General features: G+C 59.1%; 47 protein-coding genes, 1 tRNA gene and 1 pseudogene (1 of these 49 running past the window's edge). 36 read left to right on the top strand and 13 right to left on the bottom strand.

Going from position 1 to position 57,671, the window contains the following annotated elements; genetic code table 11:
• Nucleotides 1–7 precede the first annotated feature (7 nt).
• Both H3U90_RS04050 and H3U90_RS04055 read left to right on the top strand, forming a co-directional pair.
• The gene (locus tag H3U90_RS04050) at nucleotides 8–739 is read left to right on the top strand and encodes a response regulator transcription factor (protein ID WP_121914935.1); all 732 of its coding nucleotides are present in this window, start codon (nucleotides 8–10) and stop codon (nucleotides 737–739) included.
• Nucleotides 727–2,235 (top strand): HAMP domain-containing sensor histidine kinase, encoded by a 1,509-nt coding sequence (locus H3U90_RS04055; RefSeq protein ID WP_024627014.1) that lies wholly within the window; start codon nucleotides 727–729, stop codon nucleotides 2,233–2,235. Before H3U90_RS04050 ends, H3U90_RS04055 begins: the two co-directional genes overlap by 13 nt.
• A gap of 1,429 nt (nucleotides 2,236–3,664) precedes the next feature.
• On the opposite strand, the gene H3U90_RS04060 is transcribed toward H3U90_RS04055, so the two are convergent.
• From H3U90_RS04060 to H3U90_RS04075, 4 genes are all read right to left on the bottom strand, one after another.
• Entirely contained in the window at nucleotides 3,665–3,961 is a 297-nt protein-coding gene (locus tag H3U90_RS04060; protein WP_198217313.1) for an ATP-binding cassette domain-containing protein, read from the bottom strand.
• Between the two features lie 397 nt (nucleotides 3,962–4,358).
• Nucleotides 4,359–4,652 carry an ABC transporter transmembrane domain-containing protein gene (locus tag H3U90_RS08435; RefSeq protein ID WP_024627011.1) on the bottom strand — a complete coding sequence of 98 codons (294 nt, stop codon included), beginning with the start codon at nucleotides 4,650–4,652 and terminating at the stop codon, nucleotides 4,359–4,361.
• A gap of 433 nt (nucleotides 4,653–5,085) precedes the next feature.
• Nucleotides 5,086–6,342, bottom strand: coding sequence for an FtsX-like permease family protein (locus tag H3U90_RS04070; protein ID WP_198177152.1), 1,257 nt, complete (start codon nucleotides 6,340–6,342; stop codon nucleotides 5,086–5,088).
• Between the two features lie 170 nt (nucleotides 6,343–6,512).
• The gene (locus tag H3U90_RS04075; protein WP_231575806.1) at nucleotides 6,513–7,178 is read right to left on the bottom strand and encodes an ABC transporter ATP-binding protein; all 666 of its coding nucleotides are present in this window, start codon (nucleotides 7,176–7,178) and stop codon (nucleotides 6,513–6,515) included.
• A gap of 111 nt (nucleotides 7,179–7,289) precedes the next feature.
• Between H3U90_RS04075 and H3U90_RS04080 the strand changes: the two genes are divergently transcribed.
• The 5 genes from H3U90_RS04080 (at nucleotide 7,290) to H3U90_RS08440 (ending at nucleotide 16,253) form a co-directional block, all read left to right on the top strand.
• The gene (locus H3U90_RS04080) at nucleotides 7,290–7,676 is read left to right on the top strand and encodes a hypothetical protein (RefSeq protein WP_155804679.1); all 387 of its coding nucleotides are present in this window, start codon (nucleotides 7,290–7,292) and stop codon (nucleotides 7,674–7,676) included.
• 357 nt (nucleotides 7,677–8,033) lie between these two features.
• Entirely contained in the window at nucleotides 8,034–11,162 is a 3,129-nt protein-coding gene (locus H3U90_RS04085) for a cation-translocating P-type ATPase (RefSeq protein ID WP_198177153.1), read from the top strand.
• 124 nt (nucleotides 11,163–11,286) lie between these two features.
• Nucleotides 11,287–15,123, top strand: coding sequence for a DEAD/DEAH box helicase (locus H3U90_RS04090; RefSeq protein ID WP_198177154.1), 3,837 nt, complete (start codon nucleotides 11,287–11,289; stop codon nucleotides 15,121–15,123).
• A 537-nt stretch (nucleotides 15,124–15,660) separates the two neighbouring features.
• Entirely contained in the window at nucleotides 15,661–15,951 is a 291-nt protein-coding gene (locus H3U90_RS04095) for a type II toxin-antitoxin system RelB/DinJ family antitoxin (RefSeq protein ID WP_232341296.1), read from the top strand.
• Nucleotides 15,948–16,253 carry a type II toxin-antitoxin system RelE/ParE family toxin gene (locus H3U90_RS08440; RefSeq protein WP_198201702.1) on the top strand — a complete coding sequence of 102 codons (306 nt, stop codon included), beginning with the start codon at nucleotides 15,948–15,950 and terminating at the stop codon, nucleotides 16,251–16,253. Before H3U90_RS04095 ends, H3U90_RS08440 begins: the two co-directional genes overlap by 4 nt.
• Before the next feature lie 106 nt (nucleotides 16,254–16,359).
• Here the strand turns inward: H3U90_RS08440 and H3U90_RS04105 are convergent.
• Nucleotides 16,360–16,432: transfer RNA gene (locus tag H3U90_RS04105), tRNA-Lys, on the bottom strand.
• A 509-nt stretch (nucleotides 16,433–16,941) separates the two neighbouring features.
• Here H3U90_RS04105 and H3U90_RS04110 point away from each other — a divergent pair.
• From H3U90_RS04110 to H3U90_RS04160, 11 genes are all read left to right on the top strand, one after another.
• Nucleotides 16,942–17,679: an ABC transporter ATP-binding protein gene (locus H3U90_RS04110; protein WP_198177156.1), complete on the top strand. Its 738-nt coding sequence runs from the start codon at nucleotides 16,942–16,944 to the stop codon at nucleotides 17,677–17,679.
• 35 nt (nucleotides 17,680–17,714) lie between these two features.
• Nucleotides 17,715–19,100 (top strand): FtsX-like permease family protein, encoded by a 1,386-nt coding sequence (locus tag H3U90_RS04115; protein ID WP_198177157.1) that lies wholly within the window; start codon nucleotides 17,715–17,717, stop codon nucleotides 19,098–19,100.
• A 37-nt stretch (nucleotides 19,101–19,137) separates the two neighbouring features.
• Complete coding sequence (locus tag H3U90_RS04120) at nucleotides 19,138–20,403, top strand: sensor histidine kinase (protein WP_198177158.1); 1,266 nt, start codon at nucleotides 19,138–19,140, stop codon at nucleotides 20,401–20,403.
• A complete protein-coding gene (locus tag H3U90_RS04125; RefSeq protein WP_198177159.1) occupies nucleotides 20,396–21,070 on the top strand; it encodes a response regulator in 675 nt (224 codons plus the stop codon). The genes H3U90_RS04120 and H3U90_RS04125 overlap by 8 nt, the downstream gene beginning before the upstream one ends.
• A 324-nt stretch (nucleotides 21,071–21,394) precedes the next feature.
• Nucleotides 21,395–21,958: a GNAT family N-acetyltransferase gene (locus H3U90_RS08350; RefSeq protein ID WP_198177160.1), complete on the top strand. Its 564-nt coding sequence runs from the start codon at nucleotides 21,395–21,397 to the stop codon at nucleotides 21,956–21,958.
• A 1,061-nt stretch (nucleotides 21,959–23,019) separates the two neighbouring features.
• Entirely contained in the window at nucleotides 23,020–23,928 is a 909-nt protein-coding gene (locus tag H3U90_RS04135) for an ABC transporter ATP-binding protein (RefSeq protein ID WP_198177161.1), read from the top strand.
• Entirely contained in the window at nucleotides 23,925–24,656 is a 732-nt protein-coding gene (locus H3U90_RS04140; RefSeq protein WP_198177162.1) for an ABC transporter permease, read from the top strand. The genes H3U90_RS04135 and H3U90_RS04140 overlap by 4 nt, the downstream gene beginning before the upstream one ends.
• Nucleotides 24,657–24,881: 225 nt before the next feature.
• Entirely contained in the window at nucleotides 24,882–25,445 is a 564-nt protein-coding gene (locus H3U90_RS04145; protein ID WP_198177163.1) for a hypothetical protein, read from the top strand.
• Between the two features lie 202 nt (nucleotides 25,446–25,647).
• Entirely contained in the window at nucleotides 25,648–26,817 is a 1,170-nt protein-coding gene (gene ftsY, locus H3U90_RS04150; protein WP_415873756.1) for a signal recognition particle-docking protein FtsY, read from the top strand.
• 188 nt (nucleotides 26,818–27,005) lie between these two features.
• Nucleotides 27,006–28,271 (top strand): ammonium transporter, encoded by a 1,266-nt coding sequence (locus H3U90_RS04155; protein WP_198177164.1) that lies wholly within the window; start codon nucleotides 27,006–27,008, stop codon nucleotides 28,269–28,271.
• Between the two features lie 17 nt (nucleotides 28,272–28,288).
• A complete protein-coding gene (locus H3U90_RS04160; RefSeq protein ID WP_198177165.1) occupies nucleotides 28,289–28,627 on the top strand; it encodes a P-II family nitrogen regulator in 339 nt (112 codons plus the stop codon).
• A gap of 117 nt (nucleotides 28,628–28,744) precedes the next feature.
• Here the strand turns inward: H3U90_RS04160 and H3U90_RS04165 are convergent, their stop codons facing one another.
• A complete protein-coding gene (locus tag H3U90_RS04165) occupies nucleotides 28,745–30,136 on the bottom strand; it encodes an MATE family efflux transporter (protein WP_232341297.1) in 1,392 nt (463 codons plus the stop codon).
• 415 nt (nucleotides 30,137–30,551) lie between these two features.
• Between H3U90_RS04165 and dnaB the strand changes: the two genes are divergently transcribed.
• The 5 genes and pseudogenes from dnaB to H3U90_RS04190 all read left to right on the top strand — a co-directional run bounded on the left by dnaB (nucleotide 30,552) and on the right by H3U90_RS04190 (nucleotide 36,462).
• On the top strand, nucleotides 30,552–31,892 hold the full coding sequence (dnaB, locus tag H3U90_RS04170; RefSeq protein WP_198177608.1) for a replicative DNA helicase: 1,341 nt from the start codon (nucleotides 30,552–30,554) through the stop codon (nucleotides 31,890–31,892).
• Nucleotides 31,892–33,286, top strand: coding sequence for a Mur ligase family protein (locus H3U90_RS04175; protein ID WP_415873757.1), 1,395 nt, complete (start codon nucleotides 31,892–31,894; stop codon nucleotides 33,284–33,286). Before dnaB ends, H3U90_RS04175 begins: the two co-directional genes overlap by 1 nt.
• A 26-nt stretch (nucleotides 33,287–33,312) precedes the next feature.
• Nucleotides 33,313–34,113 (top strand): type 1 glutamine amidotransferase, encoded by an 801-nt coding sequence (locus H3U90_RS04180; protein WP_198177167.1) that lies wholly within the window; start codon nucleotides 33,313–33,315, stop codon nucleotides 34,111–34,113.
• Between the two features lie 193 nt (nucleotides 34,114–34,306).
• A pseudogene (locus H3U90_RS08445) lies at nucleotides 34,307–34,474 on the top strand (phasin family protein); the annotation flags it as partial.
• 278 nt (nucleotides 34,475–34,752) lie between these two features.
• Entirely contained in the window at nucleotides 34,753–36,462 is a 1,710-nt protein-coding gene (locus H3U90_RS04190; RefSeq protein WP_198177610.1) for an ABC1 kinase family protein, read from the top strand.
• 50 nt (nucleotides 36,463–36,512) lie between these two features.
• Here H3U90_RS04190 and H3U90_RS04195 read toward each other — a convergent pair whose 3' ends face one another.
• Nucleotides 36,513–37,373: an aldo/keto reductase gene (locus tag H3U90_RS04195; protein ID WP_198177168.1), complete on the bottom strand. Its 861-nt coding sequence runs from the start codon at nucleotides 37,371–37,373 to the stop codon at nucleotides 36,513–36,515.
• Between the two features lie 360 nt (nucleotides 37,374–37,733).
• On the opposite strand from H3U90_RS04195, the gene H3U90_RS04200 reads away from it, so the two are divergent.
• Nucleotides 37,734–38,639, top strand: a complete 906-nt coding sequence (locus tag H3U90_RS04200; protein WP_198177169.1) for a glycerophosphodiester phosphodiesterase family protein — start codon at nucleotides 37,734–37,736, stop codon at nucleotides 38,637–38,639.
• Here the strand turns inward: H3U90_RS04200 and H3U90_RS04205 are convergent.
• The 5 genes from H3U90_RS04205 to H3U90_RS04225 all read right to left on the bottom strand — a co-directional run bounded on the left by H3U90_RS04205 (nucleotide 38,608) and on the right by H3U90_RS04225 (nucleotide 46,110).
• Nucleotides 38,608–40,683, bottom strand: coding sequence for an ABC transporter permease (locus tag H3U90_RS04205; RefSeq protein ID WP_198177170.1), 2,076 nt, complete (start codon nucleotides 40,681–40,683; stop codon nucleotides 38,608–38,610). The two genes, H3U90_RS04200 and H3U90_RS04205, sit on opposite strands and share 32 nt — an antisense overlap.
• Nucleotides 40,684–41,126: 443 nt before the next feature.
• Entirely contained in the window at nucleotides 41,127–41,765 is a 639-nt protein-coding gene (gene upp / locus H3U90_RS04210; RefSeq protein WP_015022561.1) for a uracil phosphoribosyltransferase, read from the bottom strand.
• Nucleotides 41,766–42,013: 248 nt separating this feature from the next.
• Nucleotides 42,014–42,709: a thymidine phosphorylase gene (locus tag H3U90_RS04215; RefSeq protein WP_198177611.1), complete on the bottom strand. Its 696-nt coding sequence runs from the start codon at nucleotides 42,707–42,709 to the stop codon at nucleotides 42,014–42,016.
• A 13-nt stretch (nucleotides 42,710–42,722) separates the two neighbouring features.
• Entirely contained in the window at nucleotides 42,723–43,802 is a 1,080-nt protein-coding gene (locus H3U90_RS04220) for an NUDIX hydrolase (RefSeq protein ID WP_198177171.1), read from the bottom strand.
• 61 nt (nucleotides 43,803–43,863) lie between these two features.
• Nucleotides 43,864–46,110, bottom strand: coding sequence for an RNA degradosome polyphosphate kinase (locus H3U90_RS04225; RefSeq protein WP_198177172.1), 2,247 nt, complete (start codon nucleotides 46,108–46,110; stop codon nucleotides 43,864–43,866).
• A 671-nt stretch (nucleotides 46,111–46,781) separates the two neighbouring features.
• Between H3U90_RS04225 and H3U90_RS04230 the strand changes: the two genes are divergently transcribed.
• The 12 genes from H3U90_RS04230 (at nucleotide 46,782) to H3U90_RS04285 (ending at nucleotide 57,536) form a co-directional block, all read left to right on the top strand.
• On the top strand, nucleotides 46,782–47,663 hold the full coding sequence (locus H3U90_RS04230; RefSeq protein WP_198177173.1) for an ATPase: 882 nt from the start codon (nucleotides 46,782–46,784) through the stop codon (nucleotides 47,661–47,663).
• A complete protein-coding gene (locus H3U90_RS04235) occupies nucleotides 47,660–48,748 on the top strand; it encodes a CpaF family protein (protein WP_198177174.1) in 1,089 nt (362 codons plus the stop codon). The genes H3U90_RS04230 and H3U90_RS04235 overlap by 4 nt, the downstream gene beginning before the upstream one ends.
• Nucleotides 48,749–48,760: 12 nt before the next feature.
• A complete protein-coding gene (locus H3U90_RS04240; RefSeq protein WP_198177175.1) occupies nucleotides 48,761–49,423 on the top strand; it encodes a pilus assembly protein in 663 nt (220 codons plus the stop codon).
• Nucleotides 49,414–49,956 (top strand): type II secretion system F family protein, encoded by a 543-nt coding sequence (locus H3U90_RS04245; RefSeq protein ID WP_198177176.1) that lies wholly within the window; start codon nucleotides 49,414–49,416, stop codon nucleotides 49,954–49,956. The genes H3U90_RS04240 and H3U90_RS04245 overlap by 10 nt, the downstream gene beginning before the upstream one ends.
• 330 nt (nucleotides 49,957–50,286) lie before the next feature.
• Nucleotides 50,287–50,523: a DUF4244 domain-containing protein gene (locus tag H3U90_RS04250; RefSeq protein ID WP_198177177.1), complete on the top strand. Its 237-nt coding sequence runs from the start codon at nucleotides 50,287–50,289 to the stop codon at nucleotides 50,521–50,523.
• A gap of 46 nt (nucleotides 50,524–50,569) precedes the next feature.
• Entirely contained in the window at nucleotides 50,570–50,887 is a 318-nt protein-coding gene (locus tag H3U90_RS04255) for a TadE family type IV pilus minor pilin (protein ID WP_198177178.1), read from the top strand.
• A 3-nt stretch (nucleotides 50,888–50,890) separates the two neighbouring features.
• Nucleotides 50,891–51,286, top strand: coding sequence for an Rv3654c family TadE-like protein (locus H3U90_RS04260; RefSeq protein ID WP_198177179.1), 396 nt, complete (start codon nucleotides 50,891–50,893; stop codon nucleotides 51,284–51,286).
• A 71-nt stretch (nucleotides 51,287–51,357) separates the two neighbouring features.
• Nucleotides 51,358–54,306, top strand: coding sequence for a DNA polymerase III subunit gamma/tau (dnaX, locus tag H3U90_RS04265; RefSeq protein WP_198177180.1), 2,949 nt, complete (start codon nucleotides 51,358–51,360; stop codon nucleotides 54,304–54,306).
• On the top strand, nucleotides 54,306–54,908 hold the full coding sequence (recR, locus tag H3U90_RS04270) for a recombination mediator RecR (protein ID WP_015022549.1): 603 nt from the start codon (nucleotides 54,306–54,308) through the stop codon (nucleotides 54,906–54,908). Before dnaX ends, recR begins: the two co-directional genes overlap by 1 nt.
• A gap of 128 nt (nucleotides 54,909–55,036) precedes the next feature.
• On the top strand, nucleotides 55,037–55,870 hold the full coding sequence (locus tag H3U90_RS04275; RefSeq protein WP_198177181.1) for an aspartate kinase: 834 nt from the start codon (nucleotides 55,037–55,039) through the stop codon (nucleotides 55,868–55,870).
• The gene (locus H3U90_RS04280; protein ID WP_029678247.1) at nucleotides 55,867–56,430 is read left to right on the top strand and encodes an ACT domain-containing protein; all 564 of its coding nucleotides are present in this window, start codon (nucleotides 55,867–55,869) and stop codon (nucleotides 56,428–56,430) included. Before H3U90_RS04275 ends, H3U90_RS04280 begins: the two co-directional genes overlap by 4 nt.
• Before the next feature lie 17 nt (nucleotides 56,431–56,447).
• On the top strand, nucleotides 56,448–57,536 hold the full coding sequence (locus H3U90_RS04285; RefSeq protein WP_198177182.1) for an aspartate-semialdehyde dehydrogenase: 1,089 nt from the start codon (nucleotides 56,448–56,450) through the stop codon (nucleotides 57,534–57,536).
• Between the two features lie 111 nt (nucleotides 57,537–57,647).
• On the opposite strand, the gene H3U90_RS04290 is transcribed toward H3U90_RS04285, so the two are convergent.
• On the bottom strand, nucleotides 57,648–57,671 hold the 3' end of the coding sequence (locus tag H3U90_RS04290; RefSeq protein WP_232340480.1) for a sugar-binding transcriptional regulator. Its footprint extends 1,017 nt past the window's final position; only the last 24 of its 1,041 coding nucleotides appear in the window; its start codon lies off the right edge, out of view; its stop codon occupies nucleotides 57,648–57,650.

Below are 57,671 nucleotides of genomic sequence, written 5' to 3' on the forward strand. Positions count from 1 at the left end.
GCCAATCGTGGCTGACGTGCACGCCGAAGGTTCCCCAGGGGACGATAGGCATAGGGCATCCATCCTGGTGGTGGACGACGATCCCAGGATCACCACCCTGCTGATGGCCGCTCTGTCCAAGGACGGCTATGCCGTGACTGCGGTCAACGATTCCCGGGAGGTCGTGAGGATGGACCTGTCCTCGGTCGACCTGATCCTCTGCGATGTCATGATGCCTCACTTGGACGGCTTCGCTCTGTTGACCTCCATCAGGGAACGGGTGTCCTGCCCGATTATCTTCCTGACGGCCAAGACCGACGAGGACAGCGCGGTCCTGGCCTATGGCCTGGGGGCTGACGATTACATACGCAAGCCTTTCGGCATTGCCGAGCTCCGAGCCAAGGTCAGGGCGAGGCTGTCCCAGGGCAGTCGGCGTGGGCGTCCGCTCCTGCGTTTCGGCTCCTTGGACATGGATCTTCAGGCGCGGCAGATCAGGGTGGACGGGCGCAACGCCAATCTGACGGATGCGGAATACCGCATATGCGCACTGCTGGCCGAACATCCAGGGCGGGCCTACGCGCCCATGCAGATATGGGAGGCCTGCTTGGCCGCTGAGGATGACCCGGCCGCTGAGGATACGGACAGCGATGCCACGGCTGCGGTCAGAGTCCATCTGAGCAATGCCCGGCGCAAGCTCAAGGCCCTGGGGGTGGACCCCATCAGGACCATCTGGTCGGTGGGTTACCAATGGGCGGCCTGACCGACGGCGTGCCCGAAGCGCCGGGGGAGCAGAACCCCGACGGCAAGGGCCGGCCAAGCCGCAAGGGAATGCCCATCGTTCTGCTGATCATCAGATACTTTCTCTACGTGCTGCTGATTCTGGCTCTGCTGTTCGCCGGTATGTATATGGTCTGGATAAACCTGGGGACCAGGGGTGACTTCTTCTGGGCCAACTATGGCGAACAGCATCTGGAGGAGGTGGGGCACTCCATCGGCCGTTCGACTGCTATTGACGAATCCATGATTCCCGCTGCTTACTGGTACCGAACCTATGACCATCAGGTGCATCCCACGGGGGGAGATATGAAGGGCGGCATGGCCAGCGAAGCCGACCAGCTGGCGGCCGACCACTGGGAGCACAGGGCATCCATGCCATCGGAAGAGCGGGAGAAGAAGACGGGACGGCCTCTCGCCACTCGTGCAAGGCCGAATGCGACCTACCTCGTCTATGCCACAGCCGATGGGCGGCCATGCGTCCTGGCCTATCGGATCCAGCCGCAGTGGGTATCGAGGCAGGCCCGGGACCGCTATCCCAATCCCCAGAATCTTCTGCTGGTGTCTTGCGGGGCGGTCCTGCTGATCACCCTCCTGCTGATCGGGTTGCGGGCGGCCCATGTCATATCGTCCAAGCTCAAGGTTTTCAACCAGGTGGCTGACGACATAGGGCGGCAGGATCTTGACGCATCCCTGCCCCGCAGCAACGTGCTGGAGATCAACCGGGTGCTGGGGTCCTTCGATAGGATGCGCGCCACGTTGAAGGAATCCCTGGAGAAGACCTGGATGGCCCAGGAGTCCCAGCGTCGGCAGGTGGCGGCCCTGGCACACGACCTGAAGACGCCGCTGACCATCATGCGAGGCAATGCAGACCTGCTGGGGGAGACCGGGCTCAGCCGGGAGCAGCAGTCCTACCTGGACTCCATCGAGGATGCCATCCGTGAGATGGCTGACTATGCGCAAGCCATCAGCCAGGGTTCCGTGGGCACGGCTTCAGGGCGATCCGGGGTCATGGCGGTTGCTTTGAAAGATGCGGTCAACAACCAGGCCCAAGGCTACCTGAATGCCCGGAGTCTGCGGCTTGAGCGGGATGACCGTCTAGGTTCCGACACCGGTCAGGTTTCCGGTGACGCGGCTGACCTTACCCGAGCGATCATGAACATCATCGCCAACGCGGCCGACTACTCGCCGGACCATGGCTTGGTGACGCTGACCTGGAGGCTGGAGGGTGGTCAGGAGGGCGGGCGAGCCTTAGTGGTGACGGTGCGTGACCGGGGTCCAGGTTTCAGCAGCCGGGCTCTGGCCCATGCCACGGAATGGCTCTATCAGGCTGACAGCAGTCGGCACGGCTCCAGCGGTCACCATGGCATCGGCCTGGCTGCAGCGCGGTCGACTGTGGAAAGTGCAGGAGGCCGCCTAATCCTCGCCAATGCAGCCAGTGGCGATGGCGCAGCAGTCACTGTATTTTTGCCAGTGCAGTGAATTCAGCGGAGCTGATACCGGTCACAGCAAACTCGGTGTCCAGTTAAGAATTGCACAGTGGTAAAGATTAGCAAATAGTGTTAATCGTGGGCCAATAATTATGAAAACATCAATTGTTTAGCAATCGCTTTAGTAATTGATTACTAAAGTTCACCATTCTTTGGCAGATCTGTATGTTACAGATAACAGAAAGTATCAATCTGTAGGGATCTGCATGTAAAAATCAGATGACGCTGAACAGAGCGATCTGTCGCTGGAGTAGGCGATAATAGCACAGGGAAAAAGAAATGAATCCCGAGGTCAAACATATTCTATAGCGAAAGCCTGATCGACGGCAAAACGGTGGTTTCGGCTTGCATCAACGGCAGACACATAGGCGAAGAGGCCTGTCTACTGCAAGACAGCAGGCATCAGCGCAGGCAGTCATACCCGATCGGAGATGCCGATGCCCGTATGACGCCTACGCAGCTGTATGAAATTGAAACTATTTGAGATGACCGGAGGAGCCTCGAGATCGTCGTCAGGGCCTGGCATGAAAATACCGTAATACGGTTCAAAACGCACGGCCGACATGGAATATAGGTGCCGTATCCTCTTCTTTCTTTTTGTATCATCCTATCTGGTATGAGAAGCTCAGAGCGTACGTCATGTATCAGCCCACGCCCACTCGTTTAGGCTATTAACCAGCGGTCTGATGCCCGGTCCGGCTCCTTAAGCCCGTAGGCGATCAACATCGTCGTGATCATATAGTCATCAAAAAACAGATAGCTGATTGACTGTGCGGAACAGCGAGGGTCATGTCTTGACAATGAGCAATTCCAAGATTTATTCCCGCGTGCCCTGTGTAAGGTTCACGTGCTGTACTCCCAGCTAAACTTTACTGCTAGATATCCCGTGGTCAGTCTAGTAATGACTGCATATCATGCTGGAAACCAAGCAGCCAATAAATGTCATTAAAGATATCTTTAGAGGGCAAGACGATAGTTTGAATCGTCTGTTCCTTTGTTGAGGTGAGAACCTTGCTGCCGGTGGATCGTATTTTCCGCGCATATTTATATATAGCCAAATTATTCACATTGGTATCAAGTTTATTAACAGCAATACATATAGGAGAGTAGGATTGGCAGACAATATTTTCCAAAGGAAACCATTGATAGTTCTATTGGCCAAAACCATGATTCTATTTGACGAAGCGATTGATTGTATTCTCTGTGCCGCCATGACTATTGTCTGCTCCGGGGAATTGGCATGAATGACTTGTGCGACGAGCTCCTCGTTTTTAGCGTCTAAATGGTACGTTGTTTCGTCAAGCAGCATGATCGGCCGCCTTATGGACAACAGCCTTGCCAGGGCCAAGCGATAGCGTTCACCGCTACTCAGCAATACACCGCGTTGCCTACTGGGGTATCCAATCCATCGAAGGTGTCTCTCACTTTGGCGTGAGGTTCACCTTATTTAAGGCATTCCAGCAGCCTTCATCGGATACGCCGTTCTTGTTCATCGCCAAATTCGTTCTGGAAGAACCGGAATATATGGGGGCATCTTGTTCTACATAGCCGATCAGAGAACGTACATAAGAGGAGCTGAGAGTTGAAATATCAATGCCATTAAAGAGAACATGGCCATGATTTGGCTTATAGAATACCTTTATAAGGGCCAGCATGGTTGATTTGCCCGCTTCGGATGGTCCGACTATCGCGTAGACGACGCCGCCTTTCATATGCACACCCGCTTCATTCAGTTGGAGCCCGCCACGATTGTTCCGTGCGTCATCATACGGAATATCAGCATGGTCAAGATCGATGTCAATCTGATCGGAGTTGGTGACCTTCCTTTGGACCCTACTGGATACTGCTCATGCTGATGTCGCATCTTCGGTCGGCATTCTCATTATCGCTTGAATGCTGGAGTTCGCGCCCAACGCTCTGAACAGTCTGCTATATGTCGAAGAAAGTGTCGCCATAGGCGTGGGCATCATTTCTAGGTACATAGAAAAGTTACCAGTTGCTGAACAGTCATCACTCCTTTGGCCACTTGGAAAGCGCCGATTCCCGATACAACCATCAGGCACAACTGCATTAAGGCCATTCCTGATGGCCATATCAGTGACTGCTTCTTTGAAATTAGACGACCGGATGTGCACGCTTGCCTGGCTTCTCGCCGATTTTATTGGTCTCACGCTCCGTGGCGTCGAAAACCCTGATCCTTTTCAAACTCATCAAAGCATCAGTGGCTGCAGACGTCATATCTCCTATGGCCGTTTGAGCCCCTCTGGAGCAGTCTCGTAATTTTCCGGATAAGACTACCAGTAAACCGACAGTAACAAGACAGGTCGAAAGAGAGATAACGAACATGACGGGACTGATTATGACCATTCCCACACACGCGCCTATGAACACCAGTAAAGTGCCAAACACTTCTGGCAATTATCGGTCAGCAATCGCTTCAGTTCATTTGTATCAGATGAAATAATAGAAATTACGTTGCCTGTATGCGACTGGTCCAGATCTTTGAACGGCAAATGCAGAATATGCATTACTAGAGACCGTCTCATATCGTTCAACAGCAGGTAAGCGTCAAAAGAAGTGATTGCTGCGCCGGACAGAAACACTCCTGCCAACGCTATTAGAGGGGCACTGCGGATCGCATGTTATGCTGCACGCGTCCAAGAATGACATTGACAAGCTGTGGCTGAGCCAGATTTAAGAGGGCGCTCGCTATACTTAGCAGACTAACCGTGAATAAAACACCCTTATGGATTTCAAAAGGCGGGGCACGTCTATCAAAGATGCGGTTTTCTCATTACTATTCCGCTTGTGTGGCGACATTTTCGTCCTTTGTTGGGGGTGGTTACTCACCGACTGCACGTGATATGACCCTCACAGAATCCTCGGAACGCGCGCACAGCGCCTGCACGCCTGTGACGAGGGCGCCTACGACAATAGCGAGGAGTGCGATGACCGCCCAATATCCCCATTGAACGCTTATCTTTGCGCTTCCCAGATATCGTTGCAGCATGAAGGCGGTGCCGCAGGTGCTGAGCAGTGTGATGACGAAGGCGAGCAGCACCGAGGTGACCATCGAAATGAGACCATCGAGGGCTCCCAAAATGCGCAACTGTCCGGTACTGGCACCGGATACGTATGTCAGCGCCAGATCCAGGCGTCGCCCTCGTGCGGTGATCATCAGTCCGGAGATTGCGCCCACCAAAGCGATGATGAGCGCAGGGCCGAGCATGGCCATCAGGTTCGTCAGCATGTGTGGGTTCACGTTCATGGAATGGCCGTTACTGGCGAAATTCTTGAGGCTGTCGGTCAGCGTATGCAACACACCAGAGAAAGTCATGAGCAACGACAAGCCGGCCGTCATGGGAATGATGGTCGCGTTCTGTCGTTGGATCCTCCCAACGGCCTGCTGCCTAGCGAGTTTCCAGGTGCTGAATGGCAGGGGGAGAAGATGCGTCCATCCTTTGGTGAACCAGTGCATGACATAGGGAGCCAGAACAGCCAATGCGAAGATCAGGAGGAACATGCCTCCCATGGAGAACCCAATGAATCCTGTCACTCTGGACTCTATGGGATTCCTGCCGGAAATGTGCGTGGCGAGCTCGCCAGAGTCTATCTTGCGTGTAGCTGTCCCCGGGATGATGAGCGCGCATATCGCTCCCACGAGCAACGATGCGCCTAGCAGAACACGGAATGCGTTCACTTGTCTCGGCGGGTTTTGTGACTGCCGAAGCGCCTCTATCGGCCTGATCTTGGATAGTGTGCGCACGGTCAGCACTGTGCCTGCAAGGACGGCGACTCCGGCAATGGCCAACCCAGTGCCGATGGATGCCAGCAGCTGGGTTGCTTGATACGTCAGTTTCAGCTCGAATGCTCTGGCCAGGAGGTCGAACAGATATGGTGCTGCCAGCGGCGTCAGGAGGGATGACGCTACTGCTGCCAAGATGAATAGGACGATGATGATAGCCAGATTCCCGAAGAGCAGCTGCCAAGGCGTGGCGCCTTGAAGGACCAGCAATGCTAGTTGGTGCCGACGCTGGTTCAGAGCGGCGGTCACGACCCACAGCATTACGAACACGGCTATGACCACGCTGAACAGCATTGCTGGGCCGGAAAGGTTGGCGCCTAGCCCGGCATCCGGTCCGTGGTAAGCGGCATCAATAGCCCTGCGCGCGGCGACAATAGTGCACACAGCGGTCTGGGAAACGATTAGTGACAGCCATACGCCTGCCCATACGGCCGGGGCTGCTTTCAGATCAGAGAGTGCGCCCCTCATATACCGGCCCCGCTCTCCGCATCGGCGTTCAGCACGTGGCCATCACGGACCTCAACGATCTGGTCGCACTGTCCGGCTACCTCTCCACTGTGGGTCACTATTACTACGGTCCTGCCCGCATCCATAGCCAGACTTTTGAACACCTGCATGACCTTGGCGCCAGATTCCTGATCCAAGGCTCCAGTCGGCTCGTCGGCGAAAATGATATCTGCATCGGAGAGTAGCACTCGTGCAAGCGCGACACGTTGCTGCTCTCCGCCTGAGAGCATCGTCACGCTCCTTTTTTTCTCGTTTGCCAATCCGAAGTACCGCAACATCTCATCCGCTTTTTGCTTGGGGAGTCGACGGCCGCGCAGGGTGAATGGCAGCGCGAGGTTCTCCTCCACCGTCATGCTCGTGATCAGGTTGTAGGACTGAAACACGAATCCCAGATGCCGACGCCGAAACCGAGTGAGCGCGGACGCTCGCATATGCGTGATGTCATGCCCTAGAAGGGAGATGCTTCCGGATGTCGCACGTTCCAATCCCGAAAGGCAGTACAGCAAGGTGGACTTTCCGCTGCCTGAGGGGCCGACAATCCCCGTGATTCTTCCGGGCTCAGCATGGAAGTCGACATGGTCGAGGATGGTGATCGAATCATCCTTCCTCGGAGTCACCGTCATCGTCAATCCATTTGAACTCACTGAAGCACCACTCATCACCGTTCTCCCATCATCGCCGTTCTCGCGACTTATAAATCTTCATCAGAATAATGCTATGGATGCCATACAAGGATGGCACCCATAGACTTACATGACTGTTGTCCTTGCCATCATCAAGGCAAAAATGACAGCCCATGCCATTTTGGTGAATACGTCATCGCAGTGGCATATTTTTGTGGATTAGCTGCAGGTCCATCAACTCCAGATATTATCATGCCCACCGCCGTGGCATGCAAATATGCTGACGCCGCTATGATGAGCGGCTTCATCATTCATGGCGATATTACTATTCTGCAGATCGATAATGTTGTGCATTTTGTCCGTCTCTCTCCTCTCTTTCTCGTGTTTAGTGCTATTTCCAATGGTGTCTCCACTGAAAGGATCGTTAGGGCAGACGGCTGGCAAGAACTACCATGGTTGGCCTATAAGACTATTTACTGCTCAGATAACGCCAGCTGAGCCTGTCGAATAATCACAAGAGGGTCTTAAATAGGATTCTCAGGGCAGATAAGGGTTTTTATGCCAGATGAGCCCAAATTGATTAAAGCTTTTCTAATGAAGATCTAGTATTTTTGGGGGGGGGATTCGGCAACTAGGGCGCTGCCAAGTTAAGTGCAGCAAAGATACCGTCTCTGTCATGAGACAGGCCTGAGAATGCATACTGAAGCAAAGGCCTTGACGACTTCGGCCGTGTTTATGTATATTATTGGTTCAACTTGGCAAGCATCCACGCAGCGTTTTGGTCTGGCCGCCTCTGATTTCTTCCAACGGGCCTCTGAAGCGTTGACTACTCCGTGGCATAAGCAGGAGAGTGGCATGACTGGGTTGACCAGCGATCCCAAGCATGAGCAATCGACAGATACCGGCGTGATCCCGACTGCAGGGCAGGGCCATGAGCAGAGGCGCAGAGTGAATGGCCCCGTCCTCAAGGACCCTTCTATAGTAGGTGTCGATCAGGTTGCCCTTGCCCTGAATGTGGACCCCGACCGGGGCCTGGATGAGGCCGAGGCGGCGCGTCGGCTGGACAGGTTCGGTCCTAATGAGCTGGCTGGAGCGCCTCCCGTTCCTGCATGGAGGAAATTCCTTCAACAGTTCAAGGACCCCTTGGTCTATCTGCTTCTGGCAGCCACGGCCATTTCGTTGGTGGCCTGGGTGGTGGAACGCTCACATCCGGCATCAGGAGGCGGGGAGCCCCTGCCCTTTGATGCCATCGTCATCATGATCATCCTCATCCTTAATGCCGCCCTGGGGTACGCTCAGGAGGCTAAGGCCGAGCGGGCTGTGGATGCTCTGGCGAGCATGACGGCCCCGCACGCCTCGGTGCTGCGAGGCGGCCGGGTGGTCAGCCTGGAGACCAGCAGGATCGTGCCTGGTGATGTAGTAGTCCTGGCTGAAGGCGATTCGGTCGGCGCCGACGGAAGACTGTTCCAGGCCGCGGGTCTGCGCGTGGCCGAGGCATCGCTGACCGGCGAGTCGCTGCCGGTGGGCAAGCGGCCCGGTCGGCTTGACCAGCCCAAGGCTCTGGGTGACAGAATCAACATGGTCTTCAACGGTACTGCAGTAACCCAGGGCACCGGTCGCATGATCGTCACCTCCACCGGCATGGACACCCAGGTAGGGAAAATCGCCGGCATGCTGGTTGACACCCAGGAGGAGCCCACGCCCTTGCAGAAGGAGATGGCCAGGGTCTCCAAGCTCCTCGGCCTGGCCGTCTGCCTGATTGCGGTCCTGGTTCTGGCGGCGTTGGCTCTGATGGAGGGCTTCCGGACAACTCAGGACCTGATTGATTCCCTGCTTATGGCTGTCTCTCTGGCCGTGGCCGCTGTGCCGGAGGGGCTGACGGCCATCCTGACCGTGGTCCTTGCCCTGGGCGTGCAGCGCATGGCCAAGCATCATGCCATCGTCAAGAAGCTCAGCTCGGTTGAGACGCTGGGTTCGGCATCGGTCATCTGCTCTGATAAGACGGGGACGCTGACCCGCAATGAGATGACCGTTGAGCGGGTGGTCGTCCCCTCGGGGCAGGTCCGGCTCACTGGCACCGGGTATGCCCCGGAGGGAACCATGCAGCAGATCGAGGCCGGAGGTTCCGACGACCAGCAGCCGACGGACGCCGTTGACTCGTCATTGGCTAGTGCGGTTGCAGAGACCCTGATGGTCGGGACCATCGCCAACGACGGAGACCTTCATTGGCAGGTGGACGAGGCCGAACCTGATTCCCAGGCCCGGTCCGGGTCCGGGCAGGGTCGCTGGCAGATCGTCGGCGATCCCACGGAGGTTTCGCTGATTGTTGCCGCTTGTAAAGTCGGCGCTGATGCCAAGGCTGATAGCTACCGCCGTCTGGCCGAGATTCCCTTCACATCCGAGCGCAAGCTCATGTCGGTCCTGGCCGCCCCGAATGATGGCGGCGGAGGGCGGTCGCGGCTCTTCTGCAAGGGCGCTCCCGACGTGCTGCTTGGCCAGTGCGACCGGATTCTCGAGAGCGGCAAGGTCAGGCCTATGACCAGTGCTGATCGGGAGAGGATACTTGCCCAGGTCAGCAGCCTCTCAGCAGATGCCTACAGGACCCTGGGGCAGGCCTTCCGGCCTGTATCCGACCAGGAGCTGTCGTCCCTGGCCGAAGCCGACGAGGGGGAGACGTCAAGCACGGTCGGGACAGATCAGACGGACCGGTTGTCTCAGAGGTCTCAGCAGGCTCCCGCAATCCGCCTGTCCGCGGATAAGGTGATCCAGGAAAGCGCCCATCTGGAGAGCAATCTGATCTGGACGGGCATGGTCGGCATCATCGATCCGCCACGAACCGAGGTCCGCCATGCGGTGGATCAGGCCCATAAGGCCGGCATCAGAACGATCATGATCACTGGCGACCATCCGCTCACCGCAGCCAGAATCGCAGGGGATCTGGGCATCATCAAGCCTGGACAGCCCGCCTGCACCGGCGAGCAGCTGGATGCCATGGACTCGGACCGGCTTCGGGAGACTACCTCCAAGGTCTCCGTCTACGCCCGCGTGGCACCCGAGCACAAGCTGAAGATCGTCGAATCGCTCCAGGACCAGGGCAAGGTCGTGGCCATGACCGGCGACGGCGTCAACGATGCCCCTGCTGTCAAGACCGCAGACATCGGCGTGGCCATGGGCATCACCGGGACCGAGGTCACCAAGGAGTCGGCCAAGATGATCCTGGCGGACGACAATTTCGCCACCATCGTCCAGGCCGTGCGAGAGGGCCGCGGCATCTTCGACAACATTCGCAAGTTCCTGCGCTACCTGCTCAGCTCCAACATGGGCGAGGTCTTCACGGTCTTCGGCGGCGTGGTCTTTGCGGGGCTTCTGGGCATATCGCAGCCCGGCATGGCAGGTGTGACCGTGCCGCTGCTGGCCACCCAGCTCCTCTGGATCAACCTCCTGACCGATGCGGCCCCCGCGCTGGCCATGGGCGTGGACCCACAGACCGACGATCTGATGGATCGCCCGCCCCGATCCGTCAACGACCGGGTGATCGACCGGGACATGTGGATCGACATCATCTACATTGGCCTGGTCATGGCCGTGGTCACCCTGATCGGCATGGATATGCACCTGAGCGGCGGCATCTTCACCGACAGGTCCGTCCAGGCGATCGGTCACGAGGCGCAGATCAGGGAGGCGCGGACCATGGGCTTCACCATCCTGGTCTTCGCCCAGCTCTTCAACGCGCTTGCCTCCCGATCCTCACGGAAGTCGGCCTTCCTGGGGCTCTTCAGCAATCTCTGGCTCTGGGGTGCCATCGGCATCTCCATACTGCTCCAGCTTCTGGTGATCTATGTGCCCTTCCTGGGCGAGGCCTTCGGCACTGTTCCCCTCCAGCCTCAGGCCTGGTTGGAATGCGTCGCCCTGGCCTCCCTGGTCCTCGTCGCCTCGGAACTACGCAAACTGTTCAACTGGGCGGTCAGACGGATACGGGCATGACCTAGCTTCTCCCTGATGCGGTGATTGGTTCGGACATTGCCGCATCGGGATTGCCTTCTATGGTCTCAGTTGATGCTCGAATCTGTTCCTGCACCTGTCCCCGCTTATCCGCATACTGGCAAATATGGGGAACGATGAGCAACAGCATGCAATGGATGTTTTGTCATATTGGTGCGCGGTTGAACTATTCTCGCCACAAAATTGGAGGGATAACCAGCTCATTGCTTTATCCTCCTCCCGCAACGACGACCACGGGATAAGCGTTTCTGAGCAGGAGCGACTTCCATGGAATGACATTCATGCTGATCTTCTCATCGGGCCGGTTGACAATGAGCATCGTTCCTATACAAACCTCTATAACGACCTGCAGAGCAGGAAAATATACCGGTTGCAGACAGACATGAACGCCCGGCTGACCAAACCTTTCTCATTCGCAGAGGATACGGAGAACTGGTTACGGTCCCAGGCGTTCAAATCGGGACTCGACGAACAGGCCATAACTGGTCTTCTTGAAGAAACAAATCAGATATGGCGTGGAATAGTGGATCAGCCCGACCCTCTGCCGGTAGGTACCAAGCTGACGGATTCCATGGTTTTGTGTCTTCTGAGGGTAGTGAGAGAGCTGGCAATAAAAGTCCGGCGGCACGGCGTAGCCTGCGCTGTTTACTGTAAGGACTATGACCCCCGGTTTGTCTCTTCCCCTGTCCTGCGGGCGGTGAAGCTGAAACGAAACCGGAAAACATTAGAGACGTATATAGATTGCCCGTGGCTTCATCATGAACGTTTCCGAATAGCTGTCGGACTCCGCCAGGATGTGGTCACGAATGCGTTGATGACTGCAGCTACGCTTGTCCGAAATCTGTCATCTGTAGAAGAGATAGCTCAAAACGAGACAATGCTGGAACTTGCTCATCGCCAGTACAAGCGCGGAGGCGGCCTTGGTGTCATGGCTTCTCTTATGGAGTTTTGCATAGGGGATGACGGCAGATTGGTCCTAGGGTCGCTGGCTATCTCTCAATATGCTAAAGCAGTTTCCTGCTTGTTCAATCATCGAGGTTGGCCCGATTGTCCGACTGGGTGGCCTGATATTACCGAACTCAATGGGGCAGAGAACGAAATCGAATCGTATTTCAACACTTCGGTGTGCAAGGAACTCAAAGATGTACAAGGGCGGATAAAGCACGAGAAACTCCCAGTTGCCAAAGATGACATAAGAGAGCTTATTCGTAGGACGACAAACTTGATGAGGCTTGACGACCATAGCATAAGTTGTTCGCCTCTTTTCTCCCCGCAAGACGGATCGCCTCTGATGCGCAATTATGTCAATTGTCATTTGGAAGCTAATTCGGAATATCTCAATGGCGAGTTAATCGACTCCTTCTTCTTAGACGATTTGGAAAAGCTCCACAACGACGGACCAAACAATTTTTCTCGTCCGGTCAGGAGTTATCTGTCGATGAGCCATCCTCGACGATTCAATTTGGCTGAGGATTCAAAGGGTCTTCTCGTTGATGGTGCTGTGAAACCTTCCAATATGCCGATTGGAAGATGGCCTAGTGCTTCCAATCAGTTCCAGTCCGTTGGACAGCAGTTTGCCATTAATCAAATACGTGCAGTTGCAGAAGGAATCTGTGGCTCACCGCTATTGGGTGTCAATGGGCCCCCCGGTACTGGTAAGACCACCCTTTTGAAGGATGTAGTAGCCGAGATTATCGTGGCACGAGCTAAACGATTGGCGAAATTACAGCAGCCTGACGATATTTTCAAACAGCAACGTTATGCCACGAATATTTTCGATCGGCGCAAGAGTTATGAATATTGGACGCTTGATCCGTCGGTGACTGGTTTTGAGATTGTTGTGGCTTCGAGCAACAACAAGGCTGTTGAGAATGTCAGCCAAGATCTGCCTAGAGCCGATGCTATAGACAGTGAGTGGGAATCCTATATCGAGAGCATGTGGAAACAGGCACCTTGTGGGTTCGACTTCCGGGACATTGCTACATTAATTCTCAATAGTCAGGATAAGCATAATGGGGGTAAACCCTCCAATGACCGCTCAACCTGGGCTCTAATATCCGCAGTTTTGGGTAATAGGCGCAATAAAAAGCGCTTCTTGGGTTCTTTCAAGAATGAGTTTGTATATAATTTTTTGAAGAATTTATCTACGACGACAAGTGTAATTGACGGATGGGATGAAGCCAAAAGAGGATTCAATGATGCTCTGAAGAAAGAAGAGCGCATTCGTGCTCAAAAAGTGTATGAGTATAACCTCGTTCGTTCTTATTCGGACCTGTGTGATCAACGATCCGCTCTTTCGGCCAAGCTTGATGAATTAAAGATAATGCGGCACGACTTGAAAGTCGAGCAGATGCAGTACGAGAGACAGATCATAGCTGTAAAAGAGCGGCTGTCAAAAGCCAAGCAAGCTTCCGATGTTGCATGCGCTGCCCAGGAGCAAGCCGAAACTGCCTATGAGGATCATCTATCATCTTGTCGGGCACATCCTTTGAAACATCTTTTCCAAAAAACGAAAGAACAACAACAGGATGAGCGCAAGAAACGCACTACTCTGGAAAAGGCGTGGAAGAAAAGGGGTTATTGCGACGCCGAAGTTGATGTTGCCAGTCAGGAGTTATCTTTTTTGCAGGATAGCCTTGATGATGCGAAACAAGATTCAGAGAATTGCGAAAAACAAGCTACAGACCTGTTCGATCAGCTAACTACGGTAGAAAGACAAATTGCTGAAGCCGAGCAGATTCAGTGGCCCAGGCCCGACATTGGCGATGACCATGTTGCGTGGATGGATCAGGAATGGAGCAAGGCGCGGACGAAGGTCTACATTAAAGCGCTGGCTCTTCATCAGCAGGCCATCATAGGTGCTGCCCACCAGTTCATGTGCAATCTTTCCCTGGCTTGCGCTGTAATGCAGTCGAATGGTTTTACGGATGACGAGAGGCTGGTGGCTTGGCAGACTTTCTTCCTGGTGATCCCAGTCGTTTCCTCGTCCTTTGCATCAATATCCAGAATGTTTTCGGGGATAGGCAAGGAGGCGCTCGGCTGGGCGATTGTGGATGAGGCCGGACAGGCCCTGCCTCAGGCTGCTGCCGGTCTGCTGCAGCGCGTGAAACATGCGGTTGCAGTCGGAGACCCAATGCAGCTCCAGCCCGTGGATACCATGCCCAAGCCAATGCGAGAACTCCTGGCGAGCACCCATCACCTACAGCGCCTGGGACTGGAATCCGAAAACATGCAGGCCTTGGTCGATTACCAGACCCCTTGCGGCCTGTTGGACGAGACGGATGACCACTGGCTGGGGATGCCTCTGGTGGTGCATCGGCGCTGTGATGAACCCATGTTTTCTATATGCAACGATATGGCTTACTCCGGCAGGATGGTTCGTGTAGGGCCGGAGCATCAGCCATGTGCCTATCCGTCCGGGCCTCATGCGGAAGATGAGCTGCCGACCTCCTGCTGGTACGATGTGCCGCCGAATTCCGGCGAAACTGGGAAAACGCAATGGAGGCCGCAGGAGGGCTACGAACTGCACAAGCGTCTGTGCGGGCTCTTCCAGGGTGGGATTGACCCCACCAATATTCTGGTCATCGCTCCGTTCAGGGCTGTGGCTAACGGGGTGCGTGACACCTTCGCGGACGCCTTGCGGCAATGCACTGGTTGCAACAGCGGCGAAGCGAACCGGCTGGCATCGAGCCAGGCCGGAACCGTCCACACTTCCCAAGGGCGGGAAGCCGATGTGGTTTTCATAGTCCTTGGCAGCAGAGCTGGCAGGCGTGGAGAAGGCTCTCGTTCATGGGTTAACGGGTCGCCCAATCTGCTCAACGTCGCTGTGTCGCGAGCCAAGCGCCGTGTCTATGTGGTGGGCAATCTCGCTGACTGGAAGAATGGAACCTATACGTCCAGGATTGCAAAGGACCTACCGGTAGAGGCAAGCGTAGAAAACTGAGTGGAGCTGGGAAGGTGCGGCCAGAATTCCTTTAGATACAGCACGTCATCCCTGGTCTGTAAGGCCAATATATTTGCTGTAGATTAAAAAGCAAGGCAGGGTTATTAGTGACTTTGCCTTACGCTTTGACTGCCCATTTATTCTCGCTTGACTGCATTCAGAATAGGGCCGGAATGGCAATCGGCGTAAAACCTCTGACGTAGCGTGGCTATGATTAATCAGCTGCCTGGTTCCAAGGCTATTGCCCTTAAGAGGTGAGCGTAGCTGAGTTCAGTGTCTTTCTCGTTCGGGCGGTTTGGTTGTAGTAGAAGACCGGTTGGCTATCGCTTTCGTAGAGATCTGCTTCGTCAAAGTTGGCTTGGAAGCATGAGTAGTCGGAATCGCCCAGCGCAGCATGAAGCAATGGATGCATGCTATTGCTGTCAGCTATACACATTGATGCCTTACAATGCACTGCAATTTTGCATTAAAGTAAGAAATCAGCTGTAATTTTGCACTTTAATGCAAAATTATAGACAACGAGGAAGGTGGGCTCCGATGGAGAAGATGTCTCAGATTACGGTGCGTATATCCGATGCAGACAAGCAACAGGTGGATCGTATCGTGAAGGAGCTTGGTCTGGATATGATTACGGTCACCAGAGCCTTTTACAAGCAGATCATTCGGGAGCAGCGGATCCCCTTGGACTTCAGCTTGGATCTACCTGCCGAAACCGAGGAGGCCTTGGAGGAATCGCGCCGTCTGGCCATGAGGGGAAAGACTAAGGGGTACGCCACAGGAAAGGACCTGGTGGATGGCGTGCTAGCAGCTACTGGCGCGGACCGATGAGGCTTGCGCTGGTTCCCACTGGTGCTTTTACGAGAGACCTGAAGCGCATGGCTCGCAGGCACGCTCCGTTAGAGCCAGTCGAGGAGGTGCTAGATCTGATAGCGGAGAATTCTGAAGCGTCGCTCCATACATTGAAGGCGCATCATCGGATGCATATGCTGCAAGGTTATGCGGCTGTGTATGAGTGCCATGTGGGCAATGCCGGAGATCTGCTGCTGGTGTGGCATAGGGAGGGCGACGCTGCCTATATTTTGCGACTAGGTTCTCACGATCAGGTGTTGGGTAGGCGCGGTAGATACTGAGCCCAGCAAATGAATCAAGGCTGTATCAGGACCTAGCCCACTATTGCGTAGGCAGATGATCTGTAGAGAGCGTAGCGACTGGTATTAAATAATCGGCAATCTAAAGTGCCCCCCGTGGGACTCGAACCCACAACCCACGACTTAAAAGGACGCTGCTCTAACCATTGAGCCAGAGGGGCAACAGCTCAACACTACATGTTTGGTGTGGATTTTTCCAGTTCGCGGCAAGCCGGTTCTCTGGCGAAGCATCTCTGAAAACCTGTACAGATAGATGAAGAATATCAATATGAAGCGCTACCCTTCCGCCCGCTTAGGAAGGTTGTTGAGGTGGGTGGAGGGCGGTAGGGGCGGCTAGGCGCTGAACGTGTGTGATGGGATCCGTGCCGGACAATAAACGAACCTGTATGTCAAAGCTTCTTCCAAGGCTGTAGGGGGGGGGGGGCGGTCCTCCCCGTTAGGCGCTGGCTGGTCGTTATTTTGTCATCTGTAGATGGCGAAGTAGCGGCCGACGTTGATTCGCCGTACTCGGATTGAAAGAATCACCTCTGCAAGGCGGGCCGATTGACCTCGCAAGTGCGCTGAAGGAGGGAGCTCCGATGAAACAACCGGCTCAATACGTGCCGCCGCATGTACAGAGCGTCATAGGCTCATACTGGCATTCACCCGTTAGCAAGCGCTGGATACTGCCATGAAGCATACCGCCAATCCTTCCGGCCAGAGCGAGCCCTTCGCCATCCATGCATCTGACCTGTGCAAGCAGGTTTCGCCCAGGAAGGGGGAGACCATCACTCTCCTAGACAATGTGGAGTTCACTGCCTCTTGGAGAGCCATGACCGGGATTGTAGGGCCATCGGGTAGCGGCAAATCAACCCTGCTCTACTGCCTGGCTGGTCTCGAACCCGTCAGCTCGGGCAAGGTGGAAGTCCTGGGTCGTCGCATCTCTGCCATGGGGTCTGCAGCGTCAGCGCGATTCCGCCGCGCGCACCTGGGCTTCGTTTTCCAGTCCTATAATCTGGTGCCTTCGATGAGTGTGGAGGACAACCTCAAGCTGCCCTTCATTCTGCGCAAGACCTGCTGGCCGGAGGATCAGGCGGCCAAGCTGCTGGACAGACTGGGCATCAGGGGACTGCTCAAGGCCAATGTGACCTTCCTGTCAGGGGGCGAGCAGCAGCGTATGGCTCTGGCTCGCGCGTTGATTTCGGATCCCGATATCATCTTCGCCGATGAGCCTACTGGCGCCCTTGACCAGGAGACCGGCAATGCGGTCGTTAATGAGCTTGCCGCCTTCGCCAATAGGCCTGGCCACGCAGTGATCGTGGTTACCCACAGTCCGGAAGTCGCCTCCCGCTGCAACACCCTGGTGCATCTGTGCGACGGTCGCATAGCCACAGCCGACAAGGTTCCCATGCCGAAAGCGGGCATCTGATGCGGCTTCTTCTGCGATATTTCAAGGAAGCCCCCTTGGCTTGGTCTGGCGTCGCCCTCGTGCTGATCGCCTCGCAAACCATGGTCGGTCTGCTTGCCATGATGCTCTCTTCAGCCAAGGCCCTGGGCAGTGTCCCCGGTATGGCTGAGCAGGGCCGCACCGCCTACCAAAATTTGATGATCCCCTTCGTAGCACTTCTCGTTGCCGTAGTATTGATTGTTCTGCAAGTCGTTTCGTCGGTGATCAACCAGCGCAGACGCAACCTTGCCCTGTTAGCCCTGCAAGGCGCCACGCCCTGGCAGCTGACCTCGCTGACTTGTATGCGCATATTCATTTTGGCGCTCGCGGCCAGTGTGGTCTCGCTGGCGGCTTCTTTGCTGCTGGCCCGTCCCCTCTACGCCTGGGAGACCTCACAGTTCCTGATCGGCAGGCAGCCTTTCATCGCCAGCCACCAGCTTGCTTCCTGGGCAGCAGGAACCTCATGCGGAATATTGGTGGCCTTGATTGGCACGCTGCTGACCATCCGAACCATTAGCAGGATCAGTCCCGTGGAATCTCTGCGTGCTGCAATCATTCCTCCAAAAACAGCGGGCTTGGCTCGTCGTATCGCCGCTGCCTTGTGTTTGCTGGCGGCCTTGGTGATCATGCTGATGCCAATTATGCAAGCGCGGACCATTCCTGATGAGCAACTGGTCCGTTTGCACACCGCGGCACCCATTCTGCCTATCGCCATGGGCAGCACTTTCGGTTTCATACTCCTTCTCGTCGCAATCTGTTTGGCAGGTCCCTCCCTGCTGGGCACGGTCACCAGCGGCTGGACCAGGCTCGTCGCTCTTCGCCAGCCTTCATGGCTGGTTGCTTGTCGGCAAGCCAGTGCCCGCATGCGCAGTCTCAGCTCCACGGTCATACCTCTTATTGTGGGGGTTTCATTGCTGATGATGACCGATTCCTTCTACCAGAACAGCACCGATTCCAGCAGCCTGCTACCTCCCAACCTGGATGTCAGCAGCTCCGATTTCTCCATGCTCATTACGCTCCTGGGCCCCGCGCTGGTCGTCACGCTGGCTGGAGTATGCGCCGGATACCTGATTTCAGCCCACGGTCGAAGCCTGGATCTGTCCCTCATCTCTATCGCTGGCGCGGACCCGAACGAACTTGAAATCATGTCCGCTCTCGAAGGGTTCATCATGGCGACTACCGCCGTATTGATATCCTTCACCTCCAGCCTTCTGCCGGTCATGGCCTATGCTGCCGGATTCCGCAAGGTCTTTGGTGCTGCCAGCATCGGCATACCTTGGGCCCACTGGGCGCTGGTCTACCTGCTTCTGTCTTCGTCGGCATCACTGGCTTCGTGGATCACGGTGCGCAAATCAGCAGGTCGTTCCCCTGCCTGTGTGATAGCACAGTACACTGGCGAATGAACCTGGGCATCCTCGGCATACGGCGTGAGGGGGCGCGATGAAGGGCATGGCAACCAACTTATTGGAGCTGTTGAGCAATCAACGCTTGACCAGATTTGTCATGCCTCTGCTGAGCTTGGTGTATACGCTTCTCTATGTCAGCGCCCCCATGTTTCCTCCAGTCTGGGCCGAGAACATTCCTTTATCTATTTGGAAGACTGTCATCGGCCTGATCGGACTCCTGTGCTCCTGCCTGCTGTACTGGAGCAGACAATTTCCCCTGCTCATCACGACCGTGGAGACCCTGGTATACATCGGCCTGTCATTTGCCGCCTCGGACGACAGCTTCCTGATACCTCTGGTAGGCGCGCTCTATTTCTGTGTCTGTTTATCGTCGGTACCCAAGATTGCGGCAGGCGTGAGTGAGGCAGTCGCGGCCGTCAGCCTGGTCACTGTCAGCATGCATGCCGGGCACATGCTTTTGCTGGAATGGTTGGCTCGGATGGCTGTCATCATGGCTGTCGCGGCCGCTGCTGTAGCTGTCAGATCCTACCGGATTCGGCGCGAGACGCAACGGCGTGAGGAGCAGGAGCGCATCCGCTCTGAAATGCTTGCCAGGCAAAGGGATCAGGCTATATCACGTGCCCAGGTAGCAGGGGAGTTGCACGATAGCGTGGGCCACGACCTCACCACGATCATCGCCCTGACCCAGGGATTCGCTGACTCGGTTGAGATCGAAGAGCTGCAAGAGGTGCTTAAGGATATCAATCAGGTGGCTAGGGATGGGTTGTTTGACACCCGACAAGCCGTCCGTACCCTTGTCCAGAGGCATGAGGCGCTAACTGAAGAGTCCGATGATGATCGGCGCAGCTATGGCTCCAGGCTGCATACGCTCGACGAACTCGACACCGTGATCGCCCATGCTCGCGCGGCTGGGCTGGCTGTCGTGTCTACTAAAACAGGCCATCATCGGCACGATCCCAGACAGGACAACCTCTGCTTCATCATCAGCAGGGAGGCCATCACCAACACGCTTCGGCACGCCTCGGACCCGAGCACGATCGTCATCTCCCGCGACTACGCGCAGGACGGCACCCTCCGCATCAGCATTCACGACGATGGACATGGGGATGAGCATGGGCCAGCCTTGGGCGATCAGCAACCAGCGATTCATGATTATCCAGGAGTGGGTCTCAAACAGATTGGCGAGCAATGCCGACTGATGGGAGGGAGTCTGAGTTGCGGACCGAGCGAGAACGGGGGATGGACGGTAGAAGCCATCCTGCCTTGCGCCGGCGAGAAAGAGGGCAATGCCCATGATTGACCTGATGCTGGTCGATGACCTTGCGCTCCTCCGCAAGGGGTTGGTACGCATGATTGAGGCCGACCACGATTTACAGGTTGTCAGACAAGCCTCCAACGGTCAGGAGGCAGTGACCATACTTCGAGAGATGAAAGCAGCCGCCCAGCCGTTGCCTCGGGTGATCCTGATGGACGTTCGCATGCCGGTAATGGACGGTATCAGTGCCACTGCGGTCATTGCTAAGGAGTTCCCCGACATTCGCACGCTGATCCTGACCACCTATGACGAAGACGATTATGCCTTCACCGGTCTGCACGCAGGCGCCTACGGCTTTCTGCTCAAAGATGTGTCCACCAGAGACCTGCACCGAGCCATTCACGCAGTGGCCGATGGGGACGCAGTGCTCACCCCCCGTGTCACAGCGGAGCTCATCAACTGCGACAGAGCCTATGCCCGGCATAAGGTCAGTGATCCGCAGGCCAGACAGCAGCTGGATAAGTTGACCCCCAGGGAGTACGAGATAGCCGGGCTCATCGCTCAAGGGCTCTCTAACCAGGAAATAGCCCAGCGCCTCACTCTTGAAACTACCTCCGTCCGGCGCTACGTAAGTCGCATACTCGACAAGACCGGCCTGCGAGACCGTACACAAATCGTCATCACATGGTTTCAGGCCGGAATGTCTGACTGACGATCCCTGATCGGCCATTCCGGGCATTGCGGGGAGAAAAGCAGAAAGAATGACAGATTCCAGAGCGACTCTTTCGCTGACCTGATGAGGCCGAAGCCAGGGACTAAAGCCCAGAACGTAAGTTTGGGAGAACTTTTATTGAACATTGTGATTCTTGCTGTATTGAGTTTCAACTATTCAGTTATGCACGTGATGTCCCGGCGACACTGGTTCCCCTTTGAAACTTCAGTTCTCTTGAATACTGCTCAAGTAAGCTGAATCACAGCTGTTGGTCAGGTTGCAGCTGATAAAGGGTGGTCAAGCATTCGATATAGGAGGTGGATCGTGGGAATCCGTCTGGTGAGGATGGACCAGCCAGGGGCGGTGGACACCGAAGTGATTTGGGAATATCTGCAGTCCTGTCGTGCCCGGACTGAGGATGAAGCGGCCGGGCTGGGCCCCCTGGAGGGCTGCCACAGCCTGGATGAGGTTCGTCGGTTTGGTCTGCCGGAGGTGGCTCGTCAGGCGCGTGGTGATGATCTGCCGCCGGGGTTTGTGCCCGCCCTGCAGTTCGCCGCCATGGACCCCAGCGGCAAACTGGTGGGGATGATTCAGCTGAGGTTGCAGCTTACGCAGGCGCTTCTGCGAGTGGGCGGCAACATCGGCTATTCAGTTCGTCCGGATTGTCGCCGGCTGGGCTATGCCGGGCTGATGCTGGATGAATGTCTTCGACAAGCTGCCACTCTGGGCATGAGTAGGGTCCTGATTACTTGTTCCCCGTCGAATCTGGCCAGCCGCCGGACCATCCTTTCGCGTGGCGGGCAACTGGAGAATGTGCTCCCCAGCAGATCTGGTCAGCCAGTAGAACGGTATTGGATTGATTTGTCTACGAAACGAACAGATCGGTAAACGCAATCTTGGATGCAAAAGCAGCTTTCATGTAATTGCTTCCTGGCTAGGCTCTTTGCAATGATTTTCTCCGGCTATGACGTATATGCGCATCCAGAACGCGAACTTATTTTAAGCTTATTTTGAGCGAATGCCGGTTAGTGTATATCTTGTTTTTATGCACATTCCGTGCATTATGTACGACGGCAAAGGAACCGCCATGAGACAAACAGCTTCGACACAGAAACCATCCGATAAGCCGCAAGTCATTGCTGTCAGGTTTTTTGCCCTGGCATTAATTCTCGCCCATGTTATATCGTTTGCCACCGATTCACAGTTCTGGGGTTTATGCACATACCCAGTAGTTTGGCTAATGATGATTGTCTTCATGATGGTAAGACACTGGCGGCGAAACGGTGAAGGCCAGCATCATTCGAGATAGCCAATACGCGAAAAGGGCGAAATAGTGGGTTCCGTCGATAACTTGCAGAGTTTCGCATCATCGCCGTCGCTGTTCGTTCGCGCGGTCTACTGTTGTCGGCGGTCAACCTCCCCACTGGTGAGCATGAGCCGGGGGAACAAGCATCGCACTTTTCTCAATATCCGCTTTTGCTGATACTGGTATGGCTTCTCTTACCAAAGTGCCGATTGGGAACAAAGTAGATGTACCCGTCCGCCCCTTGGCGGCCCGCTTGATAAATGGGAATATGCTGTTCCAGCTGCAGGTAAACCAGTAGTGGAATCAGTGTTTGCCAGTATGTGCTCTTGGATGCCATAATTTGTGGGACGGTGGCGGTTTTATGTCTGATCCAGCTTGTATTTTATTAGAAAATGCCTGAAATTCTGGGCTCATGGGTGAGGAAAGAATATGGATGAATAAGCTATCGTAGTTGAAGCAGATGGTCTCATGGAAAAGACCATCGGAGCCAAAATCACCATACTATGCTGGGCCGGAATTTGGACTGATTCTTTCCTCCACCTGCGCAGACTCAGCAAATTGAAATAGTCATGAATAGACAAGCAGCAATAGACGACACAACCCGCGCTTTACCACATCAGTATTGACGCTGAAAGGCTCTGGAATGGGCAATATCGAAGTAAGCGTATCGAACCTTACTGTTCGAATAAAGAACAAAACGATTCTCTCTCATCTTTCATTGGAGGTTGAAGAAGGGGCCTTCCATGGGGTCATCGGGCCAAATGGCGCTGGAAAGACAACCTTGTTCACCGTCTTGGAAGGACTGCAAAAACCGGTTGAGGGAACGGTCTCTGTTCTGGGCCAGACGCCCTATCCGCGCAACTTGGCCCTGCTCCGCCAAATAGGCATCCAGCCTCAAAAGTCGTCCTTCTTCCCTAAAACGACGCTCCTTGAGCACCTTACCGCAGTGGCGGATATCTACCAGGTGCCCCGGTCGCGTGTGGACGATCTTATTGATGCATTGAAACTGGATCATGTGGCATCCAACAAGGTTGAATCATTATCCGGCGGCGAACAACAGAGACTGGCCATCGCCACGGCTGTCGTCCACCATCCTCGGCTGCTCTTTTTGGACGAACCCACTGCTGCCCTCGACCCCGAGTCACGCCACGATCTTGTGAGCCTGCTCAAATCTAGTCAGCAATTGGCCGCCACGGTGCTTTATACGACGCACCATCTGGATGAGGCGGAGCGGTTGTGCAACGTGGTCTCGATCTTGGCGTATAAGCATATTCTCGTGACGGCCAGTCCTAGCAAGCTTATTGCGCAAGCAGAGATGGAGTCGACCATTCTTCTTCCAAATGCTTTGGATCAGGCCGATCATGTAGCCCGTCTCGTGGGGGCTGACTATGTAAAAGCCACACCCGACGGTCTAATAGTTCGCACCAGGGATACCGGAGTTACCTTCGCGAAATTGGTTGATTCCGGGATCAATACAAGCCAGGCACAAGTCAAGGATGGGCGTCTCGAGGATGTCTATCTTCGCCTTCTCGAAAAGGAGAACGTCAAATGAACAGCTTCAAAACTCTATTCAAGTTGATGTTCCACTACGATATTCGTGACTGGTCCACTTTGGTTTTCACCTTTCTCTTTCCTATAGCCTTGTTGCTGGTCCTGGTCCTGTCTTTTAAGAGCTACGTTCCTGGAGTTGATATTGCCAGTCAAATCAGCGCCAATGTCATTGCATTTGGCGCGGCCTACGTGGGTATTTTCGCGGGTGCTTCGCACCTTGCCCTCTGGCGTGAGAATGGCATGCTGCAGACGGTTCGCAATTTTCCTCTATCCTGGAATGTGATTATCCTCTCCCAGGCTGTTGTGGGTATCGTCGTCCTTCTGGCGCAGGCTGTAGTGCTTGTCGTCTTGGGAATGGTCATGGGAATGAGGCTGAAACCGACGTTTTTGTCGGGATTGCTTCCCCTGGTCCTTGGCTATCTTTTGTTCTTTTTCCTGGGTGTCATTATCGCCATGATAATTTACTCCATCGCAGGGGTATCCATCCTTGCGAACATCATTATTCTGCCCCTGGGCTTCATTGGCGGAGCTATGATGCCCGTCAATATGCTGCCGTCCTGGGTGCAGACCATCGCCCCGTATACGCCCCTATATCACATGCGGGAGGCCTTATCGATGATGCTGATCGGATCGGGCACCTGGCCTCATGCCTGGCTCGGGATCCTCTACCTGGCCGTGGGCTGCATTGCCTCAGGGCTTGTTTCCATCTACGGATTTCGCTGGAAATGATACTTTTGATGGCTATGCATCTTTTGCCGCCATTGCAGGAGATTTCTCGAATGGTAGTTGCGGACCTTGCTGAACGTAATTCCTGCGATAGCCTTCCTACTTGCCTGCGACTGCCTTGGGTGTAAGAGGGGTCCTGAGCGTCTGCTGACCTGCCAGTGTGAAAGAGACCGATAGATTCCTCGTGTCTTAGCGCGTCTGAGGGGTTCTTCTGAGAGAATGGCAAGTATGGTCTGGCTGATTGTCCTGGTATGGGTGCTGGTGGTGGCGGCATTCATTGTATTCGTCATGCGTCTGGCGCTTGGTGAGTCCCAGGACCGTGCCTTCTCCCAGTCTCTGGATGAGCGTGTACGCCGGGCGGCCCGCCGTCAGCAGGAACGAGAGAATCGGCTGCCACGTATAGCAGGAGGGCATCTGTCTTTTGCCCCTGGATCGGACGAGGGCGCATCAACTGCTGAAGATACCGAACATCCCTATCCGGTCTATGTCAATTCCTCCTCCGTGGTGGAGGTTCGAGGCATGCTGGCCTCCGATTCCACGGACGAGATAAATCTGCCTCGGCCCCCAAGCGCTGATTCCGCGTCCTCGACCAGCCCGAGACAAAAGAAGAATGTTGTACCGTCGGTTTCTGCGACCTCTGGGCCTCCAGCCCCCAGGAGCTCCACCCTGCGATCATCAAGCCCTGAGCCTTCGCGTCGGCAGCGACGGGAGCCTCAGCCCACCACCTCCGACATCATGCCCGCAGTCCAGGGCGGTCCGCAGGCGGGAACGAGCCATCCGAGCGGGAAGTGACCGCTGGTGGTGACCATCCGTGTCCCTTTTCGCCTTTAGGCTGGTACCTATGACAACACAGCAGCTCCTTATTCTTATCGCGGTGTTGATCGTCCTGGTGCTGGCAGTGGTCGGCATTCTGGTGGCGGTCCGTAAACACCGGTCCCAGGGGGATTCCGCGCGCCCCGACAGTGCGGTAAAGCTTAGTGATAGTGGCTCCTCTTTGTCCCAGGAGTCGGCGACAGCTGTAGCGAAAGATCAAGCTAAAGACCAATCTGATGCTTCCTTAGCAGCTTCGTCAGATGACAGGGCAGTCCAATCTGCCTCGCGTGGATCTGGTGTTGCTCCCAATTCAGACGCTTCTATAGATTCGACTGGCTCAGCCGGTTCAGTGGCTTCCAGGCAGTCGTCCTCGGCTGACCAATCAGCATCGTCGGCACAGGAGGAGCTGGCGCATCCGGAGGCCTCTGCATCCCGCATGACCAGGCTCAAGGCCAGGCTGGCCAAGAGTCCCAACCCCTTTGGCAAGGCCCTCTTTGCCATTCTGACCAAGGACCATCTGAGCGAATCCGACTGGGAGGATGTGGAAGACACCCTGCTCATGGCGGATGTGGGCGCCGAGGCCAGCGAACAACTGGTGAAGCAGCTGCGCGACGATGCCCGGATTACCGGGCAGAAGGATCCCGCAGCAGTGCGCCGCGGTCTTCGTCAGCGCTTGATCGATCTGGTCGACCCCAATATGGACCGAACTCTGGCGGCTGCCCGACCCCAGGCCAACAGGCCGTCGGTCATCATCATGGTGGGCGTCAACGGCACGGGCAAGACCACCACGGCGGGCAAGCTGGCCCGGCTCTTCGTGGCCGATGGCAAGTCGGTGGTCATGGGGGCCGCCGACACCTTCCGTGCCGCCGCCGCTGACCAGCTGGAAACTTGGGGTGGCAAGGTGGGCGTGCCCGTGGTCCGCAGCCACCGCGACGGCGCCGACCCGGCCTCGGTGGCCTTTGAAGCAGCTGAACGGGCCAAAAATGATCAGGCAGATGTCCTCATTGTGGACACAGCCGGTCGCCTGCAGAACAAGGCCAATCTGATGGATCAGCTGGGCAAAATCCGGCGGGTGATCGAGAAGAACCTGCCCGTGGACGAGGTTCTGCTGGTCCTGGATGCCACCACCGGGCAGAACGGGATGATCCAGGCGCAGGTCTTCGCCCAGGCCATCGGGGTCACGGGCATCGTCCTGACCAAGCTGGACGGCTCAGCCAAGGGCGGCATCGTCGTCTCTGTCCAGCGGGAGCTGGGCGTGCCCGTCAAGCTGGTCGGGCTGGGCGAGGGGCCCGACGATCTGGCCGTTTTCGATCCGGAGTCCTTTGTCGACGGCATCCTGGGAGACGAGTAGTCCTGCCGGTGGTTGGTCATAAGGTGGTCATCCAATAGTCACCCGCAGGTAATGCGGCGGTGACCTGACCGTCATCCTCTTCCTGTTTGATGAATCGGGAAGTGGAAGAGAATCTGACGTAGGCTGTCCGGAGGGAAGTCCTCGTTATCGGGGCTGCCCGCCCGGATGGGGAAAAGAGAGGTGTAGGCATGGATTCTGGAAATGCTGCCTGGATGCTGGTAGCGGCATCCATGGTTTTCCTGATGACTCCAGCGGTGGCTTTCTTCTATGGGGGTATGGTCCGAGCCAAGGCTGTACTCAACATGATGATGATGTCCACCCTGGCCATCGCCGTGACTGGGATCATTTGGACCCTCTGGGGATGGTCGATTTCCTTCGCAGGCAAGGACATCGGCGGTGTCTTCGGTGACCCCATCACCGGCTTTCTGCTCAAGGACACGGTCACAGCCAAGAATGGGGTCTTCACCTCGCTTGATTCCGCAAACGCCGCCTACCCGCACACGGTGGACATCGCCTTCCAGGCCGCCTTCGCCATGATCTGCGTGGCCCTGATTTCGGGAGCCCTGGCAGAGCGAGTCAGAATCAGCACCTGGATGATCTTCGTGGCCCTCTGGGTCACCTTGGATTACGCACCCATGGCCCACATGGTCTGGAATCACGGACTGCTGGCTGCCGATGGACCCATCTCCAACGCCATCGGGGCTCAGGCGCACGACTTCGCAGGCGGTACGGTCATCCACATCAACGCGGCAGTAGCAGCCCTGGTCATTGTGCTCATCATCGGCAGGCGAATCGGCTTCCCCAAGGAGTCCATACGTCCCCACAATGTGCCCATGGTCATGCTGGGCGCCTTCCTGCTCTGGTTCGGCTGGTTCGGCTTCAATGCCGGTTCCGCCTTCGCCGCCAACGGCACGGCTGGATATGCCTGGGTTTCCACGACCATAGCCGCCAGCGGCGCCACCCTGGGCTGGCTCTTTACTGAGCGGGTCCGCACCGGGCATTACACCGCCATGGGTGCTGCATCCGGCATGGTCGCCGGCCTGGTGGCCATCACCCCAGCGGCCGACGTGGTTTCCCCGCTATGGGCCATGGTCATCGGCCTCCTGGCTGGTTTCGTCTGCTGCCTGGCCTGCGGGCTCAAGTTCCGCTTCGCCTATGACGACTCCTTGGATGTGGTAGGCATCCACGGTGTGGGTGGTTTATTGGGCACGCTGTTGATAGGCTTCTTTGGTACCGGCACGGGCTTCCTGGCCGGCGGCGATTTCCGGCAGCTGTTGGTTCAGTTCCTGGTGGCGCTGATTGCGGTCATCTACGCGGCTGCAGTAACCGGTGTGATCGCCTTTGCGCTGGAGAAGACCATTGGTTGGCGGGTCAGCAAGGATCAGGAGGTCATCGGCGTCGATCAGAGCGATCAGGGTGAGAGCGCCTACGACTTCGGATCCATTCTGAACTGATCAGAAAGGAAGGCAGCATGAAACTCATTACCGCCATCATTCAGCCCGGGCGGCTGGATCAGATTAAACAGGCCCTGACCGAGGCCGGCGTGCACGGTATGACCGTCTCGTCAGCCCAGGGCTATGGTCGGCAGGGAGGCCATAAGGAGGTCTACCGGGGCAGCACTGTCAAGGTGGACCTGGTTCCCAAGGTGCGCCTGGAGGTGCTGACGGAGGATCGCCGGGTCGACGAGCTGGTCGACACCATCGTCCAGGCCGCCGCCACCAACACCGTGGGCGACGGCAAGGTCTGGGTGCAGACCCTGGACTCGGTGGTCAGGGTCCGTACCGGGGAGACCGGTGTAGACGCCATCTGAGGCAGCCGCCTGCTGCCATCTGCATGGTCGTCTTCCTACTGACCGGTTTCGCAGGATCCCGTAGCTGTGGCTCATTTCATGGCCGAGCGGTCGGGGTCCTGCTTTTTCTATGTCTTTTCAGGCTTCCTTGGCTTGGCTTATCGTCCCCATCCAGACATCGGTGCGCGTTCTCAAGCCATTGCATATGGCTCTGACGCCGATGAAGAGGACATTGAGTACGGCCCAGAGCATGGCTATCCGCCAGGTGGGCGTCCAGTTCATGGCCAGAGCCGTCATACCCAGCAGGCCGATCAGGTAGATTACAGCCGTCAGGGAGCAGGTGGCCGCCAGGTAGCGATAGTCCCCGGCCCCGATCAGGATCCCGTCCAGGGCCCACATCCAGCCGGCGACGGGCATGAAGACTCCCTGGACGATCATGCCCACGGTGATCAGCGACCTGATGGCTGGCGTGGGGCTGAACAGGGGGGCGGCGAAGAGTCCCAGGGCAATCATGACCAGTCCGACCAGCACTCCCATGGCCATGCCGGCCTTGGCTGACAGGTCGGTCATGACCCGTGCCCGTGACCGCTGTCCGGCGCCCAGTTCGGTGGCTACCAGTGACTGACCGGCGATGCCTACGGCATCCAGCATGTTCAGTCCGAAATTCCAGGCTGAGTTGACCCCCTGATAGGCCGCCAGCACCTGCTCGCCAAGGTGGGCCGCAGCCACCACGGTCATAAAGAGGCAGACCCGCAGGGCCAGGGTCCGCAGGAAGAGCGGGAAGCCGTCACCCATGCTGGCCGCCATGCCTGAGAGCCGGGGCCGCAGTTGGGCGCCTTCCCGGCGGGCCCATACCAAGGCGGGAATGGTCAGGAAGAGTCCCATGGCCCACTCGGCGATCAGTGTGGCCAGGCCCGAGCCCAGAATGTCCATGTGCAGGCCGAAGACCAGCAGAATCTCAAGGGCGGTGTTGAGGATGGCGCCCGACACGGCGGCCACCAGGGTGATTTTTACCTTTTGAAGTCCGCGGAAGATGCCGTTGGCCGCGTAGACCAGGAGCATGGCCGGAAGGCCGAAGACCAGGGCATTCAGGTAGGTCTGCGCCGCCTGCAGGACCGGCCCGCGGGCTCCCATCAGGCTGCAGGTGGGCCGGCTCAAAGCCAGGAGAACGGCGCAGACCACCAGACCGATGACGAAGGCCAGCCACATGCCGTCCACACCGGCCTGCATCCCCTCCCGGCGGCGACCGGCGCCCATGAGTCGGGCCACCTGGGAGGTGGTCCCGTAGGCCAGAAAGATGCACAGGCCCACGGTGGTCAACACCACGGTGGATCCGATGGAGAGCCCGGCTAGGGCCGAGTCGCTGATGTGGCCCACGATGGCGGTGTCGATCATGACGAAGAGCGGGGAAGCAATCAGCTGGCCGAAGGTGGGTATGGCCAGTCCAGCGATGGTCCGGTAGGTCGCCCGCCGCTCTTCCGGCGTGATTGATCCGGTCTTGGTTTCGGGGATGTTCCTGTGGCTGCGCATGGACGCCATGCTAATGCTCTGGACTGAAGACACAACCCCTGAAAGCCAGTCTGTGGACGCCCTGTCGTGGATGCCGTATCACCAAACAGCTCTGAGCGCAAGCTGGATTGGTGATGTGGAAGACTGTCCCCAAGTTTTGCACAGAGTTGTACCCATGAGGTGGATAAGTTGCGCACATGTCCTCTAGGACACGCCTTGAATGTGGATAACTTATTTTTCTGTACACATGCAGGACCGGCCCCGTGTCCGTCCAGTTCCGTCGGAGCGCCCTGGTGAATGCCTTGGGTGAAATCCGTCTCTTGGGGCTGCCAAGGACGGTCCTCTTCGTAGAATCGTGGCTATGGCTTCCGACGACTATACCGACTACACCCATCCCGAACAGCGTCCCACCGATCATGCCCAGACCGGCCGTGACATGCTCTTCGATCGGGTGCCCCCGCATGATGACGATGCGGAGATGGCCGTGCTGGGCGGCATGCTCATGAGCAAGGATGCCATCGGCGAGGTCAGCCAGATGATCGACATATCCGACTTCTACCAGCCCAAGCACCAGACCATCTACGAGGCCATCGTCACCCTCTTCTCGGCCTCCCAGCCGGTGGATGCGGTCCTGGTGGCCAACGAGCTGCTCAAGTCCGGCGACTTGGAGAAGGTGGGGGGCACTGACTATCTGCACTCCCTGGTGGCCTCGGTTCCTACAGCCGCCAACGCCACCTACTATGCGGAAATCGTCCACCAGCGGGCCATCCTGCGCAATGTGATCGCGGCCGGCACCAAGATCGCCCAGCTGGGCTACTCGGCCGAGGGCTCCCAGGCCGAGGACATCGTCAACCTGGCCCAGGCCGAGGTCTACGAGATGAGCGTGGGCAGGGTTCGTCAGGATTACGAGGCCATCGGGCCGGTCGTCCATGACACCCTGGATCAGTTGGACAAGCTGCAGAACGGCGACATGGAGCGGGGCGTGCCCACAGGCTTCAAGAGCATCGACGACGTGACCCAGGGCCTGCAGCCCGGGCAGATGATCGTGGTGGCCGGCCGCCCTGCCATGGGCAAGTCCACCCTGGGCATCGACTTCGCCCGCGCCGCGGCCCTCCACAACAACATGACCACGGTGGTCTTCTCCCTGGAGATGAGCAAGACCGAGCTGGCCCAGCGCATCATTTCGGCCGAGACCGACATCCCCCTGGTGGCCCTGCGCCGGGCGGATGACATCACCCCTGAGCGCTGGAACACCCTGAACACCTTCTGGAGCAGACTCCAGGACGCACCGCTCTTCCTGGATGATTCGCCCAACATGAGTCTGATGGAGATCCGGGCCAAGTGCCGTCGGCTCAAGCAGACCAACGACCTGAAACTGGTGGTCATCGACTACCTGCAGCTGATGACCTCGGGCAAGCGGGTCGAATCCCGCCAGCAGGAGGTCTCCGACTTCTCGCGCGCCCTGAAGCTGCTGGCCAAGGAGCTGGAGGTTCCGGTAGTGGCGCTGAGCCAGCTCAACCGCGGTCCCGAGATGCGCAATGACAAAAAGCCCATGCTCTCCGACTTGCGCGAGTCGGGATCCATCGAGCAGGACGCCGACGTGGTCTTTCTGGTCCACCGACCGGACTTCTACGACAAGGAGGACCGCCCGGGCGAGGCCGACATCATTCTGGCCAAGCACCGCAACGGCCCCACCGACACCTTCAAGCTGGCCTTCCTGGGCGAGAAGTCCAAGTTCAAGGACATGCCCCAGGACTACCAGCAGGGAGGGGTCTGATCATGCGGTCCAAGACTTCCAAGGCGCAGCCTGCCGATCAGCCCGGTCGTCCCGGTCGGCGCTGGCGCTCGCTCCTGGCCCTTCTGGTCGGCAAGGCGGTGCGCCTCGTTTCGCGTCTGTCCCATCACGGCGGTTCGGCCCTGCCTGGCAAGGTGGTCGAGCGGATCGACCCGGGCTTCCTGGCCAGGACCCTGTCGGGGCTGCCCCGTGGTGTGGTTCTGGTCTCGGGGACCAATGGCAAGACCACCACCACCCGGATGGTGGCCTCTATGCTGGAATCCCTGGGCCTCAAGGTCTTCACCAACCCGACCGGGTCCAACTTCACCCGTGGTGTGGTCTCGGCCTTGGTCTCTACCCTGGGGTTCTCTGGCCGCCTGCATGCCGATATCGCCGTCCTGGAGCTGGACGAGGCCTATGCGGTTCACTTTGTGCGACAGGTCAAGCCCCGCTACGCCCTCCTGCTCAATGTCATGCGTGATCAGCTGGACCGGTTTGGGGAAATCGATACTACTGCCCGGCTGCTGGGTCAGGTGGCCCAGGCCACCACGGGCACGGTGGTCCTCAACCGTGAGGATCCACGCATCGCCAGGTTGGCCGCCCAGACGCCGGCCCGGACCGGTGTGGCCTACTTCGGTCTGTCAGACGATCTGCTGAGCTATTTCCCCACCGATGACGACATGCATGCCTCGGATCGGGATGCCCATGGTGCCGGTGCGGACAGTGCTCCCCGCCCGGTCCGCCCCGGTCACCGGCTGCCAGCCGAGGTGACCCTGGAACGGGTCATGGACCACCGGGCCGCCTTCCGCCTGGACGGTCGACTTCTGGAGACCGATCTGCGTCTGGAGGGTGTCTATAACCTCTACAATGCGGCCGCTGCCCTGACGCTGGTGAGGGTTGTGCTGGAGGACAGGGAGCCTGATGATGCAGCCCTCATGGATGCCCTGTCCAAGGTGACGCCCGCCTTCGGCCGTGGGGAGGTCATCACCTACCAGGGCGCGCCGGTTGAGCTGGTCCTGGTCAAGAACCCCATGGGCTTCCGTCTGGCCCTGTCCTCATTCGACCCTGCCGGCCAGGACACCATGATCGCCATCCGTGACGAGTATGCGGACGGGCGTGACATGAGCTGGCTCTGGGATGTGGACTTCACCTCGCTCAGGGATACCGGCGTGGCCATGGTCTCCGGCACCCGGGCCTATGACATGGCCCTGCGCCTGGCCTATGACCAGGTGCCCACGGAGGCGATCGAGGCCGACCTGGATCGGGCGCTGACAGCCTTCCTTGAGGTGCACCCAGGCCGACCCAAGCGAATCTATTGCACTTACACCTCAATGCTTCGGCTCCGGTCAGCCCTCGGCAGGATCACGAGCGTGGACGATGCCGGGGTGGGCGCATGAGCGAGCGAACCAAAAGGAGCGCAGGAATGCCGCAGACACGGGATCAGGCCAAGGCCGTGGGAGACCATCCGCCACTGCGGATCCTCTCCCTCTATCACCGTGACATGAACATCTACGGGGATTCAGGGAACATACTCAGCGTGACCCGCAGGGCCGAGCTGTACGGATTCCGTCCCACGGTCCGCTATTACGATACCGGTGATGCCTGGCCGGAGCGGATTGATATGATTCTGGGCGGCGGCGGCCAGGACCATGGCCAGGAACGGATCATCGACGACCTGCGGGAGCGGGGCGGGCTTCTACATGATCTGGCCGACCAGGATGTGCCCATGCTGATGATCTGCGGGCTCTATCAGCTCTTCGGCCATTATTTCGAGACCTCCGACCATGAGCGCCTGGAGGGGGTCGGCATCCTTGACGTGCATACCGTTGCCAAGCCCGAGCGGATGATAGGCAACCTGGTGGAGCAGGCAGAGGACTTCGGCAGGGTGGTCGGCTACGAGAACCATTCGGGCCTGACCTACCTGGGGGAGGGGGCCCGTCCCCTGGGCATGGTGACCGAGGATGGCCGTGGCAACAACGGCAAGGACCACACCGAGGGGGCCCGATGGAAGAAGGTCATCGGCACCTACATGCACGGGTCGTTGCTGCCGAAGAACCCGGCCATCACGGACTTCCTTATCGAGGGGGCGGCCGAAAGGCGGTACGGCCAGGGCACCTTCGCCCAGATGAAGGAGACCATGGACCAGAAGAGCCGGAGCGAGCTGGAGCGCCTGGACTCCCTGGCAGATCAGGCCAGCCGTATCGCAGCATCCAGGCCCAGATGAAGAGTCCCGCACTGATTCTGATCAGCGGACGGAGGCAGTGCCAGGGGAAAGGCGTTGCGGTCCCTCTTGCCATGGTGTCGAATCGGATCGGTCAATGATAACCAGCTAGACTGTAAAGAGAGACGGCCGCTCGTCTCTTGGCGGTCAAAAGAGCCCGGTACTTCAAGGGCGTATGAATGCTGGGAGGCATATCATGTCGGATTTGCATATCGGTGACGGATTGCACAAGGTGCTTCTGGCTGGCATCGGAGCCTTGGCCACAGGCGTGGAGAAGGGCCAGGAGGTCATTGACAACCTGGTCAAGAAGGGCGAACTGACGGTCGAGCAGGGCAAGATTCTCAATACTGAGCTCAAGCGGAACAGACAGAACCCTCCTGCTCCTGCTGACAGCGCACCTGCACCGGCTGCTGGCGCGCCCAGGCCTGCGACTCATGTTGCTCCTGATTCCCGCCGTCCCGACCACGAGCCCCTGGCGCCAATGCCGAATCGTCGGTCCGGGTCCATCCCCATCACATCCAATGATCCCATTGCGGGTCAGCAGGACTGAAGGCGGTCGATTACTGTCAGCGTCGGTCGTCTGCGCCGGAATGTCTGCCGCTGGTCGGCCATGCGGATAAAGGACGCAGGTGAGTGGTGAGTATGGATGCCATGAACGGGCATGATGCCCCTGTGCAGACCATCGGCCTCTTCGGGGTCGGTACGGGAGAGCGGCAGGGGGCGGCAGTAAGGATCCGGCACAGGCGTGGCAGGGCCCGTCGACTGGCCGAGATGATCCGCATTGCCAACCGGTTCGACATCATCCATGGTCTGACCCCGGTCACCATGCGTCGATTGTTCGAGGCGCTCGGGCCCACTTTCGTCAAGGTGGGCCAGATTCTTTCCATGCGTTCGGAGATTCTGCCGGAGGCCTTCTGCCGTGAGCTCTCCAAGTTGCGCGCCGACGCGGATCCCATCCCGTATTCCGTGGTGATCAGCACACTGGCCACCGAGTACGGCCGTCCGCTTGACCAGATCTTCTCCTCCATAGATCCTGTTCCCCTGGGGTCGGCTTCCCTGGCGCAGGTGCATCGGGCCCGCCTGATCAGCGGGGAGGACGTGGCCGTCAAGGTCCAGCGCCCAGGGATTCAAGAGACCATGGCCCAGGACATCGACATTCTGCGCAGCATGGTCAAGTGGGCCTCCCGGTTCGTCCGCAGTACCCAGGTGATTGACATCCGTGGGGTTGTCGAGGAGCTCTGGGAGACCTTCCAGTCCGAGGTCGACTTCCAGCAGGAGGCCGCCAATCTGGCTGAATTCAAGGATTTCTGTGGCCCTTACGCTTACATCGACTGTCCGAAGCCCTATCCCGAGCTTTGCACCAGGCATGTGGTGGTGATGGAGTACATCGACGGGATATCCCTCTCACGGCCCGCCCAGCTGGTGGCCCAGGGTTATGACCTGAAGGAGATCGGCACCAAGCTGGTCGACAACTATGCCACCCAGATCATGGACCGGGGCTTCTTCCACGCCGATCCGCACCCCGGCAACATCATCATCCGCGATGGCTGCATAGTGCTGATAGACCTTGGGATGGTCGGCCGCCTGGACAAGGTGACCAAATCGGCCTTGAAGGACATGATTTTTGCGGTGGGCCGCGAGGATTCGCCAGCCCTGGCCCAGGGGTTGCTCCGCTTCGCCGGCACGGGAGAGGCCAGGGCCGAGGACTACCCCTATCTTTTGGCCGACCTGGATGCGGTCGTCCAGCGGTTCGGCAAGCTGGATCTGGCTGATCTGGACATCGCCGAATACGTCAATGCCGTTATGAAGCTGGCCGCGCGGCATGGCATCAAAGTGCCGGGGTCGGTCACCATGGTGGCGCGGTGCCTGGTCACCCTTGAAGGACTCCTGGATGAGTTCCTGCCTGAGGCCAACATCGTGCAGATCATCACCGATCATGTCGCCTACAGTCAGGGCACTGGATCCATCCTCAAGGAGGAGACCCGGAAGCTGGGCATCCAGGGCGACCTGGCCCTGCATGGGCTTTTGGGCGCCCTGGCTGAGTCCCAGACCGCGGCCAAGATGCTTACCCGTGGCCAGCTGCGCGCCAATGTGCAGCTTGTAGGCTCCGAGGAACCCCTGCAGCAGCTGTCCGACATGGTCAACAGGCTGACCATGGCCCTGATTGTCGTCGGCCTCTATGTGGGCTCCTCAATCGTCTACTTCGCCCGCATCAAGCCGGTGGTCTTCGGCATCCCGGTGGTCAGCATGCTGGGATACGTGGTGGCCTTCATTCTTTCGGTCTGGATAGTCCTGGACATCCTGATCAAGCATCGGGCCCTCAAGCGTCGGCGACGCAACGGCGAAGCCTAGGCTGAGAGCCCGTTCAGCCCATATGGGTATAGACACTGTCTGATGCCGAATCAGCCGGCGAAGTCCTCCACGGTTTCAGGGTCCTCATGGTTCATGAAGGCGGATTTGCCGGTGTCCATGGCCCGCAGTCGGTCCATCTCCTGGTCAGTGAGCTGGAAGTCCCAGATGTCGAGGTTCTCGCGCATGCGCTCGCGGTGGGTGGTCTTGGGGATGATGATGACCCCGTCCTGGACCAGGAAGCGCAGGGCCACCTGGGCTGCGGTCCGGCCGTGCGCCTGCCCGATCTCGGTCAGGGTCGGATTGGTGAACATCCCCTGGCGGCCTTCGGCGAAGGGTCCCCAGGACTCGATCCGGGTGCCGTACTTGTCCATGTAGGTGCGTTCCTGGGGGCGCTGGTGGAAGACGTGGGCCTCCAGCTGGTTGACGGCCGGGACGATTCTGTTGAACTTGACCAGGTCCACATAGCGGTCGGCGTAGAAGTTCGAGACGCCGATGGCGCGCAGGACCCCCTGGTCGTAGAGGTCCTCAAGGGCGTGCCAGGCTGCGTAGTAATCGTTGAAGGGCTGGTGGAGGAGGACCAGGTCCAGGTGGTCCGTGCCCAGCTTTTTCATGGACTCCTCGACTGAGGCCTTGGTCTTGTCGTATCCGTAGTTGGTGATCCAGACCTTGGTGGTCAGGAAGACCTGGTCGCGGTCAAGGCCGCTCTGGGCCAGGGCATCTCCGACGGCCTGCTCGTTTCCATAGGCCTGGGCCGTGTCGATGGCCCGGTACCCGGTCTCCAGGGCATTCAGAACAGAGCGGCGGCACTCGTCCAGGTCGGCGATCTGATAGACGCCGAAGCCCTCCATGGGCATGAGGACGCCGTTGTTGAGCTTGACGGACGGGACGGCAGTGGGTGAATCATTCTGCATGGTATTGTGCTTCTTTCTTGGCAGATTGCTTGACGGAGTTGGTTAAAGGCGGGGGGCATGCCTTTCTGATCTGCTTGTTCAAGGATAGGGCCTTGAAGCAGCCTGAAGTCAAGCCGGCAAAGCGCGTCCAGCCCCCTGCGATGCTAGCGTGGGTAGTGGAATAGCTGATGGCTGGAGGCGATGATGGGGTCCAAAGTACGATTGGCCGGCAAGGTCGCACTGGGTCTGGGATTGGGGGTTTTGGGGGCCTGGTGCTGGGCTCTGGCTCCTGGTCTTTCAGTGGTTGCTGGTCGGAGAAAGCCCGTCGGCCTGTCGTTGCATCCATATGCCCACAGGGGTCTGCACGATGCTGGCTCTGGGATGGAGACGACCAATTCCAACCCCGGCCAGACCGCCTACCTGCACCGTATCCATGACTGCCTGAAGGTTGAATCCGATCGTCCCTCAGGCAGGCACGCCTCGGCCCAAGCCAAGCCCCCTCGGGTAGTGGCGCCTGAAAATTCTCTGGCTGCCTTCGAGGCGGCCTGCAGGGCCGGCTACGGGATTGAGCTGGATGTTCATCTCAGCCGGGACGGACAGGTGGTGGTCATCCACGATGGAGATCTGCAGCGGGTGGCTGGCATCAACCGGGCAGTGGCGGACCTGACCTATGAGCAGCTGCAGAGGATTCCCCTGTGCCCAAGCCCTGCCCAGGCTCTTGAGTCCGGGGAAGGAATTCCTGGCTCTGCCGACCACGATGGCGGTCCCGAAACGGAGGGCGGGGACGGGGGCCTCAACGATCCCGAGGCGCAGCATGTACCTCTTCTGTCCGAGGTGCTCGCTCTGGTAGATGGCCGGGTGCCCTTGGTCGTCGAGATCAAGATGGACAGGGGCTTGGATCGGGAGCTCATGCGTCGGACCGATGCCCTCCTGTCCAGGTACCAGGGCCCCTATGTAATTGAGTCCTTCAACGTCCTGGCCCTTGCCTGGTATCGGGTTCACCACCCAGGCGTCACCAGGGGGCAACTGGTCGCCCCCTACCATGGCCGGGTGGACTCCCGCTCATCGGCCCTGCGCTGGATGGCCGGGTCCCTCCTCTTCAACTGGCTGGGGCGGCCGGACTTCGTGGCCTGCGAGTGGCACAGCGGGCACTCACTGCCCATGCGTCTCTATCGGTTCCTAGGTGGAACGCCCATCGCCTGGACCGTCCGCTCCGAGCATGCGCAGGAGGAGGCCAGTCCGGACTTTGATGGGATTATCTTCGAGTCGTATCTGCCCGAGAGCTGAACCAGCTATACAGGCCTGAGGCCGCAGCGGCCAGGCCTATCGCCCAGAGGGCCATGATTAGGAAGTAGCCGTAGGGGAGAGGCACAACGCTCATGTCTATCTGGTCGGACAACTGGTGAAAGATGACGGCCAGTACCCCCGCCATGGCCATGGCTGAAAGCAGGATGGCCGACAGAGCATCGATTACTGACTCCCAAATCGAGGAGCAGACCAATGTTCCACGTGAAACACCGGCAGCCTGCATTCTTCGATTCTCCTGACGGCGCTCATTGACTGCGATGGCGCATGCCTGGGTCAGAAATATGGCCGTCAGGACGATGGCCCCGTTCGCTATCTGGGGCATGGCCCGCTGCACTTTCTGTGACCTTTGGATGTCGGAACGAATGTACTCCTTCTTGGTGCAGGCCTTGATGCCCTTGCTGTCCCATGAAGCATTGAGCTGACTGATCAGATCGTCTGGCCGGACTCCTGGGGCGGTCCTGGCCAGGGTGGTCGATCCACTGTTGTCGGGCGCCAGTTGCGACAGGTCGGCATCCGTCATCAGGTATTGGCCCATCTGCCCCGTCGGCGTCACATCGACTACGGCGGTGATGGTCAGCGTATGGCCTTTGTCATACCTGTCGATCAGGGTCAGTTTGCGGCCAATGAGGTTTTTCTCCTGAGCGCGGCCATTTGCTATGACGGCGATCTTGCCCGGCCCCAGGTCCGCAGCGGAGCCCTCGATGAAGATTGGGCTGATTGCTTTGGCGTCCTTGCCTGCCTTGTTGACGTGCATAGCCATGACGGAAGGTTCGTCATTGCCATCAATATCTTCCTTGTCTGCAGTCTTCCAGGATCCTTCGCTATAGGTGACTGCGGATTCGACGCCTGCAGTGGACCGAAGCTGGCGATCAAGGTCTCTTGGATCATTGGTCTGCGCATTGATCATGATTTCGGCAGCGACCGGCTTATACCGGCTTATGGCTTCTTGCGCCCAGCTGGACCGTCCCAGGGCTATCACTCCGGTCACGATGACCAGCATCAGTATGATCGGCACTGCTACGGCGGTGGAGCTCCGGTTTTCCTTCCGCGCCCTTTGCCGCGCCAGGAGACCGGCGCCTCGGAAGGCCAGTTGGAAGGGGATGCCGATCAGGTTGGCACAGGCCGGAACCAGGACAGGGGCCAGGGCGCCGATGATGACGAGCAGACAGCCGGTCGAGGCCATGATCTGGATTTCAATGTCCATGCCCTTGAAGCGATGATAGACCATGGCCAGTCCTCCAGCCAGGCCGGCCAGGGCGATTATCAGGCGAAGAGGACCGATTGACTTGGTCCCTGACCGATTTCCCGAGTCCTGCAGGGCCTCGATGGGAGAGATCGCGGTAATCCTCCTGGCAGCGAACCAGGTTCCCAAGAGGCCTGCCAGGAGTATCCCTACGAAAGTGAAGAAAATTCCCGTGGGGTGGGGATGCGCGGTCATTTCCAGCGCTTCAAAGCCTGAGTTGATCAGGGACTTGGCGAATGCGGGCACCAGCAGGCATCCCGCCAAACTGCCCAAGAGGGCGGCCAAACCTACCGGAATCATGAATTCCAGTAGGGAGATGAATCTCACGGTCCTGGGAGAGGCGCCTGAAAGCCGCATCATGGCATACTCGCGACGACGGCGCTCGATCAGGAATCCCACAGAAGTGATGACCAGGAAGATGGAGACGAACCCGCATATGCAGGCGTACCCTATGGATATCTGTGAAGCGCCGTCTTGGAAGGACAGGGTCATAGCGCGGTCGTAGGAATTCATTGCGCGTGTATCCGGCATTCCGTCGCCCTTCCGAGCGGCAATGGCTACCTGGACCCAGGCGCTGGTAAGGACCGAAGCGGCCATGACCGCCAGGACCATGACCGTGTAGGAGGACCGATGCTCATGCAGGAAGGAACGCACCAGGGAGGCTAGGCCAGGAGTGCGGGCCTTGGTTCGACCTGCGGTTTGCGAGCCACCCCCACCCATCGGTCCTGAGGCCCCGGTTCCTGCCAGTGATCCACCTAGGGAAAGGGACTTGCCCTCCATGGTGTGCTCCTTTCTCGCCCTTGAATGCTGCTGTTCTTATTGCAACACCGGGAGATAGCCCACTCAGGGTGTTTTCAGGGTCAGACCAGGGAAGAACCAGGGTGGCGATCAGCGATTAGGCACTCTCGTGCGAGAGGTGGGCAAGAGGACAGAGGGCGAGAGGGTGGAAGTCGAGGGATAGACGGTTGGGAGAATAGAGGTCGGGAGGATTACAGACATGATGACTGGTTCGCTAAACTCCATGGCATCGCAGAGCCGGCAGTTTCTATAGCGACGTTTCATAGCCAGCCTATCCTCGCTGACGGGGTAGGGGAGGAAAGCCTGGTCCATCTTGCGCAGCGTCCGCCGGGAGGGCCATCGAATACCGCTGAAAAAAGGACCCGAATCGCGCAGGATTCAGGTCCTTGTCAGGGATGGGATTCGTGCCCCATCAATTCGTTGATTCAGTCGATGACGCCATAGAGGCGGTCGCCGGCATCGCCCAGGCCGGGCACGATGTAGGCGTGCTCGTTCAGTTTCTGATCGACTGCGCAGACCACCACCTTGAGGTTGATGGAGGGGTCCATCTCCTCCTTGAGGCGGTTCAGACCCTCGGGAGCGGCCAGAATGTTGATGGAGGTCACATCCTTGGCGCCGCGCTCGGCCAGGTACTTGGTGGCGGCGATCAGGGTGCCGCCGGTGGCCAGCATGGGATCCAGCAGGAAGCACTGACGGCCGGAGAGGTCCTCCGGCAGGCGGTTGGCGTAGGTGATGATGTCCAGGGTGTTCTCGTCGCGCTTGAGACCGAGGAATCCGACCTCAGCGGTAGGCAGCAGACGGGTCATGCCGTCAAGCATGCCCAGTCCGGCGCGCAGGATGGGAACCACCATGGGGCGCGGGGAGCAGAGCTTCTTGCCTACCATGGGGGCGACCGGGGTCTCGATGGGGTGGTCCTCGATGTCCAGATTGCGGGTGGCCTCGTAGGCCTCAAGCATGACCAGTTCGCTGATCAGCTCGCGGAAGGTGTTGGAAGGGGTGTTTTTGTCCCGCAGTACGGTCAGCTTGTGCTCGATCAGCGGGTGTTCCAGTACGTGAAGTTCCATACCTCTCAGCGTAGCTCAGCGGGTCGGCTTCTGGTAGCGACCGGCAAGCCATGCTGGCTTCGATTTGGGAATGAAAATGAAAACGCCGAACCATGCAAGCGCCTGTCGGCGCAAACGCCGCTCGCAGCGGCAACAAACGGAGCCCGGGGCTTAGCCATGGTCCGACGCAGTCACCATTGTAGGGCATGCCGGGGTCTGATCCGTGTTCACGGCGCGCTTACGCTTCCGGCATGAAAGGGTGGCGGATTCTACTCCAGCCGTCCCCGCCGCCAGAGCGATGCGCCCCGCATGAAGTCACGGGCCGTCTGGTTGAGGGAGTTGACAGTGCGTTGTGCCGCGTCGACCTCCTTGGCCTCCTGACCGTCCAGCTGCCGGCTCTGGGCGTCCCGGATCGTGGCTTTGATGCCGCGGGCGATCACGTCACAGAAGGCTCCGGCCCGTTCCAGGGCTACGGCGAAGTCGCCGGTGAAGGCTCCGGAGAGGATGGAGTCGGCGGTTCGGATGATGTCGTCGGCCTCCGGGGCCTGATCCACCCCGGCTATAGCTGATGCGGCAGTGTCGGTGGGTTCACCCAGCCTCCACAGACGACTGATTCCATCAGCGTCCTTACGCATCCAGCTGCGAAGCATGTAGAGTCGCCAAAGAATGCCGGGCAGAGAGTCGGGGTCGCTGTCGCTCCAGAGCTCGGCTACGACATCCACGCCCTCACGGTCTACCAGGGTCAGAACCCGTTTGACGATGGCTGGATCGGTGCTGTGGTGGACCCGGTCCAAGAGGGAGGCCGCCGAAACATGGCTCATTTCGCTGATCTGCTGGGGGTCCATGCCTCCGGAGAGCTGATCGGCGATGGCCGGGTCCAGCTGGCCTGGGCGTGAGGGCCGGGATGCTCCGGTGCCGGAGGCCACGAATCCTGTGCGGGAGGAGCGGATTGAGGATGAGCCGATTCTGGAGTTGCTGTCAGTAGACAATGGGAGTCACCTTCTGTATGTCGATGATGGTCGGATGATTGGGATTGCCAGTCAGACTGAGGACGATGGCGTTGCCGGTGGGCATGAAGGGGGAGTCGTCGGGCAGCCGTTTGGACAGCGATCCGCTGGAGCAGAGCCCGCGCAGCTTTTCAAAGATACCTCCCAGGACCGGGCGATGCATGCAGATCATGGTGGTCCGGTTGCCTGTCAGCAGGTCGGCCATCTGCCTGTCCAGCCAGCTGTGGGCCTGGTCCGGGCGTCGGTGGTAGGAGGTCTCCGTCAGGCAGGCCACCATCTCCATGGGCAAGCCTACTTCGTCGGCGTAGGGTCGCAATGTCTGCACACAGCGGATCCAGGGGGAGGACAGGAGGCGGTCGGGCGCGAAGCAGGCCAGTTCCCGAGCCAGGGCGTAGGAGGTGCCAGCGCCCTTGGGGGTCAGAGGACGATTTGCATCCTTGCCTGTCCACTCCTTCCGGGCAACTGCCTTGCCGTGGCGGACAATGATCAGCTGACGAGCCCGGATGCCGCCCTGCTCCACCCGGTCCACGAAGGCGTCCAGTATGGTTCTGTCGCTGGGGTGGGTCAACAGTTTGCGGGCTTCGGAGGCTCCGACCCATCGTATCTGGTCGACTTCCCTGGAATCAGGCCGGTGGATGGGCCCCAGCAATGCGCTCTGACCGGCGGCATGTTCCGGGTCGGTCGGTGTGGCCATCCAGTAGCAGATATGTTTGAGCCTGCCGCCTTTGCCGCCCCTGCGCCGGCCCTCGTTGTTCAGCGGATATTCGGCATCCCCCAGGTAGGGCCCAAGCCGGACAAGACAGCCCGTCTCCTCACCGACCTCGCGTACGGCCGCCCGCATGTGGGTCTCACGATTTTCCAGTTTGCCCTTTGGCCAGCTCCAGTCGTCGTACTTGGGACGATGGACCAGGCAGAGCTCCAGCTCATCGAGGTCGGATCGGGGGCTGGCTCCAGGGGCTGCCCGGCCGTCGTCGCTGAATTTCATCCATCCCTGGAAGTTTGTGCGCCACCGGTAGAGGATGGCTCCGGCTGCCTCGACCGTCCTGCTCATGGCCGGGTGCCATTCCGATTGTCCGCCTTGGCGGTGGACCTGCCGGCCTGGAGGCGCATCATCATCGCCTGGCCCTGGGTGTTCGGGCGTGACGGTCGATCAGATACTCCTGCGAATCGACCAGAGGCCGACCCTGATCATCCCGGCTGTGTCGTACGTAGGTGCCGTCAGGCTGCATGTGCCAGGAGCTGGTGCTGTCGGCCATCTGCAGATCCACGTAGTCGATCAGTCCCTGCACCTGCTCAGGCGCAGTGATGCGGACCAGCGCCTCTACACGGCGGTCCAGGTTGCGGTGCATCAGGTCGGCAGAACCTATCCAGACCTCCGGCCCGGCCAGGGGGCCCTCGCCGATCTGGGGACCCTGGGAGTTGGCGAAGGCGAAGATACGGCTGTGCTCCAGGAACCGTCCCAGGATGGAGTGGACTCGGATATTCTCGCTCAGCCCGGGCACACCTGGCTTCAGGGCGCAGATGCCCCGCTCCACGATGTCGATGCGGACCCCCGCCTGGCTGGCCCGGTAAAGGGCGTCGATGATCTTTTCATCCACCAGGGAGTTGACCTTGATCCGTATCCACGCAGGCTTGCCGCTCAGAGCGGTCTCTTCCTCGCGGGCGATTCGCTGCAGCAGCCCCGAGCGTACCGTGCGTGGAGCTACCAGCAGACGGTGGAAGGAGGACTTGGGCGCATAGCCTGACAGCTGGTTGAAGAGCCGGGTCAGGTCCTGCCCCACCACCGGGTCGCAGGTGAGCAGGCCCAGGTCGGTGTACTGGCGGGCGGTCTTTGGGTTGTAGTTGCCGGTGCCCACGTGGCAGTAACGACGCAGGCCGTCCTGCTCCTGACGGACCACCAGGGAGAGCTTGCAGTGGGTCTTGAGCCCCACGATTCCATAGACCACATGGACGCCGGCCCGTTCCAGCTGACGGGCCCAGGCGATATTGGCCTCCTCATCGAACCGGGCCTTGATCTCGACCAGGGCCAGGACCTGCTTGCCGGCGTGCGCGGCATCCACCAGGGCATTGATGATGGGCGAGTTGCCCGAGGTCCGGTAGAGGGTCTGCTTGATGGCCAGCACTCGCGGATCGGCCGCCGCCTGCTCCAGGAAGGCCTGGACCGAGGTGGAGAAGGAGTCATAGGGGTGGTGAAGGAGGATGTCATGCTCACGGATGGCTGCGAAGATGTCCTGGGCCTGGCTGGATTCCACCTCGGCTATCTGTCGGTTGGTGGTGGGAATGAAGGGGCGGAACTTGAGGTCGGCTCGGTCGATGGACTGCAGCTCGAACAGGACCGTGCAGTCCAAGGGGGCTGGAAGCCGATAGACCTCTTCCTGGTTGACCCGGAGCTTGCTGGCCAGCAGTTGGGAGAGGAAGGGAGAAGCGGAGTCGGAAATCTCCAGGCGGATGGGCGGTCCGAACCGCCGCTGCAGCAGTTCCTTCTCCATGGCGTTGAGCAGGTTTTCGGCGTCGTCCTCCTCCACATCAATGTCTTCGTTGCGGGTGACGCGGAAGGAGCGGGCTTCCTTGATGATCATGCCTGGGAAGAGGTATTCCAAGTGGGCGATGATCAGGTTCTCCATGGTGATGAATCCGTAGCGTTCTTCCCGGCCCTCCTCATCGGTCAGATCGTCCACAGGAACCAGACGGGAGAGGTTGTCGGGAATCTTGACGCGGGCGAAGTGGGTCTTGCCCGAGGTCGGGTTCTCCACCAGGACCGCCAGGTTCAGGGAGTTGCCTGAGATATAGGGGAAGGGATGGGCCGGGTCGACAGCCAGCGGGGTCAGCACCGGAAAGACCTGGTTGCGGAAGAAGTTGGTGAGCCGTTCCTGCTCCTGGCTGCTCAGTTGTGTCCAGCTCAGCAGGATGATGCTTTCGGTGGCCAGATCCGGCAGGATGTGGTCGATGACATAGTGGGCATGCTCGTCCTGAAGCTTGTGCGCCTGCTCGGAGATGGCCCTCAGTTGCTGGCGAGGGCTCATTCCGCTGGCTGCCGTCACAGCGATGCCGGTGTCCACGCGACGCTTCAGACCCGCCACGCGGACCATGAAGAACTCATCGAGATTGCTGGCGAAGATGGCGGCGAAGTTGGCACGCTCCAACAGTGGCACGCTCTCGTCTTCGGCCAGTTCAAGCACGCGTTTGTTGAACTTGAGCCAGCTCAGCTCCCGGTCGAAATAGCGGTCCTCAGGCAAGGGCGAGACCGGGTGATCCGAGTGCCTGGATACATGCCGTGCCTGGCCGTCGGTCTCGGCAATATGCTCCGCGATCTGGCTGCGTAGCAAGGCCTTGGAGGGTGCGTCAAATTTCTGAACCATACCATAGCACTCTATTCGCAGGTGCCGTCCTCTGCAATCGTTGATAAAGCTTGTGGATAAATAGGAACGGCCCCCCGCAGGAGGCCGTTCCCACAAGGTCGGTCCAGATGGAATCTCTGCACAACATCATCGTTGCAACGGTCAAGTCTTATACACCCGTCCAACGTATCGGTCCTAGTGGCCATACACTTTGTGGGCTTCCGTGCTCTTGAACCGTCCTTGTATATGCCATTATGCCAGCTTTGAGGCCGATGGCAAGCATATTCAACTCGTTAGAGCGGAGAAGGCTACCGGCTTGGTCTTTTGTGCGATTGCGTGCATTGCGGCAGGTCGAATACGTCGGTTTTGTAGGAATCTGTCGCTTCCATGTGAGCATCTGTAGCCTTCCATGGATATGGTCTCAAAAATCGTGCAATTGTAGGCGTGTCGCGGTGTTGATGCATTTGTGCACAGAGAGGGCGAAACAATGTGGAAGCATAGGGTCGTTCGACCACATCAGCTCCGGGGGCTGGTGCTGATGCCAGGGGGCGGTTGTACTGGTAGCCATGACTGGAACGAGCATAGACAGACCGCCGACGATGATAAAAGGCCGCATGAAAGGGCGGGAACCTGAATGGAATCCTCGATCTTTTAAAGCAGTCGGGTTGACTCCTGAACACCGACCAGGAAGGGTGGCGGGCGGAGATGCCGGCATTGGGCGGAATGACTCAGAAGCCGAATATGGGTCCGCTGTGACAGGGCTGGTCTTTCTCTCGGCCTCGGGAGGCGTTGGGCTGACGACCATGACGGCCCTGATGGCCAAACAACTTCGGAACATGGCCCTGTCATGCGCTCTGGTGGATCTGGACCTGGATGGCGGAGGGATGGATGTCCTGGTCGGCATCGAGGGGGTGCCTGGCATGCGGCTGGGACGGATTCGCGCTCCCCTGGGCCGGGTGGATCCTCAGGCCCTCCGTGAAGAGCTGCCGGTCTGGGATGGCATCCCGCTGCTTAGCAACGATCCCTGGAGTGCTCCGCCACAGGGCTGGTGGGACGTGGACGCAGCCGTCAGCGCGGTGGCTGGATTCGCCGATCTTCTGCTGATTGATGCCGGGCGGGGCCAGGGCCTGGGTAATCTGCGCTCGCTGAAGGGGCTGCCCTCGCTGTTGATGGTGGACATGACCGTGCTGGGCCTTGCGCGGGCGAAGACGCTTCTCCATGCTCTGAACGGCCACAGAGGTGCTGATGATCGAGCCCAGGACAGTCCATTGGTCTCCTGTAGACCTCCTATGGCTCTGATTGGAATGATGCCCACCCAGCACCGGGTCAGTCATGGCGTCGACCCTGAACAGGCGGAGGAGTTTCTGGGCCGATCGGTGGATGTGGTCCTCAAACCACAGCCGAAGCTGTCGGCATCCGTTCTGGATGGTCGTGGCCTGGAACGGGTCCCTCGTGCTTACGCCCGGGCCCTTCAACCACTGGTGGAGCGGATCGCAGGGATGGTCGTCGTCGGCGAAAGAAAGGAAGAGCCGGTCTCCTCTGGCGGATTGACTCGGTCTGAGGCTGTCAAATGAGCAGGGGAGGTGGAGAAAGCCTTGAAGGTTCATTCCCCGATGACGATTCGGTTCAGCCGCCTACGTTCGGCTACTTGGATGGGCTGGTGAGCGATCCTGCGGTGACTGATATCGCGGTGACCGGGCAGGGCGATGTCTGGGTCGACCGGGGCTCGGGCATGGAGGAGGTTCTGCTTCGGCCCGGGTTTACTGGACCTCGAGCTGTAAGGGACTTCGCTGTGCAGTTATGTGCTCAGCTGGGGCGTCGCCTGGACGATGCTCGCCCCATGGCTGATGCTTCCAGCAGGGAGGGGATCAGAGTCCACGCCGTGCTGGCCCCGCTTGTCCCCGAGGGTGCCGCCATTTCCATCAGACTGCCCAACAGGCACCCGCCCGGCCTGGAGGAGCTGGCTGCTGCCGGACTGTGTCCCGCCAGCTGGCTCTTCATCCTTCGGGCGCTGGTGGTCAATCGGGCCAGCATTCTGGTGACCGGTGGCACGGGTGCCGGCAAGACCACGCTCCTGCGGGCCTTGCTGGGCATGTGTCCACAGGAGCAGCGGCTGGTCATTGTGGAGGAAGTCCGTGAGCTTGGTCGTATCGCCGGCCACAGGAATACGGTTTCCCTGGCTGTAAGAGAGCCCAACGTTGAAGGGGCAGGGGGCGTGGGGCTGGTCGACCTGGTCAAGGCCACACTGCGCATGCGGCCCGATCGGATAATCCTGGGTGAGTGCCGGGGTGAGGAGATAGCTGATTTGTTGCGGGCTTTCAATTCTGGTCATCGGGGCGGCATGGCGACTCTGCATGCAGACAGTGTGGAACGCGTTCCCGCTAGACTGGCAACCCTGGGGTTGCTGGCGGGGCTGCAGCCGAGGGCGCTGGCGGCCCTGGCGCAGGGAGCGTTTGACGCTGTTATCCATCTGGAGCGTTCCGGCGGCCATAGGCATATCGCTCAGATTGGCCGACTGACAACGGCCGCCGACGGTCGGCTTCTTGGGGAGGCTGTCTGTACCTGGACGGGCCGAGGGACCGCTACTTATGGAACGGCTTGGTCGAAGTTTGCCAGGCGGTGGGGCATTGTGACCAGCGCCTCGGCGAGCGATCCCTAGTTGAGGTGGATTATGAATGACGAGATTGCAGCCTGGCTGGCTGTGATGATGACAACTATTGCCTGTCTGGCCCTGCTTGCGCATAGCGGCGATGCAGCTACAAGACTGAAGGCCGTGTCTGTCAGGCCCTCCGCACAGTCGGACCGGCCTGGTCTGGCGGTGCTGATCACTTCCCTGCTCGCCTATGTCGACAATGGAGGAGGTCTGGTAGAGGCTTTCGAGGAGGCATCCGGGCGACGTTTCGCCACCCGGGAGGTCACGTCGGAACGTGTCATGGCCATGTTGGAGAACCGAAGCCTGCCCCAGGAACGGGGGCCGACTCTGACGATTATGGCCCAGGCTCTGATGGCCTGCTATGGGCTCAGCGCCATCCTGGGTTGCCGGGCTTCGGATGGGCTGCGGACCGTGGCAGCCATGCAGAGGCGGCGGGCGGCACTGGATGAGGCCCGGGAGAAAGCCTTTGCTGTGCCCAAGGCCACGATTCGTCTCCTGTCGACCCTGCCAGCGTTGACAATCATCATGGGAGAGTTCATGGGTGCGCGACCACTGGCCTTCCTATGTCGCCCAGGCCCGGGAACCATCTGCCTGATTCTTGGTGCGGCCTTCTATGTTCTTGGTCTGGTTTGGATGCATCTGCTGATGAATGATCTGGACAGGGAGGATCTATGGATCTGAAACCGCTGATTGCCGCTCTGTCGAGCATGCTGGCCCTCCTGCTCATAGAGTCCGACGGTTCGGGTGACCGATTAGCCCATGAGCAGGTCTCCCCGCCGCCCTTGAGCCTGGTGCTGGCCTTGCTGGGAGTCGCTGTTCGTCAAGGGGCCTCCCTGCCCAGGGCCCTGGGTGTGGTTGGCAGTCTGCTGCCAGGACCTTATGGGTTTCGAATGGTTCGCGTGGCTCACCTGCTCGCAGGTGGCAACGGATGGGATCTGTCCTGGTCAGGAGCGATTGGCGATCCTGATTACGGGCGATCCATGCAGGTCCTGGCTGACTGTCTGGAGCCCTCCTGGCGTTTGGGATCATCGCCTCTAACACGTATCGAGACGACCATGCGCCAGCTGGATCACCATGCCCGCAGCGTGCTGGCCCGGGCCACGGCGACGATCACCGTCAGGCTTCTGGTGCCGACAGGGCTGTGCATTCTGCCGGCTTTCGTGCTGATCGGAGTCATTCCCTGTATTGCGGCTTTTGCGGGTGGGATGTCCTGAGGGTATGGAGCTCTTGCGGGCACAGTTGTCCACAGGCTGGCGGTTAAGCTCCGCTCGTCCACATGTATCTGACAAGTCGACCGAAGCGGACAGGAACGGGCACAGTGAAAGGTACCGGATGCCGATTCCCTGAGGAACGGCCATTCGCCGGGGCGGGGAAGACAAGGAAAGGCAAAGGTGAGAACGATGACATATTCACAGGAGGTTGCGACGGTCTTCCATCTGCAGAACAGGCAGGCAGGAGGTCAGTTGGTGCCGGCTGCGACATGGCCTGCTGCAGGTGCCGGATCCGGGTTGTTGCAAAGAATAAGGCAGCGTTCCAACCGGTACATGACGGCTTTGTACGTTCGCATCAGCCAGTCTTTGGATTCTGGAGTGCGCGCCCTGCATGCGCGGCTGAGCGTGGTGCTGGCCAGGCCTGAATCGGGGGCTATCACTGCCGAATACGCCGTGATCATGGTGGTGGCCGCCACGCTGGCCGGTGTACTGCTGGCCATCGTCAAATCCTCTTCCACACGCACTTTGCTGATGGGACTGGTGAAGAAGGCACTCAGTGCCGTCGGCTGAAAGACGGTCCGAGCGGAGACGACGGTGGCGATCCGATAACGGTACGGTGACAGCCGAGTTCGCCATCGTTCTTCCCGCTGTCATGGTTCTGGCTCTCATACTGCTGACGTTGACCCAGACGATCAGGATCGGCATGGTTTGTCAGGATGCGGCCAACGCGGCTGCCAGAGAGCTGATTGTCACCCAGGGCAAGGGTGATTCCCAAGAGGTGGTGCACCGGATGGCCGGCCCGCATGCCCAGGTGAGGTTGAGTCCATCGGCCGGGCAGACGGCAGTCAGGGTGTCATGCCCGGTGGTTGCCGGCCCCATGGGTGTGTTGCCGGCACAGGTCCATGGCGATGCCGTGGCCATATTGGAGGAATGAGTCATGCCCGGACATGCCAGAAAGACGCACCTAGAGCGTACCGGTTCATGGATAAGGGGTTCGGATCCGGGGTCCGGCACGGTTCTGGGCATCATGCTGATGGCTCTGGTTGGCCTTGGTCTGGTTCTTGCGGCGTTGCTGGGCAACCTCATGATCTGCCGGACGCGTGCACGTACCGGTGCCGATGTCTCCGCTCTTGCTGCGGCTTCTGCCCTGGACGAAGGACAGGCGCAGCCCTGTAATCTGGCTTCCCGGGTTGCCCGCCTCAACCGTGGTGTCCTGACGGACTGCCAGGTGGATGGAAGCGACGTGAGGGTCTCGGTAGGCGTAGAGACCGGAGTCCCGATGATGCCCCGCCTGGTCCAGTCTGCCCGGGCAGGCCCCGAGCCCTGTGGATGAGAGGAGGAAGCGGGTTCGGGAGCCTTAGGAAGGAAAGCGAACGTGTCTAAAGAAATGGATAGCCTTGAACCATGGCACTAGCACTCTATCGGCGGTATCGGCCTGACACTTTTGACGGCATCATCGGTCAGAAGCAGGTCACGGTGCCCCTTACCCGAGCTCTGGATGAGAACCGGCTGACCCATGCCTACCTCTTCTCCGGCCCCAGGGGATGCGGCAAGACCAGCAGTGCCAGGATTTTTGCCCGCTGCGTCAACTGCGCCAAGGGGCCGACCAGCCATCCCTGCGGCGTATGCGACAGCTGCAGGGATCTGGCCACAGGAGGCCCTGGTTCCATCGATGTGGTGGAGATTGACGCCGCCAGCCACAATGGCGTTGACGATGCAAGGGAACTCAGGGAGCGAGCAGGCTTCGCCCCTGTGCGTGACCGCTACAAGATCTTCATTCTGGACGAGGCTCATATGGTCACCCAGCAAGGATTCAATGCCCTTCTGAAGATCGTCGAGGAGCCGCCGGAACACGTCATGTTCATCTTCGCCACCACAGAGCCGGACAAGGTGATCGGCACCATCCGCTCCCGTACCCACCATTACCCCTTCCGTCTGGTGCCTCAGGAAGTCATGGGGCCTTACTTGGAGGGCATTTGCGATAAGGAGGGCATTAAGGCCGAGCCCGGTGTACTCAAGCTGGCTATGCGGGCCGGAGGCGGATCGGTGCGTGACACCCTTTCCGTGCTGGATCAGCTCATGGTAGGCGCTGACGAGCACACCATCACCTATGATGCGGCCGTATCTCTGCTGGGGTTCACTCCTGCCGAGCTGATCGGCGAAGCTGTGGACGCGCTGATCGCCCACGATGGAGCTGGCCTCTACGGGGTCATTCAAAAGGTGGTCGTCGGCGGGTTCGAGCCCCAGCGCTTCGTTGAGGATCTGCTGGCCCATGTCCGCGACCTGCTGGTTCTCAAACTGGCTGGAGAACGGGCTGAAAGCGTGCTTAGCGAGGATGCTGACGACGACCAGGTGGCCGATCTGCATCGTCAGGCGAATGCTTTGGATCTGCAGGCCCTGACCAGAATGGCCGACATCATCAATGATGCTCTGGCGGGAATGAACGGGGCCACCTCGCCCAGGATGCGCTTGGAGCTGCTGGCCGCCAGGCTGCTGGCAATTGGTTGCGAACCTATGGAGCAGGCACCGGCTGAAGCGGCAGCTTCCAACACTGGTGCAGCCACGTCGCCCGCCCGTGGTGGGTTCATTGGTGCTAACAGGTCTCAGCAGAACGGTCGGCCGTCCAGAGCATCCCAATCTGGTCGTGCTGACGGGGCTGAACGCCCCAAACAGCCTGACAGGGCAGGCTCGCCGTCTGCCGCAGCACCCGCTACATTTGCCGGGCCGCAGAACATGGCAGGTTCCCATTCCAATTCCTCTGCTCAAGGGCAGCAAGAGGGCGAAGGACAGCCCACCCATTCCGGTTCAGGCTCTGCCCAACCCGAGCACAAGGAAGTCCCCTCCTCGGCGACTCGACAGCCGACGGGGCAGACCGGATCACCCAATCCTGTCCGGCCCGACCGGTCTGTTGGACAGCCTCGGTCAGCCCAACGGGAGGCTACGCAAGGGCAGACAAACGAGGTGCCGACCGGTACGGAACTGGATAAGCGTTGGGATGCCCTGGTGGCTGCCCTGCCGGACGAGGTACGCCAGTATGTGGTGCGGGACCGGGTGCCTACTGTGGCCATGCAAGCAGACCCCTCCGGTCGCAAGCGACTGTCTATGACCTTCGACCGTCCACTCAGCCAGCATGCCTTCGCCATGGCCGTGGCTGCGCAGTCGGTTGACGGGGAGACCAAAGTTCCGCGTATCGTCATGGTCCGCGCTCGCCAGGAGTTTGGACAGAACACCATGATCGCCCCATCGGGGACGGCTGCCAACGGCGAGACGGTAGAATCCGTCAACAGGATGTCTCCGCAGCGTCGGGCAGAGGTCAAGAAGGAAGTGGCTCTGGCGCGGGCCGGCTTGGCCACCATGAACCTTGGAGCGGCGGTCATGCCTCATGCAGCCACGGAGCAGGGGCATGCCCCTAGGGAGATGACGGCCTCGGCTGGTCATCAGGGTGAGACCGGAACATCGGCATCAGCGTCGGAGGGAAGGTCCACCCCTGGGGAAGCGGCAGGCGACGGGAACTCCGACGACGCCCACCACCCGGTCGGCGGTCCGGTCCAATCGTCTCCGGAACCGCTGCCGGCGGCAGGCTTTGGTTCAACAGCCTCAACGGTATTGCCGGACGATGATCCCTGGGCCCACCCCATGCCAGCGACTCATGCGCCGCAAAAGACTTGGCAGCCCGGTGAGGGCAACGACGGATCCGATGGGCGGAAAGACCATGAGCCCAAAAAGGTAGCTCTGCCGGACATGAGCGATGACACGGATCCTTGGGCTGTGCCTGATTCCGGGACCGGCGCCGCAGCCTCTGCAGATTCCTCCAACAGTCAGGGCCATGAAGCTTCGGATCAGGGGCTTGAAGTTTCGAAGTCGGTTGATTCATCCGGTCAGGAAAGCGCCTCGGGTGTAGCCCCGGCTCCGGTATTGGGGACCGAATCGGTTTCCGATGAAGGGGCCATGGCGACTGGCGTATCAATTTCGCCGGACCTGCAGAGCGACGAGCACAGTTCCGATGCTGTCGGTGGCCCGGATGGTCCTCAGGCAATGGCAGATACATCCGGATCTGATGACAGGAAGATGCCAGCAGGCTTCACTAGTTCAGCCTCTGGCGGTTCTGGCCAGGATGGAGCGTCGTCTGCCTCAATCTCCTCCCAGATTTCGAGGCCTTCCGTGGATCCCGAGGACGATGTCTATTCCTTGGACGATGCCAGGCTCGGGGCGGACAATGCCATGAACCAGGATGAGCTGACCAAATTGTTTGATGTGACCAAGGTGGAGGATTTTGCCGCTGACGACCCACAGAATCCGATCAATGTCCAAAAGCGCCGGCAGGAACAGGCGCAGCGACAGGGAGGTGAATGATGGCTGCTACCTATGATGGAGCCATTCAAGAGCTGATCGATGCCTTTGCCCAACTGCCGGGCATTGGTCCCAAGGGGGCACAGCGCATCGCCTTCTACATTCTGGGAGCCGATCGGCGCAGCGCTCAGGATCTGGCCGATGCCATCGTCGCGGCCAAGGAGAAGGTTCGGTTTTGCGAGATTTGCGGCAATGTTTGCGAGACCAGCCCATGTCCCATCTGTCAGGATCCGCGACGTGACCGTAGCATTATTTGCGTAGTCGAGGAGCCCAAGGACGTCATGAGCATTGAACGTACCGGAGAATACCGGGGCCTATATCATGTGCTGGGCGGGGCCATCGACCCTATGTCCAACGTCGGGCCGGGCGATCTGCGCATTCCCGAGCTCTTGAAGCGGTTGGGCACCGATCAGGTCAAGGAGGTCATGCTGGCCCTGGATCCCAACATCGAAGGTGAGGCCACCACCACCTACCTGGGACGGCTGCTGGGTCCGCTGGATCTGCGGGTCACCAGGCTGGCCAGCGGTCTGCCTGTCGGCAGTGATCTGGAATACGCTGACGAGATCACCCTCGGCCGGGCAATATCCGGCCGTCGCGATCTGTAAGGCCTGCAGTTATTGTTTCGCATGTTGGTGGAGAGGGTCTGATAGAACGGTGTCGTTCGTATAATCCATATAATCAACATGTTGCAGATGATGGTCTAGTGGCTTAACCGTCGCGGGATGGAACAGCAGTGGCACTTATCGTTCAGAAATATGGCGGGTCCTCAGTGGCGGACTCGGACTCCATCAAGCGTGTGGCCAAGCGCATCATTGATACCAAGCGCGCTGGTAATGACATCGCAGTGGTGGTTTCCGCCATGGGGGACACCACTGACGATCTGATCGATCAGGCCATGGATGTGGATTCCAATCCTCCTGCCCGCGAGATGGACATGCTCATGACGGCGGGGGAGCGCATCTCCATGAGCCTGCTGGCCATGAGCATCCATGCACAAGGCGAGCATGCTCATTCCTTCACCGGTTCGCAGGCGGGATTCATGACTGATGCACGCTACGGCGCAGCCCATATCCGCCATGTTCGACCCCAGCGGGTCATGAAGGCTTTGGACCGAGGCGAAGTGGGGATTGTGGCAGGCTTCCAGGGGGTCAACGCCGACGGCGATGCAACCACCCTGGGCCGTGGCGGCTCGGACACCTCGGCTGTGGCCCTGGCTGTGGCACTCAAGGCGGATGTCTGCGAGATCTATACCGATGTGGACGGCGTCTTTACCGCCGATCCGCGTATTGTGCCCACCGCCCGCAGAATCGCTCGTATCTCATACGAGGAGATGCTTGAGATGGCGGCCGGCGGATCCAAGGTGCTGGCCCTGCGCTGCGTGGAGTATGCCCAGCGCTTCCGTATGCCCATCCATGTGCGCAGTTCCTTTTCCCATCGTCCAGGTACGCTGATCATGCCCGACGATGTCGATGTCGACAAGATTCCCAATCTGGAGACCGGCCAGTTGCCGGATCGCCCCGCTGCACACACCGACAGGCAACGGGATATGACGGAAGGAAGGTCATGACCAACGGCGAATCCATGGGTGACTTGTTCCCGGACCTGAACGGCCCCGAGTCACCTATCATCTCAGGGGTTGCCCACGACCGCAGCGAGACCCAGGTCAGCCTGCGGGCTGTGCCCGACCGACCTGGCGTGGCCGCGAGGCTCTTCACCATCCTTGCCGAGGGCGGCATCAACATTGACATGATCGTCCAGGCCGGGGCGGCCACCGGAACCGTGGACATCTCCTTCACCCTGCCGTCCGCCCAGGCTGATCAGGTGGTCCCCATGCTGGATGACTCCCGTGAGCAACTGGGGTTCCGATCGGTCGACATCAATCCAGAGGTGGGCAAGGTGACCCTGGTGGGGGTGGGCATGAAGACCCATTCGGGCATCACCGCCACCTTCTTCCGGGCCTTGAGCGACCGGCATATCAACGTGCTCATGATTTCGACCTCCGAGATCCGCATCTCCGCCTTGGTGCCCATCCAGGACCTGGACGAGGCGGTACGGGCCATCCATACGGCCTTCCATCTGGATGCCGATCAGGTCGAGGCGGTCGTTTATGGCGGCACGGGTCGCTGAGCGGAGAGGAGAGAGCAATGACTGATAAGGCTGATTTGGCGAACAACGGTCGCCGAGGCATCAATGTTGCCGTTCTGGGCGCCACTGGCCAGGTAGGCATGGTCATGCGCCGCATGCTGGACGAACGGGACTTCCCGGTGGCCGACCTGCGATTCATGGCCTCCTCCCGGTCTGCCGGAGAGCAGCTGCGCTGGCGTGACAGGACCATCACGGTCGAGGATGTGGAGCAGGCCGACCTGAGCGGGATTGATCTGGCCATCTTCTCCGCCGGCGGTTCGACCTCAGGAACCTGGGCTCCTCGTTTCGCTGAGGCCGGAGCCTACGTGGTCGACAACTCCTCCCATTGGCGGATGGATCCCCAGGTCCCCCTGGTGGTGTCTGAGGTCAACCCCGAGGACCTGGACCTTATCCCCAGGCGGATCGTGGCCAATCCCAACTGCACCACCATGGCCTGCATGCCGGTGCTGAGCCCCCTGGCCAAGGCATACGGTCTGCGCCGCCTGATCGTCTCCTCCTACCAGGCTGTGTCGGGGGCTGGTCGTGCCGGCGTCCTCCAGCTGCGCGACGAAGCCAAAACGGCTGTGGAGCAAGGTGCTGACCGGCTGGTCTTTGACGGATCGGCCATCGAGTTCCCCCCGCCCACCAAAGTGGTGCGCACCATCGCCTTCAACGCCGTTCCTTTTATAGGAGACTTGGTCGATGACGGCAGCGGGGAGACCGACGAGGAGCAGAAGCTGCGCAATGAGAGCCGCAAGATCCTGCACCTGCCCGATCTGGCCGCCTCCTGCACCTGTGTGCGGGTAGGGGTCTTCACAGCCCACGGCATGAGCATCAATGCCGAGTTCGAGCACGATGTCACCCCCGACCAGGCCCGCGACCTGCTGTCCGAGGCCCCCGGAGTAAGTCTGGCGGAAATACCCACTCCTCTGGACGCAGCCGGCAAGGACCCCAGCTTCGTGGGCCGCATCCGCCAGGACCAGGCCGTGGAAGGCAAGAGGGGATTGTCCATGTTCGTGGCCAACGACAACCTGCGCAAGGGGGCGGCCCTCAACGCAGTGCAGATCGCCGAGCTGATCGTCCGTAAGCACTTCGCCGACAGGATCTGATTGTGCCTCTGGGCTGATTGTGTGGCATGACCCAAACATCCTGTGTTGCCCCTGGAGCATGCACTGATCGGCTCTGTCAGGCTCCGTCTGCCCGATGGCTTTCATGTAGGGTCACCCCTGCCTGGCTTCTGCTCG

The sequence above is a fragment of the Bifidobacterium sp. W8103 genome (assembly GCF_016100775.1).
Lineage (GTDB): Bacteria > Actinomycetota > Actinomycetes > Actinomycetales > Bifidobacteriaceae > Bombiscardovia > Bombiscardovia choladohabitans.

What these genes read in the sequence shown, in the direction of transcription:
- H3U90_RS04095 (WP_232341296.1), top strand. Translation starts at nt 15,661, where the DNA reads ATGGAGAAGATGTCTCAGATTACGGTGCGTATATCCGATGCAGACAAG.
- H3U90_RS04155 (WP_198177164.1), top strand. Translation starts at nt 27,006, where the DNA reads ATGGATTCTGGAAATGCTGCCTGGATGCTGGTAGCGGCATCCATGGTT.
- H3U90_RS04160 (WP_198177165.1), top strand. Translation starts at nt 28,289, where the DNA reads ATGAAACTCATTACCGCCATCATTCAGCCCGGGCGGCTGGATCAGATT.
- H3U90_RS04075 (WP_231575806.1), bottom strand. Translation starts at nt 7,178, where the DNA reads ATGACGGTGACTCCGAGGAAGGATGATTCGATCACCATCCTCGACCAT.
- H3U90_RS04240 (WP_198177175.1), top strand. Translation starts at nt 48,761, where the DNA reads ATGAATGACGAGATTGCAGCCTGGCTGGCTGTGATGATGACAACTATT.
- H3U90_RS04145 (WP_198177163.1), top strand. Translation starts at nt 24,882, where the DNA reads ATGGTCTGGCTGATTGTCCTGGTATGGGTGCTGGTGGTGGCGGCATTC.
- H3U90_RS04225 (WP_198177172.1), bottom strand. Translation starts at nt 46,110, where the DNA reads ATGGTTCAGAAATTTGACGCACCCTCCAAGGCCTTGCTACGCAGCCAG.
- H3U90_RS04205 (WP_198177170.1), bottom strand. Translation starts at nt 40,683, where the DNA reads ATGGAGGGCAAGTCCCTTTCCCTAGGTGGATCACTGGCAGGAACCGGG.
- H3U90_RS04140 (WP_198177162.1), top strand. Translation starts at nt 23,925, where the DNA reads ATGAACAGCTTCAAAACTCTATTCAAGTTGATGTTCCACTACGATATT.
- H3U90_RS04285 (WP_198177182.1), top strand. Translation starts at nt 56,448, where the DNA reads ATGACTGATAAGGCTGATTTGGCGAACAACGGTCGCCGAGGCATCAAT.
- H3U90_RS04260 (WP_198177179.1), top strand. Translation starts at nt 50,891, where the DNA reads ATGCCCGGACATGCCAGAAAGACGCACCTAGAGCGTACCGGTTCATGG.
- H3U90_RS04245 (WP_198177176.1), top strand. Translation starts at nt 49,414, where the DNA reads ATGGATCTGAAACCGCTGATTGCCGCTCTGTCGAGCATGCTGGCCCTC.
- H3U90_RS04180 (WP_198177167.1), top strand. Translation starts at nt 33,313, where the DNA reads ATGCCGCAGACACGGGATCAGGCCAAGGCCGTGGGAGACCATCCGCCA.
- H3U90_RS04235 (WP_198177174.1), top strand. Translation starts at nt 47,660, where the DNA reads ATGAGCAGGGGAGGTGGAGAAAGCCTTGAAGGTTCATTCCCCGATGAC.
- H3U90_RS04085 (WP_198177153.1), top strand. Translation starts at nt 8,034, where the DNA reads ATGACTGGGTTGACCAGCGATCCCAAGCATGAGCAATCGACAGATACC.
- upp (WP_015022561.1), bottom strand. Translation starts at nt 41,765, where the DNA reads ATGGAACTTCACGTACTGGAACACCCGCTGATCGAGCACAAGCTGACC.
- H3U90_RS04080 (WP_155804679.1), top strand. Translation starts at nt 7,290, where the DNA reads ATGGCACCCATAGACTTACATGACTGTTGTCCTTGCCATCATCAAGGC.
- dnaB (WP_198177608.1), top strand. Translation starts at nt 30,552, where the DNA reads ATGCTCTTCGATCGGGTGCCCCCGCATGATGACGATGCGGAGATGGCC.
- H3U90_RS04220 (WP_198177171.1), bottom strand. Translation starts at nt 43,802, where the DNA reads ATGAGCAGGACGGTCGAGGCAGCCGGAGCCATCCTCTACCGGTGGCGC.
- H3U90_RS04070 (WP_198177152.1), bottom strand. Translation starts at nt 6,342, where the DNA reads ATGCTGTTCAGCGTGGTCATAGCCGTGTTCGTAATGCTGTGGGTCGTG.
- recR (WP_015022549.1), top strand. Translation starts at nt 54,306, where the DNA reads ATGGCTGCTACCTATGATGGAGCCATTCAAGAGCTGATCGATGCCTTT.
- H3U90_RS04125 (WP_198177159.1), top strand. Translation starts at nt 20,396, where the DNA reads ATGATTGACCTGATGCTGGTCGATGACCTTGCGCTCCTCCGCAAGGGG.
- H3U90_RS04135 (WP_198177161.1), top strand. Translation starts at nt 23,020, where the DNA reads ATGGGCAATATCGAAGTAAGCGTATCGAACCTTACTGTTCGAATAAAG.
- dnaX (WP_198177180.1), top strand. Translation starts at nt 51,358, where the DNA reads ATGGCACTAGCACTCTATCGGCGGTATCGGCCTGACACTTTTGACGGC.
- H3U90_RS04280 (WP_029678247.1), top strand. Translation starts at nt 55,867, where the DNA reads ATGACCAACGGCGAATCCATGGGTGACTTGTTCCCGGACCTGAACGGC.
- H3U90_RS04165 (WP_232341297.1), bottom strand. Translation starts at nt 30,136, where the DNA reads ATGCGCAGCCACAGGAACATCCCCGAAACCAAGACCGGATCAATCACG.
- H3U90_RS04195 (WP_198177168.1), bottom strand. Translation starts at nt 37,373, where the DNA reads ATGCAGAATGATTCACCCACTGCCGTCCCGTCCGTCAAGCTCAACAAC.
- H3U90_RS08440 (WP_198201702.1), top strand. Translation starts at nt 15,948, where the DNA reads ATGAGGCTTGCGCTGGTTCCCACTGGTGCTTTTACGAGAGACCTGAAG.
- H3U90_RS04090 (WP_198177154.1), top strand. Translation starts at nt 11,287, where the DNA reads ATGGGGAACGATGAGCAACAGCATGCAATGGATGTTTTGTCATATTGG.
- H3U90_RS04200 (WP_198177169.1), top strand. Translation starts at nt 37,734, where the DNA reads ATGGAGACGACCAATTCCAACCCCGGCCAGACCGCCTACCTGCACCGT.
- H3U90_RS04120 (WP_198177158.1), top strand. Translation starts at nt 19,138, where the DNA reads ATGAAGGGCATGGCAACCAACTTATTGGAGCTGTTGAGCAATCAACGC.
- H3U90_RS04110 (WP_198177156.1), top strand. Translation starts at nt 16,942, where the DNA reads ATGAAGCATACCGCCAATCCTTCCGGCCAGAGCGAGCCCTTCGCCATC.
- H3U90_RS04055 (WP_024627014.1), top strand. Translation starts at nt 727, where the DNA reads ATGGGCGGCCTGACCGACGGCGTGCCCGAAGCGCCGGGGGAGCAGAAC.
- H3U90_RS04250 (WP_198177177.1), top strand. Translation starts at nt 50,287, where the DNA reads ATGACGGCTTTGTACGTTCGCATCAGCCAGTCTTTGGATTCTGGAGTG.
- H3U90_RS04190 (WP_198177610.1), top strand. Translation starts at nt 34,753, where the DNA reads ATGGATGCCATGAACGGGCATGATGCCCCTGTGCAGACCATCGGCCTC.